We start from the raw sequence: 55,303 nt of genomic DNA, 5'->3' as shown, positions 1-55,303 counted from the left end.
ATGGCCGACGGCTACTTCCACGCCGTGCAGTTCGTCCGCCACCCTGCCGTACCGCTGTTCACCCCGGAGCCCGACGTCATCCACGACGTCTTCGGCCACGGCATCCACCTGGCCTCGCCCGCCTTCGCCGACATCTACCGCCTGATCGGGCGGGCGGCGATGCGGGTCGAGCGCGAGGACGTGCTGCAGATGATCAGTGACGTGTACTGGTTCACCCTGGAGTACGGCGTCCTCGAGGAGAACGGGATCCCGAAGGCGTACGGCGCGGCCCTGCTCTCCTCCTTCGGGGAGATCAGCCGGCTGGCGGCGGCCCGGATCCGACCGCTGGACATCGACGCCGTGCTCGCCACCCCGTACGACATCCGTGGCTACCAGCCGGTCCTCTTCGGCGCGCGCACCCTCGACGAGGTCACCGACACCCTGGCCGGTTTCCTGGACGGACTCGACGACGACAGCGAGCCGCGCCGGCGACGGGCCACGGAAAGCACCGGCACCGCTGTAGGAGCCCAGCCCGATCACGGGAGCTAACCCCGGTTTCGTCCCGGCTCGTCGGACGGTGGTCCGGGTTCAGTGCCGCGGGCCGTGGGCGCGGGCCTCGGCCGCGGTCTTCAGGTCGAGCAGCCATGCTTCGAGGCCCTGCCGAAGGAGCCCGGTCGCGACGGGAACGTCCGCGTCGACCTGGGCGCCGGTGTGCGTCTCCTCGGTCCGTACGAGGACGGGTGATGTCCAGCTCGGTGGCGGGCGTGGGGTTGGGGGGTACCGGGGTCGTCCACCGGAACGCCGATCCGTGCCGGAGGCGGCCGTGGTCGAGGCGTTCCGCGGTCGTGACGGAGGCCTGCCACGACGGCCGGCGCTCCACGTCGGTCGAGCTTCCACACCGTGCGCAACGGCGCGTGGACCAGGGTCTCGGTCCGGTAGCGGACCTGCGCGTCCGGATCGACGCCTGTGCCGTCGCAGGTGAGCGGCTCGACGGGCGGCGCGGACGCGGCACCGGCCGGGACGACGGCGGCGCCGACTGAGGCGATGACGACGGCGGCGCCGACTGAGGCGATGGCGAGCGGGAGGGTCAACAGGGCGGCGCGGATGCCGGCGGTGCGCGTGGCGGACATGGCGATTCCTCCGTCGGTTGCCGGGGCGGTGTCGGGGAGACCCGCGGTCAGGGGGTCAGGACGACCTTGCCGGTGACGGTGCCGGACTCCGCCAGGCGCAGGGCCTCTGCAGCCTCGGTGAGCGGGAGTTGAGCGGCGATGCGGGCGGTGACGTCGCCGCGGCCGACTGCCGTGAAGACCTCGGTGAGGTCGCTCCGCAGACGGGAGCGGAAGCGGTCCCTGTGCCATGCCCGGCCGGCCCAGATGTTGTAGAAGTGGGCGCGGCGGCCGTTGGGCAGGGCGTTCCACAGCCAGGTGCGGGCGAGGATCTTCAGTACGGGCCACTGCTTGGACCCGGTGTCGTCGCGGGTGGAGGCGCTGCCGTAGGAGACGAGGGTGCCGCCCGGGGCGAGCAGGTGCCAGGAGTCGATGACGCTGCGACCGCCGACGTGGTCGAAGACGGCGTCCACGCCACCGGGGACCAGTGCACGGACGCGGGCGCGCACATCTCCGCCGCGGTAGTCGACCGGGGTGACGCCCAGCTCCCGCAGCACCTCGTGGTGCCGGGGCGAGGCCGTGCCGATCACCCTCACACCGGCCGCGAGGGCGAGTTGCACCAGGACGGAGCCGACGCCGCCGCCGGCGCCGTGCACCAGCACGGTCTGCCCGGCACGCACGCGGGCCGTGCGGTGCAGCATCTGCCAGGCGGTGATGCCGTTGACCACGACCGTCTCGGCCTGTGCCGCGGTCAGCCCGTCCGGGACCTCGACCGCGTCCCGCGCGTCGATGAGCACGTGGCTGGCCCAGCCTCCGACCTTGACCAGCGCGGCCACCCGCCGCCCGGCCAGGGCGGGGTCGACTCCCGGGCCGGTCGAGAACACCCGGCCCACCAGGTCGTAACCGGGCACGAACGGGAACGGTGGCTGGTCGTAGTAACGCCCCCGGCGCATTTGCTGTTCGGCGAAGGAGACGCCGGTCGCCTCCATGGCGATGACGATCTGTCCCTGGCCGGGCTCCGGCACGGCCGCGCGCCGGATCTGCAGCTCTTCCGGCGCGACGATGCCCGGCAGAACCACCTGTACGAGGCGTTCGCTGCTCACGATCGCCCTCCTTGTCTGTAGAAGCTCTCGTGTTAGTTATAGGTTCTAACGCAGGTTGCCTGTGACCGTCAATAGCGTTAGTGATACCTTCTAACTGAAGTGGGCAGGAGAGCGGGAGGCGTCAATGAGCAAGCCGGATGCGAGTACTCCCCGGGAGCGGTACCGCACCCAGGTGCGCGAGGAGATCAAGAAGCACGCCTGGGAGCAGATCGCCACCGCCGGGGCGTCCGCCCTCTCCCTCAACGCCATCGCCAAGCGGATCGGCATGAGCGGTCCGGCCCTCTACCGGTACTTCGCCAACCGCGACGAGCTGATCACCGAGCTCATCAGGGACGCCTACCGCAGCCTGGCCGACACCTTCCGCGCCAGGGCCGAGGCCGGCGCCGATCTCGGCGAACTGGCGCAGGCCCTGCGCGGGTGGGCCCTCGAGGATCCCCAGCGGTACTTCCTCGTCTACGGCACGCCCGTGCCCGGCTATCACGCCCCCGCGGACACCACCCGGATCACCTCGGAGATCATGGCCGTCCTCCTCGACGCCTGCACCGCCGCACAGCCGCCCGCCACACCGCCGTCACCGCTGGAGACCCATCTGGAGGAGCACCGGGTGTGGGCCCGGCAGCACCCCGCACCGCCGTCGGCGCTGCGCCGCGCCCTGACCTTCTGGAGCCGGCTGCACGGCGTGCTCTCCCTCGAACTCGCCGGCCATTTCGACGGCATGGAATTCGACCCGTCCAGGCTCTACGCTGCCGAGGCGGAGGCTGTCTCGGGCCGTTGACCGCCGAGGGCGGCGCGGCAGCGTCACGCCGAGCACCACACAACCTAGGAAGCCGATATGCGCACCCTGATCAGCACCGCGTTCATCTCCCTCGACGGCGTCGTCGAGGGGCCGGGCGGCGAGCCCGGCTACCGCAACTCCGGATGGACCTTCAAGGACGTCGAGTTCGTCCCCGAGGCGTTCGAGATCAAAGAGCGCGAGCAGCGGGAGTCCACCGCGATCCTGATGGGCCGGGTCAGCTACGAGGCGTTCAGCCCGGTGTGGCCGGACATGGCGGAGTTCGCCCACTACAAGTCCATGCCGAAGTACGTCGTCTCCACCACCCTCACCGACGACGAGCTCGTCTCCAACTGGGGCGACACCACGATCCTGCGTTCCCTGGACGAGGTCGCCGCACTCAAGGAGACGGACGGCGGCCCGATCATCGTCCACGGCAGCGCCGAGCTGAACCGCGCCCTGTCGGACGCGGGCCTCATCGACCGCTACCACCTGCTGGTCTTCCCGCTGCTGCTCGGCGCTGGCAAGCGCCTGTTCAGCACGACGGACAAGGACACCCAGAAGCTGACCCTCGTCGAGCACGAGGTGTACAGCAACGGCCTGCAGAAGCAGGTCTTCGACGTCGCCCACTGAGGGTAGTGAGGGCCACTGAGGCCGGCCAGGCGCCGTCGTCCAGGCCTTCCTGGCGGCGGCGTTCACGGCAGGTCGCCGCGCCCCAGCCACGTCGGCCTGACCGGCACCCCGTCCGCGTACCGCTCGACGTCCTGTGCCACGGGCTCGGCCGGCGGCCCGACGGGCACGGCCGGTGTCTCCACCGCAGGTTCGGGCGCGGCGGGCGCGGCGGGCGCGGCGGAGTCCTCGAGCAGCTCCGCCACCGAGAACCGTGTGGCGAACGACTGCCAGGCTCCGTCGATGACGAGGAGGAACCCGTCGCCGTCCCGCAGGAGCCGACGGCGCCGGGGACTTCGGGGGTGCTCGGGTGAGTGGCTCCGCGCCCGCCGTTCCAGCTCCGCGAGCGCGTCCGCACGAGACCCGATGACGTGCGCCACCACGTACGCCTCCTGGTGCTTGTGGTCCCCGGCACCCACGGTCGTCTCGATGACTAGCCCCCATGTGGTCATCTTCCAGGCCCCCTCGCCCTCGTTCCGCTCCCTACAGTAGGTCCTGTCGCTCGCAGGGGCCGGGCGAAGGGGCACCGGCGACGTTCGGGCTCGTCTGCGCGTGGCCGACCGGCGTCGGCGGTGGCGGGACGACGCGGTGAGGGCCCGGGCACGGACGGCACGGGCCCTCTTTGGTGTCAGCGGTGTCAGCGGGTGTCACACGTGGGGACGACGGCCCGGTTCCTGGTGCGGGAAGGTCTGGTCCGCCCCGGGCAGCGTCGGCCTCGGCAGCGTCGCCACCTCCTCCTTCGCCTTCTCGAGTTGCTCCGCCGTGTCGTCGGGGAGCCTGGGCGCGGCAGGGCGGCCGTCGCTGAAGCGGAAGGCGGTCGTGAAGTCACCGAAGGCGGCACGCCGCCAGTCGCTGATGTTCGGCTCCTCCACCCCGGTGAACCGCTCCAGGAACCGCAGCGCGGACGTGTGGTCGAAGGCCTCCGAAGCGACCCAGCCCCCGACGGTCCAGGGCGAGATGATGATCGCCGGGACACGGAAGCCGCCACCGATCGGCAGGCCCCTGATGTACTCGTCGGCTGTGCCGGCAGGCGGTGTGGGGGGAACCACGTGGTCGAACAGCCCGTCGTTCTCGTCGTAGTTGAGGATGAAGGCGGTCTTGCGCCACACCTCCGGGTTCGCCGCGATCGCCTCGATCTTCGACGCCACGAAGTCGGCGCCGGCCGCCGGGAGATAGTCGGGGTGCTCCGACTGGAAGCCCGTCGGCATGATCCAGCTCACGGCCGGGAGGCGGTCGTTGCGGGCGTCGTCCTCGAAGGTGCCCTCCGGCTGCGGACGTACACCGCGCACGTACAGCTCGGAGCCCGGCTGCGCGTTCCTGAAGGCGGCGAACTGCTCCAGCATGTTGCAGCCGTAGTCGTCGTCCTGCTGGTACACCTTCCAGCTGACGCCGGCCGCCTGGAGCCGTTCGGCATAGGTCGTCCAGCGGTACGGCGTGGGCGCGGTGTTGCTGATGACGGGGCCGCCGTGGGTGCCGCCGGGGTCGATCGTGCCGGTCATCCACATCAGGCGGTTGGGCCATGTGGGCCCGAACACCGAGCAGAAGTAGTTGTCGCAGACGGTGAAGGTCTCGGCGAGCGCGAACTGGAACGGTATGTCCTCGCGCGTGTAGTACCCCATCACATAGGGGCCGTTGGCGCCGTCGGCCTTGCGGTGGGCGGGCAGCCACTGGTCCATCTTGCCGCCGTTCCACGCCTGGTGCTGCACGGACCAGGCGTGGCTGGTGGACGGGATGGCCTGGGCGCTCGACTTGTGGGTGTCGAGGCGGAAGGGCAGCAGGTAACCCTTCGGGTTCACGGCGTCGGGCTGGTAGAAGACGCTGCGCCCGTTGTCGAGCCTGAGGGCCTGCGGGTCGCTGAAGCCCCGGACACCCGACAGGGTGCCGAAGTAGTGGTCGAACGACCGGTTCTCCTGCATCAGCATCACGACGTGCTCGATGTCGCGCAGCGAGCCGTTCTTGGGCGGTCCGGCGACGACGGCCTTCTGGACGCTCGGCGGGAGGTGGGAGAGAGCCGCGGCGCTCCCCAGCGCGCCCGCGGCGGTCCCCAGAAGTCTACGGCGTGTCAACTCGGCCATGACGGGCCCTTCTTGAGCGAGAGAAGCTCTCCGGAGTGACGGCCGACCCGACCATCGGACGGGTCGCCGGTCATCCTTCGCTCATGAGGCCGGGCGCATCAGACATCGGCGGTGAACTTGTGAGCAACGCGCGGGAAGGGGTTGGCCAAGCCGTGACATCCCACGCCCCCGCGTCGCCTGGCCGTTGCCCTGCGTTGAGAAAACGACGGCTGCCGCACGGGTCCCGGGCACGCCCCGGCCGCCGCCCGCACCGTTCGGCCGGGTGGGGCCACCATGCGGGCGGGTCGCTCTTGCCGCGCCGCACTCGGGCGCGCGAGGCGCGGCAGCCCCCTGCCGGAATCGTCGGGGCAGTCAGGTCAGCTCTGGCCGCCGGGCCCGGTGGTCAGGTGCTGCCTGCTGGTCCTTCTCGCATGCGGGACACTCGCACGCGTCATGCTGCCTCCGGCAGAGGAGAGGTCTGCCCTGGGCGGGAACCGTCCCGGGAGGGATCTCCCCCCCGCCTGCGGGCACCGGGTGTCACATGCGAGCGCCCGGTAGGGGAAAATGGTTGCTCTGGGAAACTAGGAGCACGTGAAAGGTCCCGCATGCCGCACCTCACCCTCGACCACTCCTCGCATCTGGCCGGTGTCCTCGACGTAGGCGTCCTGCTGAAGGAGTTGCACCGGCTCGTCATCGAGGAATCCGGCTCGGCGGGTGTGTGCAAGACGCTGGTCCGTCCGGCGGAGACGTACGTCGGGGACTCGCCGAGCGGGGACGCCGGTTTTGTGCACCTGGAGGTGGGCCTGATGCCGGGCCGTCCGGAGGAGCAGAAGGCGCTGTTGTCCGAGAGCGCGATGGCCCTGATCGACAGGCACCTGCGGGCGGCCGGTGTGCGGGGGTCGACCGTCTCGGTCGAGGTGAGAGAGCTGGCCGGGTCCTACCGCCTGTCGTCCGGCGTACGGTGAGACCTTCCGGGCCCGGGCACGCCGTTCCGCCGCACGCTATCCGCTATGTCGCCCGGCCCGCCCGGCCCGCCCAGCCCGCCCAGCTCCCTCGGCCCGCGTGCCGTGGCGTCCGCCGGGATCCGGAACTTCGCCGCGCAGACGTCGGGCCCCGGCACACGCCTCGGTCTCGGTCCGGCCGAAGCCGGTTCCCTCGTTCGCGCACCGACGATGCTCTGACCGTGGGGCCGTTCGGCCGTCACACGCACGCCGCGCGCGTCCCCTTCGACGCGGTCAGTCCCGCACCCGTCGGCTGCGCACGCAGGCGCATCACACGGCATCGGGGTCCGCCTGAGGTTCCCCGGCGAGCACGGCGCGGGGCGGGGCGGGGCGGGGCGTCGGTCAGTCCGTCGCCTCGCCAGGGGGAGTGAACGTGACCGGTAGCCGCACCGGGCCGCGGAGACCGCCGGGCCGCCAGCTCAGCTCGGCCGGCGGCACGGCCAGGGCCAGGTCGGGGAGGCGGCGCAGCACCGTTCCGATCGCGATCTGGCCCTCCAGCCGGGCGAGTGGCGCGCCCAGGCAGTAGTGGATGCCGTGCCCGAAGGCCAGGTGGCTGTTGTCACGCCGGGTGATGTCCAGCCTGTCGGGGTCGCGGAAGCGCGTCGGATCACGGTCTGCGATCGCGGACGCGACGAGCACCATGGCGCCGCGCGGGATGGTCACACCCCCGATTTCGACGTCCTCGCGCGCGAACCGGGCGATGCCCGGACTGACCGGGCCGTCGTAGCGGAGGAACTCCTCGACCGCGTCGGGCAGCAACTGCGGCCGGTCCCGCAGCAGGGCCAGCTGGTCGGGGTGGGCGAGGAGCGCGGCGATGCCGCCGCCGATCAGGTTGACCGTGGTGACGTACCCGGCCACCAGCAGCAGGAAGGTCATGGCGATCAGCTCGTCGTGGTTCAGCCGCTGCTCCTCGTCGTGGGCGCTGATCAGTGCGCTCATAAGATCGTCCCCCGGCCGGGCGCGCTTGGCTTCCAGGTGCTTCGTCACGTACGCGTGCATCTGTCGCCACGCCTCGTCGACGACGACCGGGTCGGCCATCCTCTCCCCGCGTACGAGCATCGCGTCGGTCCACCGCTGGAAGTCGTACCGGTCGTCCATCGGCACGCCGAGCAGCTCGCTGATGACGGTGACCGGCAGCGGCAGCGCGAAGTCCGCCACGAGTTCGGCCCGGCCGGCCGGTACCACCGCGTCGAGCAGCCGGTCGGTGATCTCCTGGACTCGGGGCCGCAGCCCGGCTACCCGGCGTGCCGTGAACGCCTTCGAGACCAGGCGGCGCAGCCGGGTGTGGTCGGGCGGGTCGGAACGCAGCATGTTGCTCATCATCGATTCGCGCTCGAACGCGGGCAGCTGCTCGATGAGACGGGGGTCCGAGGCGTCGCGGACGTCGCTGCTCAGCCTCGGATCGGACAGGGCGGCGAGCCCGTCCTCGTAGCGTGTCACCAGCCAGGCGTCCAGGCCGCCGGCGATGACCGCGCGGCGGACCGGGCCGTCCTCGCGCAGCTGTCGGTAGAGCGGGAAGGGGTCGGCCACGAAGGCCGGGTCGGCGTAGGGGAGAAGGACCGGCTGCTGGCTCATCACGGCTCCCGGGGACAGGCATCGACCAGGTGCCCACTACTTGCACCTGTGGACGGTATACCCCATTTGTTCACTTTGCCGTGGTCGTCACCCTGCTCGCTCACCTGTTCGCTGACCACCCCCCGGGGCGGCGGGGGCCGGCTGCGGCCATGGTCAGCCGCATGGGCCCGCGGACCTCCCCTCGCTCCCGCGGATGCGTGAGCGCGCGTATCGAGGGTCGGCAGCGGAGGGGTCTTTCTTTTCGCCTGGCGAGAGCGTAAGTTCCGACTACCCCGCGACGGCGCCTTCCGAGGCGTCGGCCCGCCCGACCCGGGGCGGCGGGCCGCGCGGGGGCCAAATCTCCTCACGACACGCCGGTGGGCGGCGCCGTGAAGGACCGTTGTTCAGCTCGCGAGCAAGGGCTCGCCGGTCTCTCGGGGCGTACGGTGTCCCGTCGCCCGGCGTACGGCCGGCCCCATCGCGTACGCCGCGAGAGGCATGAGCGCGCCGAGCAGCAGCCAGCCCGGCGTCCCCCGGCCCAGCAGGAGCCAGGTCGCCACCAGCGGGCCCAAGGTGCGGGCGACGGTCACGCCGGTGCCGAAGAAGCCCTGGTACTCGCCCATCCGGTCGGCCGGTGCAAGGTCGAAGGACAGCTGCCACGAGCCCGCCGACTGCTGCATCTCGGCCACGACCTGAAGCACCGCCCCGGTGATCAGGATCGCCGCCGCGGACCACGCCGACCGCCCCTCCGACAGCGCGAACACCGCGCAGGAGGCGAACATCACCAGCCCGGACCGGCGCAGTACCCGCAGCGCGGTGCCGATCCCGGTCACGGCCCTGGCCGCCCGCACCTGGAACAGTGTCACCATCAGCGTGTTGAGCACGAACAGCCCCGAGGCCAGCCAGGCCGGTGCCTGGGTCCGCTCGGTGATCCACAGTGGGAGCGCCAGGCTGAGCAGCGGCAACCGCAGCAACAGGACGGCGTTGAGGAGCGTGACCACCGCGTACGGCCGGTCGCGCAGCACGGCGAAGCGCCGGCCGCCGGATCCCGCGCCGACTGCGGTCACGGCGGTGGCAGCGGTCACGGCGGGCAGCCGCGACAGGAGCAGCGCACAGGCCAGGAAGCAGACCGCGTCCAGCGCGAGCACCCCCCGGTACGCCGCCGCCGTCCCGGCGCTCAACGCCAGCCCGCCGAGCGCCGCGCCCACCGCGAGCCCGCCGTTCAGTGTCGCCTGCAGCCGCGCCAGCAGCCCGGTCCGCTCCCCGGCCGCTACCAGCCCCGCCAGCAGCGCCTGGCGGGCCGCCGAGAGCCCCGACTGTGCCGAGGCGTAGACACAGGCCGTGACAACGAACGGGATGAACTCCCGCACCAGGAGGAAACCGCCGATGGCCGCCGAGGTCCCCAGCGCCAGCAGCACCGACGCGGCGCGTGGCCCGCGTCGGTCCGCCAGCCGCCCGAGCGGGACCGCGACCAGGGAGCCCACCGCCCAGGCCAGGGTCAGCCCGAGCCCCACGCGGGCGGGGGCGAGCCCGACGGAACGGGTGAAGTACAGCGCCGAGGTCACGTAGAAGGCGCCGTCTCCCACGGAGTTGGCGAGCTGGGCCAGGGCCAGGAGGCGCTGCGGTCGGTTCGGCATGACGACGACGCTAGAAGGCCGGTGGACCGTTGAACAGATCCAATCCGTGCCCGTGACAGTGGTCCATTTTCGATGGCGGTGTGGGCAGTGCCCGGGCTACGAGCGCCTTGTCGCGGGTCTGGCGGGGTGCCTGCGCGGGCGTCCTAGCCGCCGCTCGGCCGGCTGAGCGCGAGCCGCCAGTCGTTGGACTGGATGGGATTCCCCGGCGGGTACTCGAACTCGCACACCCCGAGCAGTTCGAAACCCGCCTTCCGGCACACCGCGTTGGACGCGGCATGGTGCACGGAGGGGAACGCGTGCAGCCACGGGTGCGAGCCGTCCCGGGCGGCCCGGTCAGCGCACAGACGCACTGCCTCGACGGCGAAACCCCGGCCCTGGTACTCGGGAAGGATGCCGTAGCCCGTCTCGTGGACCGGTTCCCCGCCCCACTCCCGGGTCCAGTACCCGACCGAGCCGACCACCTGGTCGTCGAGAACGACCAGGAACATCTGCCCGTCGGTGAGTTTGAGGTAGCGCTCGTGACGCCGCCGAAGCTGCTCGGCGGTCTCCGGACCTCCGAGGTGTTCGGTCAGCTCGGGGCTGTTCTGCCGACGGAGGAGGTCAAACCCTTGACCGGACCACTGCGTGAGCCTGAGAGACGTCATCCGCCAAAGGTAGTGCGCGGCACTGACAGCGAGGCCGGGCGGTCAGGGGATCCACGGGCGGGCGCGCGCCGCGGCGGCGCGACCCGGGCCGGATGTGAGCGGAGCGGTGCCGTTCGGGCTCGCTCGCGCGGTGTTCACCCGCGGGTCGCTCCCGCGCGCATGCCGTCCATGACGAGGTCCAGGAGGCGGGCGGCGCGTGGCCGCCAGTCCAGGTGGGGTTCGAGCTGCCAGAGACCGGCGATGGCGAGGAGGAAGTCGTCACCGGTGATTCCCGGCCGAATGGTGCCGGCCTCCTCGTTGGCGCGCAGGAGGAGTTCGGCCGCGGCGGTCACCGGTGACGGGGACGGCCGCGTCGGGCCGCCCGGGGTGCTGGTGGCCTGCCGGATCGCTTCGGCCAGTCCGGCCTTGGTCATGGCGAACTCGGCGAGCCGGTCCATCCAGGCGCGCAGGGCCTCATCGGGTGCCCGGGTCTCGATCAGACGGGTCGCGCTGTCCGCCACCTGATGCATCTCGTGGCGGTAGATCTCGAGGACGAGCGATTCGCGGTTGGGGAAGTTGCGGTAGAAGGTGCCCTGTCCGACGCCGGCCTTCCTGGCGATCACGCTGAGCGGGGCGTTCGCGCACCGTGACAGTTCGGTGAGCGCCACTTGCAGAATGCGCTCGCGGTTGCGCTGCGCGTCCGAGCGCCGTGGTGAGTCCTGCTGCTGCGGCACTCGTCCTCCTCGTTCCAAGGCTCGTGACCGAACCCCGCCCTTGCTAACCGGACAACTGTCCGCTACGTTTGACGGTAGCGGACGGTTGTCCGTTTACGTCCACCATAGCTACGAACGCGGCCTTAGGGCAGTCGCCGGCTGCCACTGTTCGGCCCCGGCACCCCGCACCTTCGCTTCGCCCTCGCGGCACAGGTCCGTACGACCACTCTCCGCGCCGCGCGGTTCTCAGCTGCCCCCTCTGTCCCGGAAACGCGAAAGAAGCAGCTCATGGTCTCACCGACGTCCAGTGTCATCACTTTGCACATCAACGGGGAGAAGTACACGCTGCCGGTCGATCACCGCACCACCCTCCTTGACGCACTGCGCGAACGCCTCGATCTCACCGGCAGCAAAAAGGGCTGTGACCAGGGCCAATGCGGAGCCTGTACCGTCCTGCTCGACGGCCGCCGGGCGGTCGCCTGCCTGCAGCTCGCCGTGGCGGCCGAGGGCCGTGACATCACCACCATCGAGGGCGTGGCAGACGGCGACCGCCTGCACCCCGTGCAGCAGGCCTTCCTCGATCTGGACGGCTTCCAGTGCGGCTACTGCACCCCGGGACAGATCTGCTCGGCGATCGGGGTGATCGAGGAGCACGCGGCGGGCTGGCCGAGCGCCGTCACCCAGGACATCCGTCCCGAGGCCCAGCCGCCGTCATTGACCGCCGACGAGATCCGGGAGCGGATGAGCGGCAACCTCTGCCGCTGCGGCGCGTACGTCTCGATCGTCGAGGCGGTGGCCCGCGCGGCCGGGGCCCGGCCGGACGAGGGGCGTGTGCCGTCCGCGGCGGCGGCGAAGGAGGCTGTGGCATGAGGGAGTTCGGCTATCAACGCGCGTCCGACGTCGCCGGCGCCGTCGCACTGCTCGGCGCCGAACCGGACACCCGGTTCCTCGGCGGCGGCACCAACCTCGTCGACCTGATGAAAGCCGGTGTCGAACGGCCCGCCCGGCTCATCGACATCCGCGAACTCCCGCTCGACGGCATCGAGTCGACGCCCGAGGGCGGACTGCGCATCGGTGCCACCGTCACCAACGGCGACCTGGCCGCCCACCCCGAGGTCCGGCGCCGCTACCCGGCCCTCGCGCAGGCGGTGCTGGCCGGCGCGTCGGGGCAGCTGCGCAACATGGCCACGGTCGGCGGGAACCTGCTGCAGCGCACCCGCTGCGGCTACTTCACCGACGTCACCCAGCCCTGCAACAAGCGGGTACCGGGCAGCGGTTGCCCCGCCATCGCGGGCGAACACCACAACCACGCGATCCTGGGCGCGTCCGAGCACTGTGTGGCGGTGCACCCCTCGGACATGGCCGTGGCCCTCACCGCCTTCGACGCCGTCGTCCACTTCGAAACGGCGGACGGAGCGGGCGAGTTGCCGCTCGCCGACTTCTACCTCCCCGTCGGGGACACCCCGCACCGCGAGACCGCGCTGCCACCGGGCGCGCTGATCACCGGCGTCACGCTGCCGCCCGTCCCGGCCGCCGTCAACTCCCGCTACCGCAAGGTGCGCGAGCGTGCCTCGTACGCGTTCGCCATAGGTTCCGTCGCCGCCGCGCTCGACGTCCGTGACGGCGTGGTCCGTGACGTGCGCCTGGCCCTCGGCGCCGTCGCCTCCCGGCCCTGGCGGGCCGTCGCCGCCGAGCGCGTCCTGACCGGTGCGCCGGCCGGCCCCGAAACCTACGCCGCCGCGGCCGACGCCGAGCTGGCGACCGCACATCCGCTGCCGCACAACGGATACAAGGTGGACCTCGTCCGCAACCTCGTGGTGGCCGTCCTGACCGAACTCGCCGAGGAGGCCGCACGATGACCGCCGTCACCACCGAGACGGCCCGGCGGGCCCCCTCCGTCGGCACCGCCCACACCCGCGTCGAAGGCCGGGACAAGGTCACCGGAGCAGCGCGCTACGCGGGCGAGGTACCCTTCGCCGACCTCGCCTACGGCTGGCTGGTGCTGTCCACGATCGCCCGCGGCCGTATCCGCTCCCTCGACACCGAGCCCGTCCTCGCCATGCCGGGCGTCCTGGCCGTCCTGGACCACCGCAACGCCCCACGCGTCGACACCGACTACACCGGTCTGTTGGGCATGCGCCCGGACCCGACCTGCGCCGTCTTCCAGCACGACCGGGTGCCGCACCGGGGCTGGCCGGTGGCACTGGTCGTCGCCGAGACCTCCGAGCAGGCCAGAGAGGCCGCCGAGGCCCTCGTGGTGCACTACGAACAAGAGCCCCACGACATCGACTTCACCGGCGAGCGCCCGGACGCCTACCCGGCGGACGGCCATATGCCGGCGGTGACGGAAAAGGGCGACCTCGACGCCGAACTGGCCGCCTCGGCCGTCGTCGTGGACGCCGAATACACCACTCCCGAAGAGCACCACAACCCGATGGAACCCCATGCGGTCACCGCCCGCTGGGACGCCGGGCGGCTCGAAGTGATCGACTCCAACCAGGGCGCCACCTGGGTCGTCGGTGAACTCGCGAACCTCTTCTCGCTCGACCCGGCCTCGGTGCGCGTACGCTCCGAACACGTCGGTGGCGGCTTCGGCAGCAAGGGCGTCCGCGCCCACCAGGTGGCCGCCGTCATGGCCGCGACCACCCTCCAGCGCCCCGTACGCGTCGTCCTGACCCGACGTCAGATGTTCTCGCTGGCCGGGTACCGCAGCCCCACCGTCCAGCGCGTCAGGCTCGGCGCCGAGGCCGACGGACGCCTGCGCGCCCTGGAGCACCGCGCCGTCAGCCTCACCTCCACCGTGTACGAGTTCGTCGAACCGAGCGCCGGGGTGGCCCGGGTGATGTACGGCGCCGACGCCCACCACACCAGCAACCGCCTCGTACGGCTCGACGTACCGAGCCCCACGTTCATGCGCGCCCCCGGCGAGGCGCCGGGATCGTTCGCGCTGGAGTCCGCGCTCGACGAACTCGCCGAGAAGTGCGGGATCGACCCGGTCGAGCTGCGCCTGCGCAACGAACCGGACAAGGGGCCCGTGTCCGGCCTGCCGTTCGCCGGGCGCAACCTGGCCGCCTGCTTCCGGGAGGGTGCCCGCAGGTTCGGCTGGGCGGACCGGGACCCGCGTCCCGGAGTGCGCCGGGACGGCCGCTGGCTGCTCGGCACCGGTACGGCGGCGGCCTCCTTCCCCGCCGGCGCCGCGCCCTCCACCGCGACGGCGACCGCGCACCCGGACGGCACCTTCACCGTCCGCATCTCCGCGGCCGACATCGGCACCGGGGCCCGTACGGCACTCACCCTCGTCGCCGCGGACGCCCTCCAGGTGGCCCCGGAGCGCGTCCGGATGCGCATCGGCGACAGCGACTTCGGCCCGGCGATGATCGCCGGTGGTTCCATGGGCACGCGGTCCTGGTCCTGGGCGATCACGGCCGCGGCCGGCGAACTGCGCGACCAGCTGACCCCCGGTGCCGACATACCGCCGGAGGGCATCACGGTACGGTCCGACACGACCGCCGCCATCGGCGCCCTCACCCCCGCCGAACGGCACTCCTACGGCGCGCAGTTCGCCGAGGTCGCCGTGGACGTCACCACCGGCGAGGTGCGTGTGCGGCGCATGCTCGGCATCTTCGCCGCGGGCCGGATCGTCAATCCGCTCACCGCACGCAACCAGCTTCTGGGCGGAATGATCTGGGGCATCTCCATGGCCCTGCACGAGGAGGCGGTCCGGGACCGCGCCTCGGGCGGCCACGTCGGCGCCGACCTCGCCGGCTACCACGTGGCGACGAACGCCGACGTCCCCCGCATCGAGACCGACTGGATCGACGACACGGACCCGAACGACCCGGTGGGGATCAAGGGCATCGGAGAGATCGGCGTCGTGGGCGCCGCGGCGGCGCTCGCCAACGCGGTCTGGCACGCGACCGGTGTACGCCACCGCAGCCTGCCCATCCGGCCGGACCGCGTGCTGTCCGCCGCCGCGGAGGCACCGGATGCTTGACCTCGCCGAGGAACTGCACCGCTGGACCGAGGAGGGCCGGGAGTTCGCCGTCGCCACCGTGGTGGCCGTCGGCGGCAGCGCGCCCCGCGGCCCCGGGGCCGCCCTCGCCGTGGACAGCGCCGGCACCGTCATCGGCTCGGTGTCCGGCGGGTGCGTGGAGGGCGCGGTCTACGACCTGTGCCTGCAGGCGCTCCAGACGGGCGAGAGCGTCGTCGAACGGTTCGGCTACAGCGACGACGACGCGTTCGCCGTAGGACTGACCTGCGGCGGGACGATCGACATGCTGATCACGCCGGTAGGCGGGCAGGCCCCCGTCCGGACGGTCCTGGCGTCGGCTCTGTCGGCCGCCGCCCGGAGCGAACCGGCGGCCCTCGCCCGGGTCGCCCGCGGCCCGGCCGACCTCCTCGGCCGCGCACTGCTGGTACGACCCGACGGCACCTACGAAGCCGGCCTGGGCGGTCACCCGGACCTCGACCGGACGGCGGCGGCCGAAGCCCGGGCCCTGCTGGAGTCGGGCCGCACCGGCACAGTGGACCTCTCCGCGGACGGCACGCACTGCCCCGGTGGCCTCACCCTGCTGGTCGAGTCGAACGTGCCGCCCCCTCGTATGATCGTGTTCGGCGCGATCGACTTCGCGGCGGCCCTGGTACGGGCCGGGAAGTTCCTCGGCTATCACGTGACCGTCTGCGACGCCCGCCCCGTCTTCGCCACCCGGACCCGCTTCCCCGACGCCGACGAGGTCGTCGTGGACTGGCCGCACCGCTACCTGCGCAACACCGCGACCGACGCCCGCACGGTGCTCTGCGTGCTCACCCATGACGCGAAGTTCGACGTGCCCCTGCTGAAGGCGGCCCTGCGCCTGCCCGTGGCGTTCGTCGGCGCGATGGGCTCACGCCGTACCCACGAGGACCGCAACCGGCGGCTGCGCGCGGAAGGCGTCACCGAGGGGGAACTGGCACGGCTGCACTCCCCGATCGGCCTCGACCTCGGCGCCCGGACGCCGGAGGAGACCGCCCTGTCGATCGCCGCGGAGATCGTCGCCTCCGGGCGGGGCGGCACGGGCATGCCCCTGACGGGATCGAGGACGCCGATCCACCGTGACGCCCGAGCACGCGGCGGGGACGCGGGCCGCCCCCGCCGCGGCCGGCCGGGGGCGTCCCGGACCGACGGCCGCGTCGCCGCGGGCACGTCGACGACCCCGCCCGCGTAGCCGCAGCCGCGCTGGACCGGGCGTTCGGTCGCAGCCAGGGCGCGGTTACCGGCGGTGTGCCGCCTCGCTGTCGTCACCGCGCCTGCCGTCACCGCGAGTTGAGGAGGCCACCGCGAGGTGAGGAGGCCACCGCGAGGTGAGGAGGCCACCGCGAGGTGAGGAGGCGGCGGCGAGTCGGCCGCCGGTGCCGCGGTCGCCCGGCCCGGCCGACTCCGGGATCGGCGCGGGCCCGGGCGTCGGCCGATCCCGGGAACGGTTCGGGCCGGGCGTCGGGCGATTTCTGATCTGTGCGGGCGCGGCGACGGCCGATCCCGGGAACGGTTCGGGCCCGGGCGTCGGGCGATTTCTGATCTGTGCGGGCGCGGCGACGGCCGATCTCGGGATCGGTGCGGGCAACGCCCGGTCACCGGACGACCGGGGTGGCGCCGGTCGCCGCGGCGGACAGTTCCCACAGTCGCGCGGCAGAGTCCGGATCGATGGCGTATGCGCGTACACCGCCGTCGTCCATGGACTCCTCCGGCGCGGACACGCGCGCGATGTCGCAGTCCTCCAGGTAGAGCCCGCCGCGGTCGTCCAGGAGGGGCGACGTGGCTGCCCACAGACCGGTGGCGGCGCCTTGGGAGGGCGTCTTGAAGCCGGCGCCGATGAGATGGCCGCGCTCGTCCACCCACCCACGGTCGATCTGCTCCTCCAGCGTCATCTCCCGCTGGAGGCCGGTCAGGATCTTGCCCGGGTGGAGGGCGTACGCCCGGACGCCGTCGTCGCGCCCGAGGGCGTCGAGCCGCACGGCGAACAGGGCGTTGGCGGTCTTGGCCTGTCCGTAGGCCAGCCACTTGTCGTAACCGGTGCCGAAGTGGGGGTCGTGCCAGCGGATGCCGGTCAGCACGTGCCCGGCGGAGCTGTTGACGACGACGCGCGCACCGTCGGCGGCGGCGAGCAGCGGGTACAGCTCGCAGGCGAGGGCGAAGTGCCCGAAGTGGTTGGTGGCGAGCTGGCTCTCCCAGCCGGGCCCGAGGCGGCGCTCCGGGGTGGCCATGACGCCGGCGACGGCCATGAGAAGGTCGAGCCTGTCGAGACAGGCGCTGATATGAGCCGCGGCGGCGCGCACGCTGCCGAGGTCGGCGAGATCCATGGCGATGACGTCACAGCCGGGCACATCCCGCAGAGCCGCGCGGGCGACCGAGGGCCGGCGTGCCGGAACGACGACCCGCGCCCCGGAGGCCGCCAGTGCCCGGGTGGTTTCCAGCCCGAGTCCGGAGTAGCCCCCGGTCACGACGGCGGTCATGCCGACGAGTCCGAGGCCGGCCATGACGTCTTCGGCGGTGCTGGTCGCGGAGAAGGGCGAGCCGAGCGGCTGCTGTTGCTGTTCGGTGGTGGTCATGGCGGCGACGCTACGAACTGGAGTGAGGTCTAGATCAAGTCCTAGTCTGGGCGGCATGGCGACTACCGAGACCCGCACGGAGCCACTGAGTATCGGCGAGGTGGCCGAGCGGACCGGACTCAGCGTGCACGCACTGCGCTTCTACGAACGTGAGGGCCTGCTGGTCGGGCCGATCCAGCGCACCGCGGGCGGCCGACGGCGGTACACCGGCACCGATGTGGACTGGCTGCTGATCTGCATCAAGCTGCGGGAATCGGGTATGCCGCTCGCCGACCTCAAGCGGTTCGCGGAGCTGGTGCGGCACGGTCCGGGCAACGAAGCCGAACGTCTGCGGCTCCTCGACGCCCATCAACGCCGTGTGGAGGCGCAGATCCGGGCGCTGGAGGAGTGCCGTTCGGTCATCGCCTGGAAGGTCGGTGTCTACGCCGAGCACCTCTCCCGCGGCGAGGCCGGGGGGCTCTGGGACCCGACGGCCGGAGACCCGACGGCCGGAGATCCGACGACCTGATATCCGGCGGCCGGAGTCCCGGTGGCCGAAGACGGTGGTCGGGCATCGGCCGGCGCCCCCGGCTCCCGCGCCCTGGCACAGCCCTGGCGGCCCGCTGTACAGCCCCGGCGACCCGCCGCACAGCCCCGGCGACTCGCTGCCCCGGCACAGCGACCCGCTGAGCGGAGCGCGCCTGCTCGCACTGGAGGCACTGACCACGCACGATCTCTACGTCGCCCGGGTATGACGGGTGACGGCCCCACCGTCCTCACCCGCCATCGACGCCGGCGGCCGTTGTACAGGAGTGAGCGTGCGCCAACTCGACCTGTTGGTGATCGTCGTCTATCTGGTGGCGATCGCCGTGATCGGACTGCGCCTGGCGGGACGGCAGAAGTCGGCGAAGGACTACTTCGTCGGCGAGGGTCACATGCCCTGGTGGACCGTCTCGTTCTCCGTGGTGGCCACCGAGACCAGCGTGCTCACCGTCATCAGCCTGCCGGGCGGCGCGTACAGCGGGCAGGGCTTCGGGAACGTCGAACTGGCTCTCGGCTACGTCATCGGGCGCGTCGTCGTGGCGACCGCGCTGATCCCGCTGTACAAGCGCGGGGGCTTCGTGAGCGCGTACCAGTACCTCGGCGGCAGATTCGGGCCGAGGCTGCAGGGGCTCGCCTCGGTGGCCTTCGTCTTCACCCGGCTGCTCGCCGAGGGCGTACGACTGTTCGCCTCCGCCATTCCCATCAAACTGCTGCTGGACGAGTTCGGCGTGCACGCGAGCTACCGTGTCATCATCGTCGTGCTCACGGTGATCACCGTCGTCTACACCTACCTGGGCGGTATCAAGGCGGTCATCTGGACCGATGCCATCCAGATGGGCCTGTACCTGGGCGGCGCCCTCCTCGCGATCGGTGTCCTCTCCAGCCACGTCGGCGGCGAGGGCTTCCAACGCGCCCTGCACGCGGGCCGGTTCAGGCTCTTCGACACAGACTTCGGCCTGGTCCACATCCTCACGAGCCCGTTCGCGCTGCCCACCGCGATCGTCGGCGGCGCCATCTTCGCGATGGCCAGCCACGGCTCCGACCAGCTGATCGTCCAGCGCGTCCTGGCCACCCGCTCGCTGCGCGACGGCCAGAAGGCCATGATCGCCTCAGGTGTCTTCGTCACCGTGCAGTTCGCGGCGTTCTCCCTGGTCGGCGCGCTGCTGTGGTCGTACAACCAGGGCAGGAGCTTCACCGAGCTGGGCCTGAGCAGCTCCGACAACCTCTACCCGGACTTCATCCTGCACGGGCTGCCCGTGGTGATCTCCGGCCTGCTCGTGGCCGGCATCCTCGGGGCGGCGATGGGCTCGCTGTCCTCGGCGTTGAACTCCATGTCGAACTCGACGGTCGCCGACATCATCCACAGCCTGTTCCGTACCGCGCCCTCCGAGGAGTTCCTGCTCGGGCTGGCCCGGCTGATGACCCTGGTCTGGGCGGTGCTGATGGCGCTCTTCGCCTGCGCCTTCAGCGCCGGCACCGGCAACGTCTACCTCACCGGTCTGACCATCGCGGGGTACACCTACGGCGCGCTCCTCGGAGCGTTCCTCCTGGGACGCCTCGTCCGCCGCGCGAGCGAGGCCGACGCCGTCATCGCGTTCCTGGTGACGGTCGGGGTCATGACGTACGTCGTGCGCGGCGTCAAGATCGACGTCAGCGTGGCCGGCGCGACCGTGCCGACCGCGGTCGCCGCGCAGTGGCTCGTCCCCCTCGGCGTGGTGATCACTCTGACCGTGGGCGGTGCGGCCAGTCTGTTCCACCGGGCACCCGGTGGTGTGCAGGCCCCCGCCGACGACGGCGGGTCCGGCGCCGACCGCGCGGCGGCGGCCGTCGCCCCGGAATGACGCGGCAGGCAGCCGCACCGGCCACCCCGGCTCTCGGACAGTGACGGCCCCTCGGGAGGAACCATGCAACAGCCGCAGCCGCAGCCGCAGCCGCAGCCGCAGCCGCAGCCGGCCCCGGCCGCCGGGCGGGACCCGTCCCAGGAGGCGCCGTGCGTGTGATCGGCCTGATGTCGGGCACCTCGTTCGACGCCATCGAGGCCGCCGCCGCGGACCTCACCCTGGACGGCGACAGCCTGCTCCTCCGGCCTGTCGGACACCTCTCCGCTCCTTACCCGGACGATGTGCGGGGCCTGATCGCCACGACCCTGCCGCCGGCCGTCACGACCACACAGTCCGTCTGTGCCCTGGACACCGGCATCGGCCAGGCGTTCGCCGACACCGCGGCGCGCGCCCTGCGCGAACTGTGCGAGGGGACCGCCGACCTCGTGGTCTCGCACGGCCAGACCATGCACCACTGGGTCGAGGACGGCAGGGTCCGAGGCACCCTTCAACTGGGCCAGCCCGCCTGGATCGCCGAGGCGACGGGGCTCCCCGTCGTGTCCGACCTGCGCAGCCGGGACGTCGCCGCGGGCGGCCAGGGTGCGCCGCTGGTCGCCATGACCGACACCCTGCTGCTGTCCGCTCTGCCCGGCAACCCCGCCGCGCTCAACCTCGGCGGCATCGCCAACGTCACGGTCCTCGCCTCCGGCGCCGAGCCGCTGGCCTTCGACACCGGTCCGGCCAACGCGCTGCTGGACGCGGCCGTACAGCACTTCACCAGGGGTGCCGCCGCCTACGACGAGGGCGGACGCAGGGCCGCGGTGGGCCGGGTCAGCCCCGAACTGCTGCGGGTCCTCCTGGACGACCCCTACTACCGCAGGGACGCCCCGAAGACCACGGGCAAGGAACGCTTCCACCTGCCCTACCTGCAACGGGCGCTCGACGCCGTGCCCGTGCCGGCCACCGACGACGTCCTGGCCACCCTGACCCGGCTGACCGCCGTCACCGTGGCGGACGCCTGCCGTGCCCACGGCGTCACCCAGCTCGTCGTCTCCGGCGGCGGCACCCGCAACCCGGTGCTGATGCGCATGATCGCCGAGGAGCTGCCCGGCGTGCCGCTGCGCCTCAGCGACGCCCTGGGCCTGCCGTCGGACGCCAAGGAGGCCCTCGCCTTCGCCGTCCTGGGCTTCCTCACCGTCCATGGCTTGCCCGGGGCTTTCCCCTCGGGCACCGGCGCCCGCCGGGCCGCGCTGCTCGGCAGCATCACCCCCGGCGTGTCGCCGCTGCGCCTGCCCGAACCCGCCGCACGGCCGCCACGCCTGCTACGGATCACCCGCTGACACGCGCCGGGAAGGACTCACACCAGTTCGGGTTGCGGTTCGGACCGCGGCGCGGGTACGGCTTTCGGTTCCCACAGTTCGGTGGTGCGTACGTAGCCGTAGACGACGGAGACCATCGCCAGAATGAGAAGTGGTCCGAACACCCACGGATACGCGGCCATCTGGACCGGCAGAAAGCGATAGGACACCAGGAGTGTGACGAAGACCGTCGCCCCGTAAGCGACCAGCTTCATTCCGGTGCGGTCCCAGCCCCGGTCGATCGAGCGCAAGGCTGCCTCGATCGTCACCGTGAACACCACGCCGGCCACGAGATCCACGCCGTAGTGGTAACCGAATCCCAGCGTCGCGCCGAGTGTGGCGATCAGCCAGAAGGTGCCCGCGTACCGCAGAATCCGCGGGCCCTTGCGGGAATGAATGAAGATCGCGGTGGCCCACGCGGTGTGCAGGCTGGGCATGCAGTTGCGGGGGGTGATCTCGTCGTACGGCATCGCGTGCGGGGTGATGACCGGTGGCGGCGTGTGGGGCCACAGGTCGGCCACCGCCCAGTGCTCGCCGCCGGTGCCGAATGCGCCGGTCCCGTAGGCGAAGACCGGACCGACCACCGGGAAGATCATGTAAATGGCCGGCCCCAGGAGACCGATGACCAAAAAGGTGCGCACCAGATGGTGGTGCGGGAAGCGGCGTTCGACCGCCACGTTCCGCAACTGGTACAGGGCGACGACGACCGCGGCCACCGCGAGCTGGATGTAGACGTAGTCGAGAACATGGGTGCCGATCGGCCCCGTGGCCTTGACGATCCGGCCGACCAGCCATGACGGGCTGCCCAGCGCGTGATCGGCGGTCGCCACGTACTGGTCCAGCACGGTCGGGCGGGTCTTGGACGTGATGAGGAGCCAGGCGTCGCCGGTCTTGCGGCCGGTCACCAGCAGCAGACCGAGTCCGACACCCTTCAGCAGCAGGACGCGTTCCCGGCCGGTGCGGCGCGTGACGGCGACGACCCCGCAGCCCAGGATCACCCACAGAGCGCCGTTCCCGAACATCATCCTGGCGTCGAACGCCCACCGGACCAGGAAGAAGACGATATCGATACCGATGGCGACGGCGGCCGCGATGAACCGTTGCCGCCAGGTGAGCACCACCATCATCAAGGCCATGCTGGCGTACAACAGAGGGCCCGACTTAGGGGCGAATATCACCTCTCGTGCCTGGTTGGTGATGGGCCCCGGTACGCCGTAGTGGCGCGCGGCGACCTCCAGTGCGACGAGGAACGCGAGGGTCACCACGCTGACCGATGTCCACAGCACCGCCCGTGGTCGACGCCACGCGACGAACAAGGTTCTTGCGTTTCTCGGGTCTATTCGCGAAAACACCCGCGATGCTCTCGATGTCAATTTTCAGCCGATTTGTTAGTTTTCAGATGGTCGTCGTAAGTTCGAACATGTTAACGGAACGGGTGCGTTTCGCCGGTCACGGGTGGGCGAATCCCGCCCTTCCTCACCCCCTGCCGCGGACCGGCCGCACTGTCTCGACGCGGCGAGGATGACGAGACCCGTGCTGATCGTGCACGGCTCCGTCCGCCCGTCACGTCGCCGTCGGGCGTGGCGTCGGACCCGGGCCGCCGGTCGGCTACGGCGCCCGGCGTCAGCCGAGGGCCCGGTATTCAGGTGACGGATCGACGAGTTCCGGGTGCTCGGCCACGTACCGGTCGCCGTGGACCGCCGACATCGCCCAGTGCCACGCCTCCTCATGGAACACGAGACCGCGGTACGGATCGCCGTCCGGCTCGTAGGGGTAACGCCTCAGTGCGGCTTCCTCGGCCTCCGCCGGCGGCACACCGCCATGGTGCTCCATCACCCAGGCGTAGCCCCGCCGTTCGGACCGCAAACAGTCGAGGTACTCCTCCTCGCTCCACGTCATGACGCAAGCTTAGGTCGCCCTCCCCGCGCCCCTGGGCCCTCGTTGGACGAAACGCCCGGGCCGGTGACTACTAGGCTGCGACGATGGAACGCACAAGCGACGCGCCCGAGAGCTTCACCCGGTCTGCCGATCCGGCCCGGGCGAACGACTACGACAGCTTCGCCGAGGCGTACGCGGCGGACACCGAGAACAACCTCGTGAACGCGTACTACGCGCGCCCCGCGATGCTGGCCCTCGCCGGAGACGTGGCCGGTCGCCGGGTCCTGGACGCCGGCTGCGGCTCGGGACCCCTGACCGCCGCACTGCGCGACCGTGGTGCCGTCGTCACCGGCATGGACGCCAGCGCCGCGATGCTGGCACTCGCCAGGCGGCGGCTGGGTGACGACGCCCCCCTGCACCTGGCCGACCTGAGCGGCCGACTGCCGTTCGCCGACGGTGCGTTCGACGACGTGGTCGCGTCGCTGGTGCTGCACTACCTGGAGGACTGGGGGCCGACACTGGCCGAGATACGGCGCGTGCTCAGGCCCGGAGGCCGGCTGATCGCCTCGGTCGAGCACCCTTTCGTGGCCTACACGTTCGAGGACCCGCGGCCCGACTACTTCGCCACCACCAGCTACACCTTCGACTGGACGTTCAACGGACGGTCCTTCCCGATGCGGTTCTGGCGCAAGCCGTTGCACGCGATGACCGATGCCTTCACCACCGCGGGCTTCCGCCTTGCCGTCATCAGCGAGCCGCAGCCGGACCCGGCCGCCCGCGAGCTGTTCCCCGACGGCTTCCACGACCTCTCGACCAAAACCACCTTCCTCTTCTTCGTCGTCGAGGTACCGCCGTCGGCCACCGGCTCCGACCACTAGCCGGTGGCGGATCGGGCGGGGGCCCCGCTCAAAGCTGTGCGCGCACCCACGCCGGACGGGGATTGGTGTGTGCACGGCCGGCCACCAGCACGGTCGGCACGGTCTCGTCGCCTGCGTTGGCCGCCCTCACTGCCGCCGCCCCAGCCGGGTCGCGCCAGATGTCGACCCAGTGAAGCCGGTGGGCGTCGCGCCCGAGCCGGACCCGCAGGCGCAGGCAGTACTTGCACCCCGGCCGCCAGTAGACGATCGGCCGGCCGTCGACCGCGTTGCGGGCCTGTGCCTCCGCCGCGCCGACCGACCGTGGGAACACCAGCGGCGAGTGCAGAACCGCGAGCAGGGCGAACAGCGACAGCACCGCGACGGCCACGCGGGCGGACCCGCGGACGAACAGCGCGGTCGTCACGAGTGCACCGGAGAGCACGAGCAGCGACGGCAAGATCCAGGCACGCGTCATGAGGTGGCAGCTCTATCGGCGGCGTGGGTTCGGCGAACAGCGGGTCGAGGGGGGCGGGGACCGACGACGGGGTCGCCTTCGACCGCGTGCGTGAAGGCGTACGGCCGGTCGCCGCCGTCGTCCGTCTGGGTGAGGCCGGGATGCAGTGCGTGCACGTTTCCGTACGGTCGGTTGCAGGGCCGGGATGTGCCTTGGCCTGCACGTCAGGAGGATCGTCATGCGTCGCATCAGCTCGGCACTCGCCCCGCTCGCCGCCGCCGGGGTACTCGCGTTGGCCGTACCCGGCTCGGCCTGCGCGGCCAACGGGTTCATCGTGATCGACGGAGTCGTTCACACCAGCCCGAGTGGCTGCATCGAGATCCCGAAACTGTCCAGCGTCTTCAACGTCACGGACATACCCGTCAAGGTGCACAACGTTCCCGGCTGCGTGGGCGGGATCGTCCAGATCATCCCTCCCGGGCTGGCGGTGCAGGTGCCCGGGACGCACAGCCTCTTCCTCGGCTGACCGGTAGGGGGGCTTCTGCCCCGCGGTCATCCGCAGGGGCAGGAGGTCGGGGCCGCCCCGGTCGGCGAAGAGCGCGTTGCGCCGTCCCCGAATGTGGCCTCCGGCCCGGCCACCAGCCGGGCGTCCCCGATCCGTCCCATGTCCCGCCCCCCTCGCCGCCCGGCGCGCTGCGGACTCACAAGCTACGGCGCCCCACTGACAACAGCGGAGAGCGCAGCAGAAGCGGATACGTCATCCGGATCTGCTACGGTGACGAGAGAAGCGGATAAGTTATCCATATGGGTGGAGCGGGTGCCATGGTGAAGCAGTCAGCGGTGGTCACGGCAGGGACGGCGGGGATCGGACTGGAGACCGCCTCGGGGCTGGCGGAGGCGGGTTTCGCGGTCACCGTGGTCGGGCGCGACGCCGAGCGCGGCGCCCGTGCGGTCGAACGGATCAACGCCACGGCACCCGTGCATTCGGCCCGGTACCTGGCAGCCGACCTGGCGTCGCTCGACGCGGTCCGCGAGCTCGCCGCCCGGATCGGCGCGGACGGGCCGCTGACGGTTCTGGTCAACAACGTCGGGGCGATGTTCCCCGACCGGCAGGACACGGTGGACGGGATCGAGGCGGCGTTCGCCGTCAACCACCTCTCGCCCTATCTGCTGACCGAACTGCTGCTGCCCGCGCTTCGGGCCGGTACGCCGAGCCGGATCGTGAACGTCACCTCGGGGGCCGTCGGTGTCGCCAAGCGTGTCTTCGACACGGTCGAGCCGCCGGGGGGCTACTACGGCTTCCACTGGTACGGCCGGGCCAAGCTTGCCAACCTCGCCTACACCCTGCAGCTGGCCGGCCGGCTCGACGGGACGGGCGTCTCGGTCTTCGCGGCGGACCCCGGCGGTGCCGCGACCGACATGACCAACGGCACGATGCGCGATCCGAAGATCGTCTCCCCGGGTCTGCGGCTGCTGTGGCCACTGGTCCGGCGTAAGTTCGAGCGCTCGACCTCGGGCCCCGCGTCCCTCGCCGCCAAGTCCTCGGTCTTCGCCGCGACCGACGGCTCACTGGCCGGTCGGACCGGCCTTGTCATCGGACCCCGGGCGCTTCCGGTCGACCCCTTCCGCGCGGCGACGGATCCCCGTACCGCCGAAGCCGTGCGCCGCCTCAGCGAGCGCCTCGCACCGCTCACGACGGTGTGAGGGGAGCGGACGCCGATCCGCCGGGGCCGTACGGCGGATCGGATGCCCGCTGACCGGGAGTTGCTCCGCGCCCACGCTCGACCGGGATGCGGATGAGGCATCCGGTTAGACTTCTCGCATGACGACCGCCCCGCTGCGCAAGGACGCCGCCCGCAACTGGGAACGGATCGTCGCCGTGGCCCGCGAGCTCGTGGACGAGGGCACGCCCCTCCAGCTCAACGACATCGCCCGCCGCGCCGGAATGGGCGTCGGCACCGTCTACCGGCACTTTCCCACCGCCGAGGCACTCCTGGAGACCGTCGCCACACCCAGCCTGGAGGCACTCGCGGGCCACGGAGAGCGGGCGCTGGCCGACGACGACCCCGGGCGCGCCCTCGCCGGCTTCCTCGCCCGCACCATCGAAGCGCAGGTGACCGACGCCTCCCTGTCCACGGTCACCGCCGCGCCCACCGACGCCCTGCCCCGCACCACGGAACTGAAGCGGACCATACGGTCGGTCGGCCGGGAACTGCTCGCACGAGCCCGCGCCGCCGACGTCGTGCGCGCCGACCTGACCTCGGACGACCTCGTCCCGCTGATGTGCGGAATCGCCTACGCCGCGAACGTACACGGCGAACCGGCGGTCCGCGTCGAGACCGCCCGCCGCTATCTGGCCGCGCTGCTGGAAGGCCTGTACGTCGGATAGGCGCCGACCGGGTGCCGATCGGGCGTCGACCGGGGCGGATCGACGCCCGTCGTCGCAGAGCGACAAGCGACAGCCGCCGGCCGACCGGTCGGCGGCTGTCAGCCGGCGACGATGAGGGCGAGCGCGGCGAGGACGAGGGCGTACGAGGTCACGGACAGGACGCCGCGGGCGATGAGCGCGCCGCGCACCCGCCGGCGCGGGGGTGAGGTGAAGCAGCAACAGGGCTGCCGGGCTTGCCAGGAGGGGCCGTCCAGCCAGTAGGAGCCCAGCAGGCGGGCGGTGCTGGTCGGGCTCGGTTCGTCGTACATGCGCGGGTCAACGCCCCGGAGTCCGACGGGGTACGGTGGCCGGTTCGGTCGGCACCGAACCGTGATCTCGCACAGCCGCTGGGCAACTGCGGGCGTCATCAGCGCGACATGTACCTGCTGCGGATGGCGGTGGTGGCGAGGAATCCGGTCGCGGCTGCGGTGAGGAGGGCGCCGAAGGAGAGCAGGAGCGTGTGACGGTGCATCGTGCGGGCCTTTCTTGCGTGGTCGTGGATGTCCTGCACAACGAGGCCGATCCGGGTTTCGGCTCGTCCGCACCGCGGAAGCAACTCGCATGGCCCTGCCCGCCGCTGAGCAGCGGGCGGCGAAGACCCCGAGGGGCTCGGAGAAGATCACTTCATGGCGCGCAAGGATGCTCATCCGACAGGGACCGCGTTCGGCTGCTCGGCGCTGGCGGAATGCCGCGGACGGCGGCCCGCGATCCCGCGCTGCCTCCCGGGCTCATGCACCGACTGCTCGACACCGGCAGCACGTTCACGCGCCCCTCGTGCCGCCCTGGCCTGGCGGCCGCGTCCGCTGTCAGCCGAGCTCCACGGGCCCGTAGCGGGCGGCGGGCGCCCCGGTCTGCAGGGCCCAGTAGCGGTCTCCGTACGACCAGTGCCACCACTCCGTGGGGTAGTTGACCAGGCCGACAGCGGTGAGCGCGGTGCACAGGACGTCCCGGTGGGAGCGCGCCTCGGCGCTGATGTCGGCGGCGTGCGTGTAACAGGCTCCCGCGCTCTCCTCCGGAGTCGCGTTCATGCGCGTGCCCAGGTCGAGTTCACGCCCGTCCGCATCGGCGAGCGTCAGGTCGACGGCCGCTCCGGCGCTGTGCGGCGCGATCTCCGGTGGTGACACGTACCGGCTGGCCGCCGAGCGGACCTGGCCGGGGGACCACTGCGGATGTCCGGCACGCAGCCGGTCCGCGTAGGTGTCGAAGTAGCGACGCTGCAGGGAGGGCGGGCGGTACCCCTCGACGAACAGCAGCCGTATCCCGCGGGGCAGTCGTGCCTCGGCTTCGAGGAGTCGGCCGAGCACGCCTTCCCGCAGGTGGGCGAAGGTGCCGGCGGAGTCCTGCTGTTTCCGGTCGTCGACCAGCAGGTGGCTGCCTCGGCGGACGTTCACGAGCCGCTCACCGCACTCCTGGACGGGCACGGCTGCGACCTTCGGGTCGGACATCAGAACGATCTCGGTCATGAGGCGATCATCTCGGGCGGACTGTCTGCCCCGGTGGATCTGCGGGACGGGCGGCCTCGGGAATAGCCTGGAAAGGAGCTGCACCGGCGCGGGACGGACCCTCCCGATGCATTCCCTTCGCCGCGGGGGACGCGAACGTGGGAGGTGGCCATGCCCTGGAGTCTGAACGGCACGTACCTGGAGAGCTGCAACTGTGACGTGGTGTGCCCCTGCACCACCTCCGGCCTGACCGCGCCTGCCGACCACGAGCGCTGTCAGGTGACGCTCGCCTTCCACGTGGACGGCGGAGACGTGGACGGCGTGGACGTCTCCGACCGCAGCGTCGCCGTCTTCATCGACGCACCCCAGGTGATGGCCGAGGGCGGCTGGCAGGTGGCGCTGTACGTCGACGCTTCGGCCGACGACGGGCAGGCCGAGGCACTGGGCAAGGTCTTCTCCGGCCGGGCCGGCGGGCCGATGGCGGCGCTGACCCCGCTCATCGGCGAAGTCCTCGGCGTGCAGCGCGCCCCCATCGACTACCGGGACGACGGCCGCCGGCACGCCGTGCGGATCGGCGACGCCATCGACATCGAGATCGAGGACCAGATCGCCCCGCAGTTCGGCGAGGACGGTCCGGTCATGGGCCTGACCGGCATGTTCCATCCGGTGAACAGCACGCTGACGATCGCCCGGTCCACCCGGGCGACCGGCGCCGGCGTGCACGGCCGGACCTGGGACTTCACCGGCGGCAACGGTCACTCCGCGCCCTTCACATGGTCCGCGTGAGTGGTGGGCCCGTCACCGCCCGCCGTGGGACGGCGTCCGCCGGGCTGCTGCTGGTCGCGGCCGCAGCCGCCTGGGCCTGGGTGGTGACGCGCCGGGGCGGCATGCCGGCGATGCCCGGCACCATGGGCCTGGGCCTGCTCCCCTTCCTGGCCGTGTGGACACTCATGATGGCCGCGATGATGCTGCCCGCCACAGCACCCGTCGCCGCGCTGTACGCGCGCACCCTCCCCGCGCACCGGGCGTCGCACATGGTCGTTTTCACCGTCGCCTACCTGCTTGTCTGGGCCGCGGCCGGACTGCCGGCCTACGCGCTGGCCGCCGGCCTGGGCCGGGTGGCGCACCTCCCCGTCGCGGCGGGGACCGCCGTGGCGGCGGTCGTGTTCGCCGTCAGCGGCGTCTACCAGCTCACGCCCCTCAAGGACCGGTGCCTGGCGAGGTGCCGCTCGCCGATCGGTCTGATGCTGCGCTACGGCTCCTGTCCGGGGCCCTCGCGCGATCTGCGTGCCGGCGCCCACCACGGGGCCTTCTGCCTGGGCTGCTGCTGGTCGCTGATGGTGCTGCTGGCAGCGTTCGGTGTGATGAACCTGTGGGCCATGGTGGCCCTGGCCGCCGTGATCACCACCGAGAGGCTCGCTCCGGGCGGGCATGCGGTGGCCCGTGCCGTGGGGCTCGCCTCGATCGCCCTGGCCGTGGCCGTCTTCTGGATCCCGGGCCTCGCTCCGGGCCTCACCGGCGGCGGCATGACCGGGATGTGATGCCGCCACCTTCGTCCGCAACTCCCCGTGCTCCCGGCAGTGCGGACCTTCGGATCTTTCGTGGGGGCCCGCCGAGGCCGAGCTGCTGCTACGAGCCGGGAGGCGTCTCGGCCTCGTCAGCCAGGGGTCCCCGGGCGGCCAGGCGGGAAGGGCGGGGCGGGGCGCCCTGGCGGGCCACTGTGCCGACGGTGTCCTGCCCGGACCGTCGCCGCCCCGGTGCGGCTCGGCGCCGTGTCGTTCACACCGTCACGGAGCGCCGGTCCCGGCCGGCCGCGTCGAGCAGCAGTTTCGCGGCCACCGTCCGTCCGTCGGTGCGGATCGTGCCGGCCACGGTCCGTGCCCGTGCCCGGGTCTCGGGCGTCAACGCTGAGGCGAGCGCGGCGGACAGGGAACCGGAAGTCGGCGTCGGGCCGTCGTGAGCCGAGCCGATGCCCAGGTCGGCCACCCGGCCGGCCCAGTACGGCTGGTCCGCGATCTGGGGGACCACCACCTGCGGCGCGCCGGCCCGGGCGGCCGTGGTCGTGGTGCCCGCGCCGCCGTGATGCACGACGGCGGCCACCCGGCGGAACAGTGCCTGCTGGTTGACGTCGCCGACGACGAGGCAGTCGTCGGCGTCGTCGATCGGGGCGAGGCCCGCCCAGCCGCGGGCGAGGACCACACGGCGGCCCTGCGCACGGCTCGCCTCGATGGCCACCCGGGCGATGTCCTTCGGGGCGTACGCGGCCATGCTGCCGAAGCCCACGTACACCGGGGGTGCGCCGGCGTCCAGGAACGCCTCCAGGTCATCCGGGAGCGGACGGTCGTCGGGCAGGATCCACGCCCCCGTCTGCACGACGTCGAGCTCCGTCATGCCCCGTGACGGACACAGCGTCGCGTCCGCGGCCAGCCACGGCCGGCCGGTCAGGACGTGGTCGCGTACGTTGTCCACCGGCGGCAGGCCGATCGCCGCCCGATGGCGGTTGAGCGCCTCGCCGTACAGCGCGTTCACCCGCTGCGCGTCCTGCTCCCACAGCACCCGCAGGTCGGTCTCCTCCCGCGGGGACTGCTTGCCCGGCCGCGCCCCCGGGGGGAAGCGCCGCGACGGCAGTCCGAGGGTGTGGAAACAGGCGAGCACATACGGGATGCCCAGTTTCTCGGCGACGTCCCGTGCGCCGGCCGGCATCAGACCGGTCGCCAGCAGCGCGTCGCACCCCTCGGCCGCGGCGGTGAGCGTCTCGAACCGTGCGGCCACCAGCTCGGGGGCGAGCCGGAACGCGTCTTTCGCGGTCGGTGGCTTCGGGCCGGCCACCACCGAGTGCACCGTAGGACCGAGCGGCACCATCGGCACACCGGCACGCGCCAGCAGTGCCGCGAACTCCTCGTCCGCAGGCGCGCACACCAGCGCCTGCGCACCGAGTTCCCGCAGTCCCACCGCCAGTCCCGCCAGCGGTTCCACATCTCCGCGCGATCCCCACGTCGTCAACAGCACGCGCACTTCGCGACCCCCACTTTCTGCCGGTACCGGCTATCGGCCGCTGATTGTGCGGGACGACCCGGCTCTTGCCGCAAGCCCCCCTGTGCGCTATAAGTTGAGAGTGGCGAGGAGTGGAATTTCCTTGCCCTTCTTTTTTGCCGTCGCCCTCCTGACGAATGCGGGACGACGGCCGTGGCGGGAACCTGGAAGCACGAAGGACCGTCGCCGGGCGCGGCTTCCGCGCCGCCTTCACCAGGAGTACGCATGAACGCACCCTTGCGGGGACGCACCGCCCTGGTCACGGGCGCCAGCAGGGGCATCGGACTGGCCACGGTCGGCGTCCTCGTCCAGGCCGGGGCCACGGTCGTCGCGGGATCCCGGACGTCCAGCCCCGGCCTCGACGCCCTGGTCGGGCAGGGCTCGGTCACCTGGGTGCCCGTGGACCTCGGCGTGCCACGGGACGCCGAGCGGCTCGTCGAGGCGGCACAGGGCCGCGTCGACGTACTCGTCAACAACGTGGGTGCCGCTCCCGCCCGCACCGGCGGTTTCGTGTCGGTGACGGACGCCGACTGGCAGCACGTCCTCGACCTCAACCTGCTCAGCACGGTGCGGGTCACCCGCGCCGCCCTGCCCCTCATGGTGGAGGCGGGGCAGGGCTCCGTCATCACGGTCGCCTCCGTCAACGCGACGCTGCCCGACCCCATGGTGATCGACTACAGCGCCGCGAAGGCCGCCGTCGTGGCCTTCTCCAAGGCCCTGTCCAAGGAGGTCGGCCCGAAGGGCGTCCGGGTCAACACCGTCAGTCCCGGACCGGTGGAGACCGACCTGTGGCTGGCCGAGGGCGGGGTCGCGCGGACGGTCTCAGCAGCCGCCGGTGTGCAGCCCGACGACGTCGTCGCGCAGGTCGCCGGTGCCACCGCGACCGGCCGGTTCTCCACCTCGGAGGAAGTGGCCGAGGTGATCCTCTTCCTCGCGGGTGACCACGCGCGCAACATCACCGGAAGCGACTGGATCATCGACGGCGGCTTCGTCCCCACCTGGTGACCGGCGAACCGCCTCCGCCTCCCCTACGGGGTGCGGGTCAGGGCGCCGCCCCTCGGGACTCGGCCTCAGGCCCGCTGGAAGAACTCCACCTCCGCGAGGGCGATGCGGCGGCCATGGGTCAGTCCGACGGGGGCGCCGAGCGTCAGCCGGACACGCCGGACATCGCTGATGCCGACGGGAACCGTCTGCGCTCCGGGCTTGTCACTCAGGTCGATCTCCTGCCGGTGCACCTTCCCGTCCTGCCCGGTGACCTCCATGTCCAGACGGAGGGCGCGGGCCTGGCGGGCGTACTCCTCGGCGGACTTGGAGGCGCCGTTGGTGACGATCAGGTCGACCAGCCGGAACGGCTTGCCGAAGGTGTACGTCACGGACGCGCCGGGGCCGGACACCGCCCAGTAGCGGTTGCTGAGGCCGTCCGTGGTCAGGTCCGGCGGATGCCCCGGCACCTGGTCGGTCGCCGTGACGCGCGCGGGCGTCACCGCCTTGGCCTTGGCCAGCTTGTCCCGGGTGTCCTCGAAGAGGTTGCGGCCGGCCGGAAGCAGCAGGAACCCGGCGGCGCACAGCGCCAGTACCACGGCGAGGATGACCAGGAGCCGGGTCAGGCGGCCCGAGCCCGCCCGGGTGCGCCGGCGGAACGGCCAGACGGTGCGCCACCACGGCAGCGGAGCCGGCGCGGCGACGGCGACCAGGGGCGCGGCACAGCGCCGGCAGAACCGGCGGTGCGGTTGATTGGGCGTACCGCAGACCGGGCACGGCACACCGGCGGAGTCCTCGTCCGCCGTGACGGGCCGGACCACCGGGCGCGGGGCGGCCGCCTTGGCCGGCTTGACCGGTCGGGGAGCGTCCGGACGGGTCGGGGGGACCGGGCGCGCCGGGGGAACGGTACGGGTCGGAGAGGCCGGGCGAATCGGGGGCGGTGAGACCGGGCGGGTCGGGGGCGGTGAGGGTTCGGCTCCGGTCCGGGACGACGGGGGAGCAGCCGATGGCGGGGCGCCGGGTGACGGAGGCGGGGACGCCGGGGCGGGGGAGGCGCGCCTCGTCTCGTCGGGCGGCACCACCCTGGCGGTGGGCGGAACGCCTGAATCCGCGTGGGGCGTCCGCACCGCCCTGCCGCGACCGGAGCCGCCGGACCCGGCGGAAGCCGGTTCACCCGACGGGCGTGCGGCGCTCTGCCCGGGGGAGTGCGCCGGGCCCTCGGTGCCGCCGGTGGCGCGGCGTGTGCGCGCACCGGCACCGGGTGCGGTGCCAGGGCCCGTGTCACCCGCCGGAGATGTGGTCCCGGCGGTACCGGGAGGGCGTGTGTCGGGGCTTGTGCCGCCCGTCGGGCCTGTGTCCGTGGTGCCATGGGGCGCGGGGGTGTCCGGGCCCGTGTCGCCCGCCGTGCGCGTGCCCCCGGCGGCGCGGGGTGCGGGTGTGTCCGGGCCGGTGCCGTCCGCCGGACGTCCGGAGCCCCCGGCTGTGCGGTGGGTGCGTGCGTCGGGGTCCTGGTCCGGGCGGTGGGCGCGTGCGTCGAGCTCCCCGTCCGGGTCGTATGTGCGCGACTCGGGGTCCCGGGCCGGGGCGTGGGTGCGTGTGTCCGGGTCCCGGGCCGGGGCGTGGGTGGGGGCGTCGGGGTCCTGGTGTGTGCCAGGTCCTGGCGCGTCAGGGGGACCGAGAGGCTCGTCGGGTACAGCGGGTGTCGGCCCGCCGGCCCGTGCCGCCCGGGTCCCCGGATCGTCGGACCAGCCCAGGTACCCCCCGCAGTTTCCGCAGAAGTCGTCCGTCGCCTCATTGGCCGCCCCGCAGGCCGGGCACTCGCGCATGACGTCACTCCCCTTCGCCGGCGGGCGGTCCGGACAGGACCTCCACACGGCACACCGTGTGCACCGGGCACAGGGCCCGGACGAGTTCGTGGACCCGGTCAGCGTCGACCGTGGCCACCCGGTCCGGCCACACCCGGACGAGGATCTCGGCGGCCGGCGCGGGCGGCAGCCCGGCGCCGGCCGTGCGCGACCAGACCGCGCCACCGTCCCCGACGACCTCCGCCCGCACCCCGAGGACCAGGTGCAGCGCCTCCACCAGACCGCGCTTCGTGCCGCGCCTGCGGTGCAGTTCCATCGCCCGGACCGTGGCCTCGCGGCGCAGCTCCACCGGCCAGCGCGGGTCGTCGACCCCGCCCACCCAGGAGGCGAGCCAGGCCAGGAAGTCGGCCGGTGTCACCCGGGGGTCCAGGTAGGCGGGCAGGTTGTCGAGCGTGGCGAACACGGGGGCGAGGACCGTGTCGAGGCCGGCGGTGAACCGCTGGGCGAAGTCGTCCTCCGCGTACAGAGCGGGCAGTTGCTCCCCGATGGGGTACCGGCTCGGCAGCCCGGGGACCGCGGCGCGGCTCATCGGAGGGCCTCCGGCTCCGCGGCGGTGACCACCACTTGATGCTGGTACGAGAAGACGAGCGTGGCCGCGTCGATGTCGATGCGTTCGACGGGGGAGCCGCGCCGGCCCGTGATCGGGTCGGCGGCGAACAGCCGGATGTCCTCCACCAGCACGTCCCCGACGGCACGTTGCAGCACGCCGAACACCTCCCCGTACTGCACCGGACGCCCGAACGGCCACCCCGTGCCGTCGGGGCCGCCGTGCAGCGGGTTCAGGTGGCGGAACAGCGCGGCCAGCGCTGCGACGCGCACCCGGTCGGTGTCGGCGGCCGGTGCGGTGAGCCGGGCCACCACGGTGACGCCCTGGTAGTCCGGCGGCTCCACGACGAGCCGCGTGCCGATCAGCCGGCGCTCGTCGAGGGCCTCGGTGATCGTGGCGAGCACCTGGTCGGAGGGGATCAGCTGCTCGAAGCGGAGCCGGTCGCCCTCGTCGGCGACCGCGTCCGGCACCACCAGGACCCGTACCGCACCCGGCTCGTCGGCGGCGGGCAGGCAGCGGACCCGGCGCACCGAGGGCGCCGCCTGCCGCGCGATGATCTCGTGGTCCTCGGCCGTCACCGCTCGCTCCTGCATGCGCAGCGCCTGCGGGGCGCGCAGCTTGGCGTTGTCGACGGTCTCACCCGCGACGCCACCGCGAGCCGCCTCACGGTTGTCGACCCGGGCGACGTACGGCACGGAGCTGCGCAGCACGTTGATCGCGCTCCGGGCGACGTTGCCGGCCGGGCCGCCGCCGGTGCGGTAGCGGACCACGCGCACCTGCGCACCCTTGGGCGGCACGGCGCCGCACGCGCGCAGGGTGCCGTCGGCCTCGCGCAGCACGGGAGGGAACGTGAACTCCCCGGTCGTGGCGTTCACCCGGACGTGCCGGTCCTCGGGCCGCGAGCCCCCGAAGTGGTCCACGACCTGCCAGCGCTGCCAGCCTTCGGACGAGGACACCTCCACCACCGGCGGTTCCCCGTCGAGCAGCACCGGCGGGCGGTCGAGGCGGAAGGTCTGCCCCGCCACGCCCTCCGAGGTGCCCAGCGGGACGTCGGTCACCGTCTCGGCGTGCTCCACGGTCATCGTGCCGCCGATGGTGAACACGGACGCCTCGCGCACCGTGGGCGACTCGGAGTAGAACGGCTGGCCGGGCTCCGCCTCCACCACCCGGCAGCGCAGCCAGCCCGCGCGCGTACCGCCGATCACGGACGCCGTGTGCCCGGCCGGGACGTACACGATGACCTCGCCGGGACGGTTCAGACCGCCGGTGGTGTCCTCGCCGGTCTCGCACCGCTGCCAGCGCCCGCCGTCCCACGCCTCCCACACCAGCGGCGGCTGGCGCGGGTCGACGCCGACACCCTCGACGCGGCTGTCCAGGCGCACCGCGACCACGCAGCGCGGCACCGCCGAGGGCAGCCCGAACAGCAGCGCGTCCCCCGGTTCGGGCGCGGCCTGGAAGCACCGCACGTCGAGGCCCTCGGTGAGGGCGCCGGTCCGGTCGGCCTGCTCACCGCCGCGCGGCGCGGTCACCAGGCGGATCAACTCGCTCGGAACGATGCGCAGTTCGTCCGTGGTGGCGAACACCACGGCGTCCTCGTTCTCCCCCGCCGCCGTCGTCACCTCGGTGCCCGCGGTCAGTGTCACCGTCTCGGGCTGCGGCGCCGACAGCCAGAAGTCGACCTCGGTGCCGGCCGCCGCCGGCGGGAACAGGCTGATGCCCAACAGGTCGAGGAACGCCAGGTAGTTCTTGTCCGGGACCCGGTTCAGCCGGTACAGCAGCTGGTCCACCAGATAGGCGAACGTCTCGATCAGGGTGACGCCCGGGTCGGAGACGTTGTGGTCGGTCCACTCGGGCGCGCGCTGTTGCACGTACCGCTTCGCCTCGTCGACGAGCTGCTGGAAGCGCCGGTCGTCCAGGTTCGGGGAGGGCAGGACCATCAGATGCCGACCGTTTCCTCGGCCCCCTCCTCGGAGGGGATCGTGTAGAAGGGAAAGACCAGGTTGCGCCGGTCGTTGGTGGTGCGCACCGTGTAGTGCACGTCGATGTAGAGGGTCCCCGCGTCCACCGAGTCGAAGGCGACGACCACGTCGTCCACCGTGATCCGCGGCTCCCACCGCTCCAGTGCCTCGCGCACCTGCTGGGCGACCCGCCCGGCGGTGTCGCCGTCGCCGGGAGCGAACACGTAGTCGTGGATGCCGCAGCCGAACTCGGGCCGCATCGGCCGCTCGCCCGGCGCCGTGCCGAGGACGAGGCGGATGGCCTCCTCGATCTCCCGGCCCCGCTCGACCATGGCGATGCCCCCGGTGGGGCCCACCCGCATCGGGAACGCCCAGCCGCGCCCGATGAACCGCTCGCTCACAGCGCGCCTCCGATCTGTACGTTCATGGCGCCCATCACGATCTGGGCGCCGCAGGCCGTCTTGTCGCGCATCCGCGCGGCGGGCAGGCCGCCGATGAGGACCGCGCCCCGGACGAGGGCGGCCGGGTCGGGGACGATCACGTTGGCCGGCCCGAGCGCCGCGTGCGGCACGATCGGGCAGACGTGCAGGCTGCCCTCGACGGCGGCGGGAAGGCCGCCGATCAGCACGCTCTCCACCGCAAGGGCCGCCGGGGGCGGCGGCGTGGTGATACGTCCGCCGTGGCTGGTGGGATCGCCGGTTCTGGCTGCGGCTGGCATGGATGGCTCCTCGGGGTCAGGGGGCGGCGGCGCGAAGGTGACGCGCACCGCGCAGACGAAGGGGGCGACGGGCATGGGCGGAGGCTCAGTTGATCCGGATGAGCTTCGCCTTGAGGATGCCGAGCAGCCCGCCGTCGACGGAGACCTCCGAACGCCCGGTCACCCCGACCTTGCGGGCGGAGACGTCGACGCCGGTCTGTCCCTCGATGTTCACCCTGCGTCCCTTCAGGGTCACGGCCCCCCTCGGGGCGCTCAGAGTGATGTCGTTCCTGTCCATGACGAAGGAGGTGCCGACCTGCCCGGGCCGCTGGTACACGGTCACCTCGATCCGGTCCCGGCGGTCGTCCAGCCGTACCTCCAGGCGCTTGTCCCCGGTCGCCAGGCGCAGCCCCGACTTCCCGGGCGCCGGCGCGTCCAGCAGTTCCACCCGGTGTCCCGAACGGGACACGAAGGAACGGCGGTTCACCTTCCCGCTGGTCTTGTCGATGAGCGGCACGTCGTGCTGCGACGGCTTGTCCACTCCGTTGTACAGCCCGCCGATGACGTAGGGACTGTCGAGGAGTCCCTGCTCGAACCCGACCAGCACCTCGTCGTTGACCTCGGGGCTGACCACACCGCCGCCGCCCTTGCCGCCCCACTGCACCGTGCGCACCCAGTCGGTGACGTACGTGTCGTCCAGCCAGGGGAACTTCAGGCGCACCGCGCCGCGCTCCGAGCCGCTCGGCTCCCGTACGTCCGTCACCACGCCGATGGCCAGACCGGGGATGCGCGGCCCGCGGCCGGGCGCGTTGGCGCCGGTCACCAGCCCGGTCAGCGAGCGGTCCGGGCTCGCGCTCACCCACAGCGTCGTCCGGTAGCCGCCGTGCGGCTCCAGCACGTGCTGCACGGCCGTCGCCGTGTACCGCCCGGAGAACGCCGCGCCCACGTTGCCCAGCGCGATCGGCTTGCCGGCCCGCAGCACCGGGTTGCCGGTGGCGACCGCCTCCAACTCGCCGAACCCGGAACTGACCTGCTCGGCCATGGCCCGTGCCGCCGCCGTGGTCTCCGCCTGGGTGCGGTACGGGGTGTCGGTGACGGTGAGCTGCGTGGCCTTGCCGAACCGGTTGACGGAGGCGGGGCTGAGCCCCGGCACCACCGTGCCGCTCACCACGGACGGCTGCTCGGCGACCAACGGCCGCTTGGTGGTGACGTCCCAGCCGCGCACCTGCACCTTCTGCGCCGCGTCGGCCGTCGACAGCGAGGCGCGCAGCGCCAGCAGGTTCCGCCCGTACTCGAGGACCAGAGGGCTGCGTGTCGCGGATGTCGACGGCGCGGGTGCACCGGACGCCTTCAACGGCCGGGTGAACTGCAGAACGCCCTGGTCGTCGATGCGTACCTGCGCGCCGCTCTCGGCCGCCAGGTACTGCAGGAAGTCCCAGTCGGAGACGTTGGCCTGGGACAGCTGCTTGTGGGTCACGGCGGGTGCCTCCACCTTGCCGCAGGCCAGCCCCGCGGCCGTGGCCACCTTGCGGACGATCGCCGCGGTCGTCATGTTCCGGTACGCCACCACCTTGCGGCCCCGCTGGAGCCGATGGGCCTTGGAGTACGCCCGCAGGACGGTGAAGGTGCCGGTGGAGTCCCGGTCGAGTTCGAGTGCCGTGACCTCACCGTTGAACAGCCGCTCCCGGGCCTGCCCCTTCACGGTCACCACCGACACGCGCAGCGGCGTGCCGATGGTGATGCCGGTCGCGGCGAGAAACTCGTGCTGCGGGTCCCGGAAGGTGAGCACCGCGGTGTCCGGCAGCCCCACGTTCTCGTCCACCACGCAGCTGACCAGTTGGGTCGCCCAGACCGGTGGCAGTTCGCCCGGTGCCTCGATGACCGGGTCGGCCGCGAACGACCGGGCCTCGCCTCCCTCGAAACCGCTCACTGTTCCTCCTCGCCCCCGGCGTCCCGCACGCCCGGCACCACCAGTTCGGTGCCGGGCACGAGTGCCATCGGATCGTCGATGCCGTTCGCCTCCGCGATGGTCCGCCAGGCCGTCGCGTCCCCGTACTCGCGCCAGGCCAGCATCGCCAGGCTGTCGCCCGCCACCACCGTGTGGGTGCTGCGCGCGGTGCGCGCCCCCGACGTGGGGTTCTGTCCGGGGGCGTCGACGCTCGCCTCCTCGATGGTCAGCGAGCAGGTGGCGCGCAGCGGCTTCCCGTCCACGTCGAACAGCTTGTACGACACCGACAGGCTGGACAGCACCCCGTCGAACGACGTGGTGCGCGCGGTGCCCCACTCGAACCGCACCCAGGGACTGGCGGGTTTCTTGCGCCCCAGGCTCGCCGGAGTGGGCACGCACGCCTTCATCAGCTTCTCCACCGCCTGTTCCACCGAGTTGTCGTGTTTGGCGGTGGCGTCCAGGAACACCTCGAGGCTCAGGGTGCGCGGCCCGCTGCCGACGAACTCCGGCAGCGCGGACTCTCCCGCCATCCGGGCCGGGGAGCGGCGCCACTCGGTGGACTTGCGCAGCTCCAGCGTCGACGGATTGAACTGGAGGTCGAGCCGCGCGATCGTGCCGCCGGGCCGGGCACCGACCGAGGCCGGCGGCTCCTTCAGGGTGAGCTGGGCCCGGGCCCGGCTGGCGCGGACCGCTGGAGACATGGCGTGCGTTCCTTTCCGGAGCGGCTTGGGCGGTGCTGGTGCGGATGGACGAGCAGGTGCGGTGCGTCATGCGAGAGCGGCTCAGGAGGGCACCAGGCCCTCGTGGGCGATCTCCAGGGTCTCCACCGCCGGCTGCGAGGTGGCCGGGTCGAACGACGGCCCCTGCCAGCGCACCGGCACGATGCCGTACACCTGCCAGCTGATGATGCGGCTCAGGTCGGGCCGCAGCGCCACGATCTCGCCGTCCTTGGGCTCGACCCGCCGCAGCGTCTCGTCCAGCCAGCGGCCGATCTTCGCCGTGTCGGCCGTCACGGGCCGGGTGAGGGTGATGTTCGACCAGGTCACACGGCCGGGCAACTGCCAGGTGAAGCCGTTGTTGCCACCCTCGGCGTAGCTCTCCATCTCGACCTGGGCGCCCATGCCGGAGCAGGTGTGGAAGGCGCCCAGGTCGTTGCCGCCGATGGCGAGCCGGAAGAACACGCTCGTGGCGAAGATGTTGTCGGTCATGCGTCCGTCGTCCGTTCGTCGTGCTTCCCGTAATCCCGTGCGGCCGTGGCCTCGTGGGCCTGTGGCCTCGTGGGGCGCCGTGTCCGCTCACGCCTGTCCGTGGTCTCAGCGGCGCCCGTCGAAGGGCCTGCCCGTCCGTTCCCGGCCGCGCCGCAGTTCGGTGCGCAGCAGCCGGGAGACCGGGTCCAGCAGACGCCGGGCCAGTTCGTCGAGGTCCGCTCCCTTGTCCGCCCCGGGAGCCGCGGCCGCGTGCCCGTGCCCCTTGCCGACCCCGGTGGGAGCGGCGGTCCCGGTGGCGACGTCCTGTGCGGGGGGCTCGGTCGTCGCCGCCCCGGGTCCTCGGCCGCCGTTCGCCGGCCCGCCGGTGTCGCGCTGGACGACGGGCGCGGCGGCTCGCACCACGGGGGCCGCCCGGACCGGTACGGCCTGTGCCGGAAGGTTCACCGGAGCCGTCTGCACGATGGGCGGGTGCGGCTGCGGTCCGGTCACGGGCAGCGGCGCCCGCCTGCTGGCCCCCGGCACGCCGTGTGACGGCTCGGGCTGGACGGGACGTACGACGCGGACGGGCCGGGGTGCGGCGGCAGCGGCCCCGGGCACGGAGGCGGCGCCCCCGGGCATGGCGGTGCCCGGCGGGCCGAGCCCAGAGGTACGACGCGCGGAGCGCTGGACGGTCCGGCCGTCCGGCTCGGCGCCGGGGCGGAAGGCCGCCCCCTGCGCGCCCTGAGGGCCGTTCGCCGGTGTGGTCTCGCGGGCCCAGCGCGCCGCCACCACGGGACGGGTGCCGCCGGGGCGCTGGGCGGCGGAACCCCCGTCCGCCGCGCGGGTGCTGAGGCCGAGCGGGCGTGCGGACAGCAGCCGCCCGGTGGGTGTCGGCGGCGCCGTACGTGTGGCGGCGGGCGCGGTCCCGTGGGCGGTCACCGCTCGGGCGACAACGAGGGGAACCGGGCCTTGACGCGGGGTGCCGGGTGAGGTGCCGCCCGTACGGCCGGGCGCACGGGGTCCGGGCGCGGACGGCCCGGGCCGGCCGGCCTCGGGGGCGCCGGAGGCCGCCGGGGTCGTGGGACCGGCCGGGCGGCCGCTCGCCGCCACCGGGTCCGCGACCGCGCGCCGCTGTACGAGGGCACCGGGGGCACCGGATACCGACATCTGCGCGGGCGGCCGACCGCCGGGCACCGTGGACGAGCCCGAGACGGTCGTGCCCGGCGCCGCGTCCGGACCCAGCAGAGGTGCCTGGGAACGGTGGCGGGACGAATGATCCCGACGTGGCACGTCATCCGATGTGGGTGCGGCCGGGAAGCGCTGTACGCCGGGCCGGCTGTCCGGACGCGCGGCACGTGCGGCAGGCGCCGCCGACGGCGGGCCGGCGGTGGGCGGCAGCGCGGGAAGGGGCGCTCCGAGGCCGGTCCGTGCGCGTGAGCCAGACGGCTGCTCGGCGCCGCCGCGTGCCGTGCCGGGCCGCACGGCGGGCGTCTCCCGCCCGGCCGCCTCACCGGCCCGCGCGGCGGGCGCCGTACGACCGTGGCCCTCGGAGCGCATCGCCGGACGGTCACCAGCCTCCTCCGCCCGGCTCTGGACGACAGGCAGCGCGGGCCCTGGTGCACGGTCCGCGGCGGTGCCGAGCGGGCTCGTCGGCACCGCCGTCTCCGGGAGCCCGGGCAGCGGAGCGCCCAGCGGCGGACGGGTTGCCCGGCGCTGTACGACAGAGCCGTCCTCGACCCCACGCGTCCCCGGACCGTCCGCGTCCGGAGTGCCGGCCGGCCCGCCCGGGGCGGCCGGCGCGGGGGCGGGGGCAGGGGCAGGGGCAGGGGATGCGGGTCGTACGGCGGTCACCTGACGCGTCGGTACGCCGAGCCGCCGGGCGACGGTCAGCGGGCGGCCCAGGGGGCGCGGGCGGACGGCCTCGTGAACGGCGCGCGTGGCGGACGAGCCGGCACGGCCGGTCCCGGCGTCCCCCCGGTCGACGGAGGTCCCCGGCGTCTTCGCCGGGACGTTTCGCGCCGTGGGGCCGGCGGGAGCGGGGCCGGTGTCCCCGGGGGAGGCGGCCCGTGACCCGCTCTCACCGACGGGGGTGCTCACCACCGCGATCCGGCGCACCAACGGCAGCCGAGGGGGCGCGGGTACGGCCGGAGCGGGACCACCGTCCGCCGTGACGGCCCTCTGCACGGCGGGCGAGGAGCCGCCCAGGACGGCCGGCGACGACGCCGGGGCGAGGCCGCGCCGCCCCTCGGCCGGCTGCGCCCCGGAAGCGAGTCCCTGCTGTCCGCCGGCCGCGGGAGTCGTGGATCCGAGGCTGCGCTGTCCGTCGGCCCCGGACGCGCCACGCGGTGTCCTGCCGGTGCCGGAACGGCCGCTCGGGACAGCGGACTTGGCATCGTTCTTGGCAGTGGACTCGGCGCCGGGCCCGGTGGCTGCCGGTGCGGCGGTCCGGTCTCGTGCCGGGCCACCCGCGCGTGCACCGCGTGCCCGCGGAGCGTCACTCGGTGAGCCGTGCGTGCCCTCGGAGGCCCGTGACCCGGCAGCGTCGGTGCGGTCGTCGCCACCCCGGGACGTGTCCGGTCCGGCCGAGCGGCCCGTGCCCGGTGACTGCGGCCGGGCGCTGCCGCGTTCCTGCCGCGACGAGGGGGCCGACTGTGCTGCCGGAGCGTCGGCCGAGGTCTTCCCGCTGCCGCCGGGCCGGCCTTCCTCCCGTGCGTTCCGCCGGTCGCGCGGCGGGTCCTGCCGTGGTCGCGACGCCCCGCCGGGGTCCGCGACGGAACCGGATGCCGGGGCTCGTCCGTCACCCGCCGTGCGGCGCTGGACGTGCGGCAGCGGCCGGAGCGGCGGGGCCTCGTGACGCGCAGGTTCGACCGTGGGGGTGCTTGCGTCGCCAGGGGACGTGGTGGGGGGCGTACGGCGGTCGGCGGGACGGGAGGCCGGGGAGCGCGGCGGCGCCGGAGCGGCCGACCTCTCGCCGCGCGCGCCCGCAGGCGCCGAAGTGCCCGGACCACCCGCACGCGTCGGGCGTCCCGGGCGTGCCGGACTCCCCTCGCCGGCACCCGAGGTGTTCTCCTCCCCGTACGGGGACAGTGCCCGCAACAACAGCGGCCCGCCGCCGCCGTGCGCGGACCGGGGTGACGCCGGAGGCCGGGCCACGCCACGGACCACGCCGGCCGGCGCCGACGGCAGCACGCCATGGGCGAGACCCGTGTCGAACGAGGGATCACGCCAGGCCGCCAGGCCGGCTCGGAAGACGAGGCCGTCGCTGACGGCCATCGGGGCACGGGAGACGGTGAGGGCCGGAGCGGAGACGGAGCGCCAGCCGCCGTCCCAGCCGGCCGGCACGGCGGATCCCCGCTCGGTGGCGGACGACTTCCCCCCGGTGGCGGACGACGCCCGCTCGGCGGCGGGCGTCCCCCCACCGGCGCCGGAGGCGGAAGGCCGCCCGGCCGGGGTGGCCGCTTCGACGGCACGTCGCGTACGACGCAACCTGTCCCGCCATGCCATGTGCTCAACCGCCTTCGTTCACGCGGGTGTTGATACGGGCGATCTCGGTGACCCACTGCTGGCGTTCGCCGTGGGTCAGGTCGAGGATCTCCTCGCGGGGCCAGTGGAAGTGGTAGGCGATGTACGCGATCTCCTCCCGCAACCGGGGAAGCGCGTACGTCACGATTCCCCCAGGCGCCCACCCGAGAGGTCGACCTCGAAGCCGCCCTCGCAGTGCGGGCACGTGACGGCGGCCCGGGTGTGTCCCTCGCTGTTGACACGCCGGTAGAAGTCCTGGAGGAAGGCCACGTCGGTGGCGTACATCCGCTCCACGACCCCGGCGTGCACGTCGGTGATCGCACCGATCCGGGTGATCACCTGGCTGAGCAGCACCACACTCAGGTACGCCGGGTTCTCCTTGACCCGCAGGTCGATCTGGGGCCGCAGCTCGTCCCGGGCCGTGGCCAGGCGCATCGCGCCGTGCCGGTGCACCGTGCCCGCCTCGTCCACATACCCGCGGGGCAGCTCGAACTCGAACTCGGTGCGCAGCCCGTGCTCCTGAGGGGAAACGGGAGCGGGAGCGGCGGCGGGGGGCGGTGCGGCCGCCGCTGCCGCCTCCGTCGCGGGCGCCGTGACCTGGAGGATCTCCTCCAGGCTGCCCGCGGTCACCGTACGGCGCCTCATTCGACGACGATCTCCTCGAACACGATGGTCACGCTCTCGGTCGCGGCGGCGGACTCGCCCGCCTTGAGCGAGGGCCCCTCCCACTTGGACGCCCAGCCCTGCATCAGCTGGATACGGCGTACGGTCGCGCCGGTGGAGTCCTTGATCTCGATGGTGAGGTTCTGCCGCGCGGTGTCCACGGCACCGTTGTTGAGGGTCTCCTTGATCCACTTCGTGAACTCGCTGCTCTGGTCGAGTCCACGGGTGATGGTGATCTCGCCGGCCTGGCGGGCGCCCGGCTGCTTGCGGATGATCTGCTTGCCCTCGGAGCTGACCTGCCGGACCTCGACGACCTCCTCCTCGACGGTCAGCCCGCTGATCTCCTGGATCGACTCGACCAGGTAACCCCCGAGCTGCACGCCGAAGATATGGGTGGAAAGAGCATCGCCCTCTGCCATGACTGTCTGTCACCTTTCCTTTGGTGTTCCCTTTGGATCACTCGTCGACGAGGCTGGTGCTGTCGGAGAACTGGGCCAGCCGGAACACCACGAACTCGGCCGGCTTGACCGGCGATACGCCGATCTCGCAGACCACGCGGCCCTGGTCGATGGACTCCTGCGGGTTGTTGTCGCGGTCGCACTTCACGTAGAAGGCCTCCGCGGCCGTCCGCCCGAACAGCGCGCCCCGGCGCCATTCCTCGGTGAGGAACGCGCTGATGTTGCGGCGGATGCTCGACCACAGCCGGTCGTCGTTCGGCTCGAACACCACCCACTGGGTGCCCAGGAGGATCGACTCCTCCAGGTAGTTGAACAGCCGGCGCACATTGAGGTACCGCCACGCCGGGTCCGAGGACAGGGTGCGGGCGCCCCACACGCGGACACCGCGACCGGGGAACGCCCGGATGCAGTTCACGCCGATCGGGTTGAGCAGGTCCTGCTCGCCCTTGCTCAGCCGCAGCTCCAGGTCCACCGCGCCGCGGACGACCTCGTTGGCGGGCGCCTTGTGCACACCGCGCTCAGCGTCGCTGCGCGCCCACAGACCGGCGACGTGACCGCTCGGCGGGACCGTGGTGTTGTGCCCGACGGCCGGGTCGAAGACGCGCACCCACGGGTAGTAGAGGGTCGCGTAACGGGAGTCGTAGCCCGCCTCGTCGTTGCGCCAGGTGCGCACCGCTTGCGCGGACATGCCGGGCGGGGAGTCGAGGAGCGCGACCCGGTCGCCCATCTGCTCGCAGTGCGAGATGACGGCGAGCTGGACGGTGCGTACGCCCTCGGCGTCGATGTCCCCGCGCTGGTAGGCGCTCATCAGGTCCGGAACGGCGACCATCGTGATCTCGTCGATGGTCTCCAGGCCGGCGAACCCGGTGCGGGCGCCCGCGTCACCGACGTACTCGGCCGGGTCGATGCGGGCCACCTCGCCGGACGCGGCGGGGGCGGGCGCGGCCGGGGCGTCGGGCACCGCCACCGTCTGCGCCGCCGGCCTGGTCGGGCTCGCGCCGCGCTGCTCGGTGACGTCGATCAGCTTCGAGGAGCGGACCTGGTTGAGCAGATAGCCCTTGACGTTCTTGCGGGTCGAGGCGTCGTACGTCTCGACCACCTGGTCGCCCTGGCGGACCAGGATCCGGAAGCGGTCCTCGGACGGGTTCTCCCCGTCGGGCTCGGCGATCTCCACCGACACACCGCTGACACCGGGCCTGGCCGCGATGAGGAAGCCCCCCACCTCCACCGTCGGCGCCACCTGGCTCTGCCGCGCGGGGTCGCCCTGCGCGACGGCCGGGGCGGACGCGTCGTCGGCGGAGCCGCCGATCCGGACGACGTACGCGGCGCCGCCGCCGTTGGCGAAGTAGCCGTAGACGGCGTGCGGCAGATAGGCGCCCTGGGTGAAGCCGCCGAACTGCTGGGTGTACTGGTCCCAGCTGGTGACCAGTGTCGGCTCGTGGAACGGGCCGTTCTCGGCGAAGCCGACGAACGCGGCGACGGCGGTGCCCACACCTTCGATGGGGCGAGCACCGGACTGCACCTCCTCCACGTACACGCCTGGGGTGAGGTACGTCGGCATGCTCGCTCCTTCACGTTCCTGCTGTCCGGGTCCCCCTCACCCTTTCCTCCGCCCGCCGCTGCTCGCAGGGGACTTCGGGCCCTGGCCGGGGGCAAGCGCCCTGCCCACAGGGGCGCTCGCCGCGCCCTGCGCGTGCAGGCTCACGGGCCGGTGACCTGCGCGAGGTAGGGACCGAACTCCGCCTCCAGGACCAGCCGGCCGAGCTTGCGGTACTCCTGGGCCACCGCCGCCACCACGTCGCGCATCGCCAGCGGCACACCGGACTCGGCCGACAGATAGGCGGCGGTCACCGCGCAGGCCCGGATCGAACCGCCCGCCAGCTCGAACCGGTCCGCGCAGAACGCGAGGTCCAGGTCGCCGGCGCGGGGGAGACGGTCGCCCAGGCAGCGTTCCCACAGGGCCAGGCGCTGTGCCGCGTCGGGCACCGGGAAGTCCGCCACGACGTCCAGACGCCGGGTGAACGCCTCGTCCAGGTTGGCCCGCAGGTTGGTGGTCAGCACGGCGATGCCGTCGAAGGACTCCATCCGCTGGAGCAGGTACGCCGACTCGATGTTGGCGTGCCGGTCACGCGCGTCCTTCACCTCGGAGCGCTTGCCGAAGATCGCGTCCGCCTCGTCGAACAGCAGGACCGCGTTGACCGCGGACGCCTCGGTGAAGATGCGCTCCAGGTTCTTCTCGGTCTCGCCGATGTACTTGTCGACGACGGTGGACAGGTCCACCACGTACAGATCCATGCCGAGATCGGCGGCCACCACCTCGGCGGACATGGTCTTGCCGGTGCCCGACTCGCCCGCGAACAGGGCGATGACGCCACGGCCCCGCCCGCCGCCGGGGCGCATGCCCCACTGCCCGAGGACCTGGTCCCGGTGACGGGCACGCACTGAGAGTTCACGCAGGCCGCGCAGGGTCTGCGGGGGCAGCACGAGGTCGTCCCAGCCCACCGCGGGTTCGACCCGGCGGGCCAGCCGGGCCAGACCCGCTCCGTTCTGTGCCCGTACCGCGGCCCGCAGATCGTCCGTGCCCACGGGCCGGCCCGCCAGCCCCGCCGTGCGCACGGCCGCCTCGGCGGCGCGCCGCAACTGCCCGGAGTCCAGGCGGTGCGCGGCCACGGAACGGGCGAGCGTGTCGAAGTCCACCGGTGCCGAGTCCTGGCCGGCGGCCGTCTCCAGCGCGTACCGCCACCGCGCGACCTGCTGCTCGGGAGCGGCGGTGGTCACGGTCAAGGTCACCGGCGTACGGGCTGCCCAGGCCGGGTCCCAGCCCTGCGAGCCGTAGCTGAACAGGGGGATGCCCGACAGCGCCGCGCACACCGTGCGCAGGGCGTGGGCCCGCTCGGACGGCTTGTCCGGCAGCGCCTCCAGCGGGCCGAGGACCACCCCGGCGTCCGTCAGACGAGCCTCGCGGGCAGCGGTCCCGGCCAGCTCGGCCAGTTCGCGGCCGTGCCGGGCGAGGGCCGCCGCGTCGAGGACGAGCGGCCGGCGGCCGGACACGCGCAGGGCGGCGTCGGCGAGGCCCTCGGGGGCACCGCCGCGGGCCCGCAGGTGCACATGGCCGGTGCCGCCGGCGGCCGCCACGGCGGCCCGCCGGACCAGCGCTGTGTCGATGGCCGGGTCGACGGTGTCCTCGCCGAGCACCTCCCTCAGCCGCGCGTCGGGCGCGGAGTCACCCAGCAGATGGGCGGTGACCCGGTCGGGTACGGCCAGCACGCGTGACAGCGGCGGCCGTTCCGCCTCGGTGATCTCCAGCAGGCCGCCCGCGAGCAGCGGCGCGCCGGGGGAAAGCCGGAACCGGGCCGCGGACACCCCGCGGTGCCCGCACAGTTCGAGGGCCAGTCCGACCGTGGGCCGGCGACGCGTCAGATCGTCGTTCAGGTATCCGTAGAGCCGCTCGAAGCGGGCGTCCAGGTCCGGTGCCACGGCGACCAGGAGGAGGTCCACGTCCAGCGCTGACAGGCGGAAGTCCCGGGCGAGCCGGTCGAGGAGCGAGCCGGGCGGCGCGTCGGCGGACGGCAGCGCCGGCCCCGGGCCGCCCGGCTCGTCGAGGAGCCGCTCGGCCGCCTCGGGTGTCAGGTACTGCCCCCGGTAGGGGTCGTCCGGGTCCGGGTCGGCGGCACGCCGGGCGGCCACGGTCCGGCGCACCCGCTCCTCCACCGCCCCCAGCCGCCGCCACAGGTAGGGCGTGGCCTCCGTCCCGGCCGGTGCCGCGGGCTCCACGGTGTGCGTCACGGCTGTCGGTCCCCTCGTCGTCGGCGGCGCGCGGGTGCGGGCCGCCGCTCCCTCGTACCGCCGAAGCCCTCCGGGCCCGGATCGCCGACCTCGGTGTAGCGCAGGCGGCGGGCGGAATCCGGTTCGTCCGGCAGGGACCGCGGCACGGAGCGTACGACCAGTCCCTCGGTGACCGGCGGTGCGGCGGCCCGCTGGATACCGGCCAGCGGTGCCCGCACGCGTACCCCGAGGGACGGCTTCAACTCCCCGCCGAGGGCGGACCACACGTCGGAGGCGGCCGGGGCGTCCAGGCCGGTGCCACCCGCGTCCAGGCCCACGATCAGGCCGAGTTCGGCGAGCGAGCCGGTCAGCAGGTGCGGCCCGAGGGTGTCGGTGGACACCAGGCAGGCCAGCACCTGGGACAGCAGCCGGTGCTCGTCCTGCGGGCGGCTCGCCCACGCCGTGACCAGGTATGTCAGCTCGAACCAGCGCGCCGGGGAGCGCCGGGCGACGACGAAGCCGTCCTCGTCGTAGATCTCGCCCGAGCTGCTGTTGCGCCGCGAGTTGTCCTCGCGGATGTCGTACAGGAACACACAGACCGTGGGGGCGCTGCGGCGTGCGGCCCAGTCGCTGGTCGGCGCGTCGAAGACGATCTCGACGCCCGACGCGGCGAGCCCGGCCTCGCCGAGCAGCCGGCGCAGCCCCTCGTCGACCTCGTGGATCACCGGCGGGTCACCTCGTCGGGCGGCTGCACACTGCCGTTGACGACCAGGAAGTCCGTCTTCACCGGGGAGAAGCCGGGGCCGCTCGCGGTGATGGTACGCGGACCGGTCTGGTCCTTGGTGAGGATCAGCAGCTGGCCGATGAACGTGCCGTCCGTCTTCGGCACCGTCGGCGCCGCGGCGGCGGTGATGCCCGGCTTCCAGCGGAACCGCACCGGCACGCCCGGCGGGAAGTCCTTGCCGCGTACCGATGTCACGAAGCCGGGCTTGCCGATCGGCGGTACCGCGATGATCCGCGGCTGCAGGATCCGCAGGCGCTGCCGGGCGGAGTTGTCGCCGAGGTCGGCGTCCGTGCCGGTGGTGGTCAGCCGGCCGGTGACCTGCGTGGTGAGCACCTTCCCGGGTGAGAGCACGACCTGGAGGACGGTGCGCGCCCCGGGCGCCAGGTCGGGCAGCGCGCACACCCAGGTGGCGTCGCAGCCGGCGGGCGGCCCGTTGTTCGGTACGTTCGCGGGCAGCCCGATGCGCAGCCGCAGGCCGGTGGCCAGCGCGTTGCGGCCGTTGCGCACGGTGTAGGTGACGACGACACGGCCGCCGACGTAGCCGGGGTTCGGTTGCGCGGTGACGCGCACTCCCGGGCCCGCCTTCGGGGCGGGCGGCTCCGAGGGCGGCGGCGGTGGCGGCGCGGGGGTGGTGGGCGGCGGTGCGGTCGGCGGCCTCGGGGCGGTCATGGTCGGTGTCGGGGTCGGTGTCGGGTCGGGCGCCTTGCGCACCGGTACGACCGTGCGGTCGGCGTTGTCGCTGGGGTTCGGGTCGATGACGGACCCGGTGACCGACCAGTCGACGGGCTGGTCGCCCGGTGTGACCCCGGTGAGGGTGACGGTCACCGGTACGGTGCTGCCGGGCGGCACCACGCCCAGGTCGCAGGTCAGGGCCGCGGCGTCGCAGGTGCCGCCCGGCGCGGTCAGCCCGGTGACGGTGACACCCGTGGGCGGGGCGACGGTGAGCCGGGTGCCCGGGGAGGCGGCGGGGCCGTGGTTGACGACGTCGACCCGGACGGTGCCGGTGCGGCCGACGACGATGTCCCCGGAGGTGTCCGGCGCCTGCACCGCGAGGTCCACGGACTGCCGTACGCTCGGCTCCTTCTGCCGGCCCGGCAGCTCGTCGGTGAGCGGTGTCAGCTCGCCCGTGCCGACGTCCACCAGGCTGAGCTTCTCCGGGCTGTTGGCGGGCAGCGCGGCACGTGAGCTGATCACCAGGCTCTTGCCGTCGGCGGTCCAGGCGGCGTCGCGGGGCTGGAACGGGCCGGTGGCCGAGGTGTCCGGCAGCTCCCGGCCGCAGGCGCCGGGCAGGTCGCGCGCGGCGGCGGGCAGCAGGACGCGGCAGTCGTCGCCGGACAGCGACGTGAGCAGCATCCCGTTGTGCTGGTCGACCCGGCCGCCGCCGTTCTTGCGGTTGAACGCGACGGTCCGGCCGTCGGGCGAGAACGCCGGGCTGTCGTCGATGACGTCACAGGCACCGGGGCAGTTCGCGGCGCTCAGATCCCGCTGCTGGTCCAGGTGGTCCGCCGGCACGGTCCAGATGTGCTTGTTGCCGCCGTTGCCGTCGATCACCTGGGTGCGGGTGAAGGCCAGTGTGGTGCCGTCGGACGACCAGGTGGGCTGGGCGTCGCTGCCCTGGGCCTGCCCGGCGGGCGGAGTGATCTCACCGCGGATCTCGCCGCTGCCGACGTCGGCGATCAGCACGCGGCTGGGTCCTGCCGTACCCCCGGTGCCGCCGGGTGAGGTCCGGGTGAAGGCCAGCGACCTGCCGTCGGGGGAGAACGTCGGGTCGGTGTCCCAGTCCCGCGGCCCACGCCCGGCCAGCGGGACGGCCTGCGCGTTCGTGCCGTCGGCGTCGGCGAGCAGGATCCGTTCGATCCGTGCGCCGTCCAGGTCCTCGAAGCGGGTCAGGACGATCCGGCGGCCGTCGGGCGTGTAGTTCTGCCGCTCGGTCCACGGGTCGAAGGTGGCGGCCGGCTGGAACAGCGGGTCCTTGGCCGGGTCGGTGTTGGTGTCGGCCGCCGGATCCTCCTTGAGGATCGTCTGGTTCAGGTCGCGGGGATCGGTGCCGTCGAGGCGGATGTCCTGGAGCGTCACCACGTTCGGTCCGTGCGGGCCGGGGGCGGTCGTACGGTCCACGACGGCCGTGCCGCCGGTCTGCGGCCCGAGCCAGGTGACGGTCTCCACCTCGCGGTCCTCGCTCAGCACCAGGGCGGGTGTCCCCTCGGAGTGCGCCGGCACCTGGAACACGTGGTCCCAGTCGCCCTCGCAGTTGCAGGTGCGGTCCGGGCTGAGGAACAGCACACCGTCCCCGTCGGGCAGCCACGCTGCCCCGTGGGTCCGCCACCCGGCCTGCGTGCCGGCCAGCAGCGGCCCACCGCCTCCCGTGCTGCCACTGGTCCAGCGCAGCCGGGGCGCGCCGTCGGCGGTGGCCGTGTAGGCGATGACGTCCCGGTTCTCCTCGTCGTCCACCGGGTTCCAGGCCGGCTCGCTCGCGGTGCCGTTCGCCGGGTCGGTGACCCGGTTCGCCGTCCCGCCCAGCAGGGGCCGTACGTAGATCTGCCGCCCCACGAGCGGATCGGCGTCGCTGGAGTAGGCCAGGCGCTGCCCGTCCGGCGAGACGGTCGGGCACTCCTCGTTCGCGGGGGTGTCGGTCAGCCGGGTCAGACCGGTCCCGTCGGTGCGCACCAGCCACACGTCGCGCTGGGTGCCGCCGGAGCCGCGGGGCTCGGCCGAGTCGAACACGACCGCCAGCCCGTCCGGGGTGAGCCGCGGGTGCGCCGCGTCCCGGCCGCTGGTCAGCCGGAGCACGGAACCGTCGGCGGCCCGCAGGTAGATCTGCGGCTTCTTCTCGTCGCGCCGGCTGGCGAAGACCAACTGGTCGCCGAGGGCGTTGGGTTGTACGTCGTAGTGGGTCGGTCCGGCGCCGAACAGGGGGGCGCTGGAGGTGGGGTTCTCCACGCGTCCCAGACTGCGGTGCCGGGTGCCCGCGTAGGCGACCCGGGTGGCGGCCGTGTCCGCGACGCGGGCCCCCGCCTCGGCCGTACCGGGCCCGGAGGCGGCGGTCAGCGCGAGAAGGGGGACCAGCAACAGCAACGACATGCCGATCCGCCCCAGGCGGCACCGCCACCCGTCGGATCCGTCCGTGCCCGTCACGGTCCACCTCACAGTCCGCTCACCGCCTTCGCGCATACGCTCGCCATCCTGCGCGCCACCGCGGCCGGCGCAGCAGGGCCGACGGGACGCATCCGGGGGAAGCACCGGGTGGGCTTTCGGGCAGTGCCGCGGCGGCGGACGGGCCGCCGGGCGGCCAACGGCACGGTCAGATCAGGCCGTTGCGCAGCGCGTAACCGACGGCGTGGGCGCGGTTGCGCAACTGGAGGCGGGTGATGACCTCGTGCAGCACGTTCTTGACGGTGCGTTCGGAGTACGCGGTCTTGCGGGCGATCTCCGCCGTGTCCAGCCCCTCCGCCACCAGGCGCAGCATCTCCGCCTCGCGCGGGGTCAGCGTGGACAGCGACGCCGCCCGAGGGTCGAGGGCGGAGCGCTGCAGACTGCCCACATGGCTGAGCAGCTTGGCGAGCAGATCGCCGGGAAGGACGCCCTCGCCGTTGGCGATCGCCAGGACCAGGCCCAGCAGCCGGTCCTGGTCGGCCTCGGCGCGCCGCAGCACCGCCGCGACACCGGAGTCGATCGCGCGCTGCAGCGCGTCCCCCGACTCGAAGGTGCCCACCACCAGCCCGGTGCGGGTGGCGGGTTCGTGGCGCAGCCGGTTCAGCAGGGCGGACGTCTCGTCGTCCACCGCGTCGACGGTCACCAGCGACACCTGGGCGCTGTGCGCGGAGCCCTCGTCGACCAGCTCGATCTCCGGGCGCTGGCGCAACTGGTGGACGATGCCGACATGGAGGACGGGATCGGGGGCATAGACGGTGACGGAGACCCGCTTGGGACGCTCGGCCGTCGCCGTCCAGCGGTTCGTGCGAGTGACCGTCTGCGCGGAGCGGGAGGGGGAGTGCGGTGCGGAGGTGGCAGGGGCCGGGCTGTTCGCCTGAGGGCGGGTCATGGTCGTCAGTAGCCTTTTTCGTGAAGCGCGTCGGAACGACGGCGGATCGTGCGGTGGAACTCGGCGTGCGGCCGAGGGCGTGGTGCCCGTCGCCCCGTCGCTGTCTGTCGGGGCCGACGGTGCATCCGGCCGGGAGTCGGCGAGCGCTGTCTGGGGAACCGGCGCTGCCCGGGGCCTTGCCCTCGCGCTTCTGCGAGGGAGCGGGGCCGCGTCATAGCGTGGCCGTGTGACGTCTCCAGCAGCCTCTCCCAGCCCTGGCGCACCCGGTCTCGACATCCCCGCGGTGTCGGTCACGCCCGGCGCCATCGCCACCACCACCCTGACGGTGCGCAACGACAGCGACATCGTCGAGGCCTACGGTCTGGAGGTGGTCGGCGACTGCGCGCCCTGGGCCACGGTGGAGCCGGCGCGTGTCTCCCTCTATCCCGGTACCTCCGAGACGGTGACGATCCGTCTGGAGCCGCCGCGCTCGCCGGAGGTACGGGCAGGCGAGGTGCCCCTCGCCGTACGGGTGCTGCCCACGGAGCACCCCGAGGCGGTGCGGGTGCCCGAAACCACGGTGCGCATCGAGGAGTTCCGCCAGCTGCGCGCCGAACTGGCGCCCCGGCGCCGCCGCGGCTGGCTGCGCGGCCGGTACCGCCTGGCGCTGCGCAACGAGGGCAACTGCCCGGTCCGGCTGGGCTTCACGCCCGGGCAGCCGGGGGAGGAGCTGGCGTTCGCGTTCCGGCCGGCGGCCCAGCAGCTGGAACCGGGTGAGTCCGTGGAAGTGGGTCTGCGGGTGCGCACCGGGAAGCCGGTGTGGTTCGGCAGTCCGGTGGTCTGGCCGTTCACCGTGACCGCCGCCGAGACCGGTGAGGACGCCGAACAGCGGGAGCGGACCGAGGCCGAGACCCTCCGGACGACGCTGGACGCCGAGTTCGTCCAGATACCGATCTTCCCGAAGTGGCTGCTCGCCGTGCTCGCGGCGCTGCTCGCCCTGTTGCTGGCCTGGTTCACGCTGGTACGACCGGCCGTGCGGAGTGCGGCGAAGGAGGCGGCCGACGAGGTCGTCCAGCCGCGGCCGACGCCTGGCAGCCCGGACCAGCCGGGGCTGGGAACCGGCGGCGGTTCCGGCGGGCAGACCGGCGGCGGTGGTTCGGGCACACAGCCGGGCACGGGTACCGGAACCGGATCGGGCACCGGCGATGGCGCCGGTGGGGGCACCGGCGGCGGTGGCGGCGGTGGCGTGGCGGGCGGGCAGCAGAGTTCCGCCACCATCGACCTGCAGACCCCCAGCGGGTCGGACAAGACCGGTACGT

At 73.0% G+C, this 55,303-nt stretch carries 51 protein-coding genes and 1 pseudogene (2 of these 52 cut by a window edge); 20 read left to right on the top strand and 32 right to left on the bottom strand.

Annotated features, from left to right (window positions below):
• Window positions 1–528: the 3' portion of a phenylalanine 4-monooxygenase gene (locus AB0B40_RS12705; RefSeq protein WP_362263884.1), read on the top strand. Its footprint begins 387 nt before the window's first position; the window shows 528 of its 915 coding nt (coding positions 388–915); the start codon falls outside the window, past its left edge; its stop codon occupies window positions 526–528.
• Window positions 529–567: 39 nt separating this feature from the next.
• On the opposite strand, the pseudogene AB0B40_RS12700 reads toward AB0B40_RS12705, so the two are convergent.
• Both AB0B40_RS12700 and AB0B40_RS12695 read right to left on the bottom strand, forming a co-directional pair.
• Window positions 568–1,109: pseudogene (locus AB0B40_RS12700) on the bottom strand (polyketide cyclase /reductase).
• Between the two features lie 47 nt (window positions 1,110–1,156).
• Window positions 1,157–2,188: a medium chain dehydrogenase/reductase family protein gene (locus AB0B40_RS12695; RefSeq protein WP_345046564.1), complete on the bottom strand. Its 1,032-nt coding sequence runs from the start codon at window positions 2,186–2,188 to the stop codon at window positions 1,157–1,159.
• A 124-nt stretch (window positions 2,189–2,312) separates the two neighbouring features.
• Here AB0B40_RS12695 and AB0B40_RS12690 point away from each other — a divergent pair, with 124 nt between their 5' ends.
• Window positions 2,313–2,963: a TetR/AcrR family transcriptional regulator gene (locus AB0B40_RS12690; RefSeq protein ID WP_345046563.1), complete on the top strand. Its 651-nt coding sequence runs from the start codon at window positions 2,313–2,315 to the stop codon at window positions 2,961–2,963.
• A gap of 57 nt (window positions 2,964–3,020) precedes the next feature.
• Window positions 3,021–3,593, top strand: coding sequence for a dihydrofolate reductase family protein (locus AB0B40_RS12685; RefSeq protein WP_362263883.1), 573 nt, complete (start codon window positions 3,021–3,023; stop codon window positions 3,591–3,593).
• Between the two features lie 62 nt (window positions 3,594–3,655).
• Here AB0B40_RS12685 and AB0B40_RS12680 read toward each other — a convergent pair whose 3' ends face one another.
• Together AB0B40_RS12680 and AB0B40_RS12675 are read right to left on the bottom strand one after the other, a co-directional pair.
• Window positions 3,656–4,081 (bottom strand): hypothetical protein, encoded by a 426-nt coding sequence (locus AB0B40_RS12680; protein ID WP_345046560.1) that lies wholly within the window; start codon window positions 4,079–4,081, stop codon window positions 3,656–3,658.
• Window positions 4,082–4,276: 195 nt separating this feature from the next.
• Complete coding sequence (locus AB0B40_RS12675; RefSeq protein ID WP_345046558.1) at window positions 4,277–5,704, bottom strand: alkaline phosphatase family protein; 1,428 nt, start codon at window positions 5,702–5,704, stop codon at window positions 4,277–4,279.
• A 584-nt stretch (window positions 5,705–6,288) separates the two neighbouring features.
• Here AB0B40_RS12675 and AB0B40_RS12670 point away from each other — a divergent pair.
• A complete protein-coding gene (locus tag AB0B40_RS12670) occupies window positions 6,289–6,648 on the top strand; it encodes a 5-carboxymethyl-2-hydroxymuconate delta isomerase (RefSeq protein ID WP_345046557.1) in 360 nt (119 codons plus the stop codon).
• 378 nt (window positions 6,649–7,026) lie between these two features.
• Here the strand turns inward: AB0B40_RS12670 and AB0B40_RS12665 are convergent, their stop codons facing one another.
• The 4 genes from AB0B40_RS12665 to AB0B40_RS12650 form a co-directional block, all read right to left on the bottom strand.
• Entirely contained in the window at window positions 7,027–8,259 is a 1,233-nt protein-coding gene (locus AB0B40_RS12665) for a cytochrome P450 (protein ID WP_362263882.1), read from the bottom strand.
• Window positions 8,260–8,642: 383 nt separating this feature from the next.
• Window positions 8,643–9,875 (bottom strand): MFS transporter, encoded by a 1,233-nt coding sequence (locus AB0B40_RS12660; protein ID WP_362263881.1) that lies wholly within the window; start codon window positions 9,873–9,875, stop codon window positions 8,643–8,645.
• Between the two features lie 143 nt (window positions 9,876–10,018).
• Window positions 10,019–10,519 (bottom strand): GNAT family N-acetyltransferase, encoded by a 501-nt coding sequence (locus AB0B40_RS12655; RefSeq protein ID WP_345046552.1) that lies wholly within the window; start codon window positions 10,517–10,519, stop codon window positions 10,019–10,021.
• 134 nt (window positions 10,520–10,653) lie between these two features.
• Complete coding sequence (locus AB0B40_RS12650; protein WP_345046551.1) at window positions 10,654–11,232, bottom strand: TetR/AcrR family transcriptional regulator; 579 nt, start codon at window positions 11,230–11,232, stop codon at window positions 10,654–10,656.
• Between the two features lie 267 nt (window positions 11,233–11,499).
• Here AB0B40_RS12650 and AB0B40_RS12645 point away from each other — a divergent pair, with 267 nt between their 5' ends.
• The 4 genes from AB0B40_RS12645 to AB0B40_RS12630 are packed head-to-tail and all read left to right on the top strand — an operon-like array spanning window position 11,500 to window position 16,415.
• Complete coding sequence (locus AB0B40_RS12645) at window positions 11,500–12,081, top strand: 2Fe-2S iron-sulfur cluster-binding protein (RefSeq protein ID WP_362263880.1); 582 nt, start codon at window positions 11,500–11,502, stop codon at window positions 12,079–12,081.
• Window positions 12,078–13,070: a xanthine dehydrogenase family protein subunit M gene (locus tag AB0B40_RS12640; RefSeq protein ID WP_362263879.1), complete on the top strand. Its 993-nt coding sequence runs from the start codon at window positions 12,078–12,080 to the stop codon at window positions 13,068–13,070. The genes AB0B40_RS12645 and AB0B40_RS12640 overlap by 4 nt, the downstream gene beginning before the upstream one ends.
• Window positions 13,067–15,205 (top strand): xanthine dehydrogenase family protein molybdopterin-binding subunit, encoded by a 2,139-nt coding sequence (locus AB0B40_RS12635; RefSeq protein WP_362263878.1) that lies wholly within the window; start codon window positions 13,067–13,069, stop codon window positions 15,203–15,205. The genes AB0B40_RS12640 and AB0B40_RS12635 overlap by 4 nt, the downstream gene beginning before the upstream one ends.
• Complete coding sequence (locus AB0B40_RS12630; RefSeq protein ID WP_362263877.1) at window positions 15,198–16,415, top strand: XdhC/CoxI family protein; 1,218 nt, start codon at window positions 15,198–15,200, stop codon at window positions 16,413–16,415. Before AB0B40_RS12635 ends, AB0B40_RS12630 begins: the two co-directional genes overlap by 8 nt.
• Window positions 16,416–16,818: 403 nt before the next feature.
• Here the strand turns inward: AB0B40_RS12630 and AB0B40_RS12625 are convergent, their stop codons facing one another.
• A complete protein-coding gene (locus AB0B40_RS12625) occupies window positions 16,819–17,796 on the bottom strand; it encodes an SDR family NAD(P)-dependent oxidoreductase (protein WP_362263876.1) in 978 nt (325 codons plus the stop codon).
• Between the two features lie 55 nt (window positions 17,797–17,851).
• Here AB0B40_RS12625 and AB0B40_RS12620 point away from each other — a divergent pair, with 55 nt between their 5' ends.
• The 4 genes from AB0B40_RS12620 to AB0B40_RS12605 all read left to right on the top strand — a co-directional run bounded on the left by AB0B40_RS12620 (window position 17,852) and on the right by AB0B40_RS12605 (window position 21,478).
• Entirely contained in the window at window positions 17,852–18,304 is a 453-nt protein-coding gene (locus AB0B40_RS12620) for a MerR family transcriptional regulator (protein WP_345046543.1), read from the top strand.
• A 34-nt stretch (window positions 18,305–18,338) separates the two neighbouring features.
• Window positions 18,339–18,530, top strand: coding sequence for a hypothetical protein (locus AB0B40_RS12615; RefSeq protein ID WP_345046541.1), 192 nt, complete (start codon window positions 18,339–18,341; stop codon window positions 18,528–18,530).
• 63 nt (window positions 18,531–18,593) lie between these two features.
• Window positions 18,594–20,159 (top strand): sodium:solute symporter, encoded by a 1,566-nt coding sequence (locus tag AB0B40_RS12610; RefSeq protein WP_362263875.1) that lies wholly within the window; start codon window positions 18,594–18,596, stop codon window positions 20,157–20,159.
• Between the two features lie 149 nt (window positions 20,160–20,308).
• Window positions 20,309–21,478 carry an anhydro-N-acetylmuramic acid kinase gene (locus tag AB0B40_RS12605; protein WP_345046537.1) on the top strand — a complete coding sequence of 390 codons (1,170 nt, stop codon included), beginning with the start codon at window positions 20,309–20,311 and terminating at the stop codon, window positions 21,476–21,478.
• 17 nt (window positions 21,479–21,495) lie between these two features.
• Here the strand turns inward: AB0B40_RS12605 and AB0B40_RS12600 are convergent, their stop codons facing one another.
• On the bottom strand, window positions 21,496–22,812 hold the full coding sequence (locus AB0B40_RS12600) for a phosphatase PAP2 family protein (protein WP_345046536.1): 1,317 nt from the start codon (window positions 22,810–22,812) through the stop codon (window positions 21,496–21,498).
• 307 nt (window positions 22,813–23,119) lie between these two features.
• Window positions 23,120–23,395 carry a hypothetical protein gene (locus AB0B40_RS12595; RefSeq protein WP_362263874.1) on the bottom strand — a complete coding sequence of 92 codons (276 nt, stop codon included), beginning with the start codon at window positions 23,393–23,395 and terminating at the stop codon, window positions 23,120–23,122.
• A gap of 83 nt (window positions 23,396–23,478) precedes the next feature.
• Here AB0B40_RS12595 and AB0B40_RS12590 point away from each other — a divergent pair, with 83 nt between their 5' ends.
• Window positions 23,479–24,252, top strand: coding sequence for a class I SAM-dependent methyltransferase (locus tag AB0B40_RS12590; RefSeq protein WP_345046532.1), 774 nt, complete (start codon window positions 23,479–23,481; stop codon window positions 24,250–24,252).
• A 28-nt stretch (window positions 24,253–24,280) separates the two neighbouring features.
• Here AB0B40_RS12590 and AB0B40_RS12585 read toward each other — a convergent pair whose 3' ends face one another.
• Window positions 24,281–24,706: a glutaredoxin domain-containing protein gene (locus AB0B40_RS12585; RefSeq protein ID WP_362263873.1), complete on the bottom strand. Its 426-nt coding sequence runs from the start codon at window positions 24,704–24,706 to the stop codon at window positions 24,281–24,283.
• Between the two features lie 217 nt (window positions 24,707–24,923).
• Between AB0B40_RS12585 and AB0B40_RS12580 the strand changes: the two genes are divergently transcribed.
• The 3 genes from AB0B40_RS12580 (at window position 24,924) to AB0B40_RS12570 (ending at window position 27,074) form a co-directional block, all read left to right on the top strand.
• A complete protein-coding gene (locus AB0B40_RS12580; RefSeq protein ID WP_345046530.1) occupies window positions 24,924–25,211 on the top strand; it encodes a hypothetical protein in 288 nt (95 codons plus the stop codon).
• A gap of 296 nt (window positions 25,212–25,507) precedes the next feature.
• The gene (locus AB0B40_RS12575; RefSeq protein WP_345046529.1) at window positions 25,508–26,389 is read left to right on the top strand and encodes an SDR family NAD(P)-dependent oxidoreductase; all 882 of its coding nucleotides are present in this window, start codon (window positions 25,508–25,510) and stop codon (window positions 26,387–26,389) included.
• Window positions 26,390–26,507: 118 nt separating this feature from the next.
• The gene (locus AB0B40_RS12570; protein ID WP_362263872.1) at window positions 26,508–27,074 is read left to right on the top strand and encodes a helix-turn-helix domain-containing protein; all 567 of its coding nucleotides are present in this window, start codon (window positions 26,508–26,510) and stop codon (window positions 27,072–27,074) included.
• A gap of 98 nt (window positions 27,075–27,172) precedes the next feature.
• Here AB0B40_RS12570 and AB0B40_RS12565 read toward each other — a convergent pair whose 3' ends face one another.
• The gene (locus AB0B40_RS12565) at window positions 27,173–27,382 is read right to left on the bottom strand and encodes a hypothetical protein (RefSeq protein WP_345046527.1); all 210 of its coding nucleotides are present in this window, start codon (window positions 27,380–27,382) and stop codon (window positions 27,173–27,175) included.
• A 537-nt stretch (window positions 27,383–27,919) separates the two neighbouring features.
• The gene (locus AB0B40_RS12560) at window positions 27,920–28,576 is read right to left on the bottom strand and encodes a M15 family metallopeptidase (protein WP_362263871.1); all 657 of its coding nucleotides are present in this window, start codon (window positions 28,574–28,576) and stop codon (window positions 27,920–27,922) included.
• 150 nt (window positions 28,577–28,726) lie between these two features.
• Here AB0B40_RS12560 and AB0B40_RS12555 point away from each other — a divergent pair, with 150 nt between their 5' ends.
• The gene (locus AB0B40_RS12555; RefSeq protein ID WP_362263870.1) at window positions 28,727–29,341 is read left to right on the top strand and encodes a DUF1326 domain-containing protein; all 615 of its coding nucleotides are present in this window, start codon (window positions 28,727–28,729) and stop codon (window positions 29,339–29,341) included.
• Window positions 29,338–30,096 carry a DUF2182 domain-containing protein gene (locus AB0B40_RS12550; RefSeq protein ID WP_345046522.1) on the top strand — a complete coding sequence of 253 codons (759 nt, stop codon included), beginning with the start codon at window positions 29,338–29,340 and terminating at the stop codon, window positions 30,094–30,096. The genes AB0B40_RS12555 and AB0B40_RS12550 overlap by 4 nt, the downstream gene beginning before the upstream one ends.
• A 238-nt stretch (window positions 30,097–30,334) precedes the next feature.
• Here the strand turns inward: AB0B40_RS12550 and AB0B40_RS12545 are convergent, their stop codons facing one another.
• Window positions 30,335–31,570, bottom strand: coding sequence for a glycosyltransferase (locus AB0B40_RS12545; protein ID WP_345046521.1), 1,236 nt, complete (start codon window positions 31,568–31,570; stop codon window positions 30,335–30,337).
• Window positions 31,571–31,813: 243 nt separating this feature from the next.
• Between AB0B40_RS12545 and AB0B40_RS12540 the strand changes: the two genes are divergently transcribed.
• A complete protein-coding gene (locus AB0B40_RS12540; protein WP_345046520.1) occupies window positions 31,814–32,593 on the top strand; it encodes an oxidoreductase in 780 nt (259 codons plus the stop codon).
• A gap of 65 nt (window positions 32,594–32,658) precedes the next feature.
• On the opposite strand, the gene AB0B40_RS12535 is transcribed toward AB0B40_RS12540, so the two are convergent.
• The 17 genes from AB0B40_RS12535 to AB0B40_RS12455 all read right to left on the bottom strand — a co-directional run bounded on the left by AB0B40_RS12535 (window position 32,659) and on the right by AB0B40_RS12455 (window position 54,005).
• Complete coding sequence (locus AB0B40_RS12535; RefSeq protein ID WP_345046519.1) at window positions 32,659–33,390, bottom strand: zinc ribbon domain-containing protein; 732 nt, start codon at window positions 33,388–33,390, stop codon at window positions 32,659–32,661.
• 1,009 nt (window positions 33,391–34,399) lie between these two features.
• Window positions 34,400–34,963 carry a phage tail protein gene (locus AB0B40_RS12530; RefSeq protein WP_345046518.1) on the bottom strand — a complete coding sequence of 188 codons (564 nt, stop codon included), beginning with the start codon at window positions 34,961–34,963 and terminating at the stop codon, window positions 34,400–34,402.
• Entirely contained in the window at window positions 34,960–36,918 is a 1,959-nt protein-coding gene (locus AB0B40_RS12525; protein ID WP_362263869.1) for a putative baseplate assembly protein, read from the bottom strand. Before AB0B40_RS12525 ends, AB0B40_RS12530 begins: the two co-directional genes overlap by 4 nt.
• Window positions 36,918–37,301 (bottom strand): GPW/gp25 family protein, encoded by a 384-nt coding sequence (locus tag AB0B40_RS12520; protein WP_345046613.1) that lies wholly within the window; start codon window positions 37,299–37,301, stop codon window positions 36,918–36,920. Before AB0B40_RS12520 ends, AB0B40_RS12525 begins: the two co-directional genes overlap by 1 nt.
• Before the next feature lie 35 nt (window positions 37,302–37,336).
• The gene (locus tag AB0B40_RS12515) at window positions 37,337–37,657 is read right to left on the bottom strand and encodes a PAAR domain-containing protein (protein ID WP_345046515.1); all 321 of its coding nucleotides are present in this window, start codon (window positions 37,655–37,657) and stop codon (window positions 37,337–37,339) included.
• Window positions 37,658–37,742: 85 nt separating this feature from the next.
• The gene (locus AB0B40_RS12510) at window positions 37,743–39,566 is read right to left on the bottom strand and encodes a VgrG-related protein (protein WP_362263868.1); all 1,824 of its coding nucleotides are present in this window, start codon (window positions 39,564–39,566) and stop codon (window positions 37,743–37,745) included.
• Window positions 39,563–40,285, bottom strand: coding sequence for a LysM peptidoglycan-binding domain-containing protein (locus AB0B40_RS12505; protein WP_345046512.1), 723 nt, complete (start codon window positions 40,283–40,285; stop codon window positions 39,563–39,565). Before AB0B40_RS12505 ends, AB0B40_RS12510 begins: the two co-directional genes overlap by 4 nt.
• 81 nt (window positions 40,286–40,366) lie before the next feature.
• The gene (locus tag AB0B40_RS12500; protein WP_345046511.1) at window positions 40,367–40,792 is read right to left on the bottom strand and encodes a phage tail protein; all 426 of its coding nucleotides are present in this window, start codon (window positions 40,790–40,792) and stop codon (window positions 40,367–40,369) included.
• 105 nt (window positions 40,793–40,897) lie between these two features.
• A complete protein-coding gene (locus AB0B40_RS12495) occupies window positions 40,898–41,710 on the bottom strand; it encodes a hypothetical protein (protein ID WP_362263867.1) in 813 nt (270 codons plus the stop codon).
• Between the two features lie 2,569 nt (window positions 41,711–44,279).
• On the bottom strand, window positions 44,280–44,438 hold the full coding sequence (locus AB0B40_RS12490; RefSeq protein ID WP_237538843.1) for a DUF6760 family protein: 159 nt from the start codon (window positions 44,436–44,438) through the stop codon (window positions 44,280–44,282).
• Complete coding sequence (locus tag AB0B40_RS12485) at window positions 44,435–44,938, bottom strand: hypothetical protein (RefSeq protein WP_345046504.1); 504 nt, start codon at window positions 44,936–44,938, stop codon at window positions 44,435–44,437. Before AB0B40_RS12485 ends, AB0B40_RS12490 begins: the two co-directional genes overlap by 4 nt.
• Window positions 44,935–45,375 (bottom strand): phage tail protein, encoded by a 441-nt coding sequence (locus tag AB0B40_RS12480; RefSeq protein WP_258776374.1) that lies wholly within the window; start codon window positions 45,373–45,375, stop codon window positions 44,935–44,937. Before AB0B40_RS12480 ends, AB0B40_RS12485 begins: the two co-directional genes overlap by 4 nt.
• 37 nt (window positions 45,376–45,412) lie before the next feature.
• Window positions 45,413–46,975 carry a phage tail sheath family protein gene (locus AB0B40_RS12475; protein WP_362263866.1) on the bottom strand — a complete coding sequence of 521 codons (1,563 nt, stop codon included), beginning with the start codon at window positions 46,973–46,975 and terminating at the stop codon, window positions 45,413–45,415.
• A gap of 140 nt (window positions 46,976–47,115) precedes the next feature.
• A complete protein-coding gene (locus tag AB0B40_RS12470) occupies window positions 47,116–49,200 on the bottom strand; it encodes an AAA family ATPase (RefSeq protein WP_362263865.1) in 2,085 nt (694 codons plus the stop codon).
• On the bottom strand, window positions 49,197–49,904 hold the full coding sequence (locus AB0B40_RS12465; protein WP_345046499.1) for a DUF4255 domain-containing protein: 708 nt from the start codon (window positions 49,902–49,904) through the stop codon (window positions 49,197–49,199). Before AB0B40_RS12465 ends, AB0B40_RS12470 begins: the two co-directional genes overlap by 4 nt.
• On the bottom strand, window positions 49,901–53,044 hold the full coding sequence (locus AB0B40_RS12460) for a hypothetical protein (RefSeq protein ID WP_362263887.1): 3,144 nt from the start codon (window positions 53,042–53,044) through the stop codon (window positions 49,901–49,903). Before AB0B40_RS12460 ends, AB0B40_RS12465 begins: the two co-directional genes overlap by 4 nt.
• Before the next feature lie 220 nt (window positions 53,045–53,264).
• The gene (locus tag AB0B40_RS12455) at window positions 53,265–54,005 is read right to left on the bottom strand and encodes a response regulator transcription factor (protein WP_362263864.1); all 741 of its coding nucleotides are present in this window, start codon (window positions 54,003–54,005) and stop codon (window positions 53,265–53,267) included.
• A gap of 226 nt (window positions 54,006–54,231) precedes the next feature.
• Here AB0B40_RS12455 and AB0B40_RS12450 point away from each other — a divergent pair, with 226 nt between their 5' ends.
• Window positions 54,232–55,303, top strand: the 5' portion of a protein-coding gene (locus tag AB0B40_RS12450) for a hydrolytic protein (protein WP_345046496.1). Its footprint extends 293 nt past the window's final position; the window shows 1,072 of its 1,365 coding nt (coding positions 1–1,072); it begins with the start codon at window positions 54,232–54,234; its stop codon lies off the right edge, out of view.

The organism is Streptomyces sp. NPDC042638, from assembly GCF_040647235.1.
Lineage (GTDB): Bacteria > Actinomycetota > Actinomycetes > Streptomycetales > Streptomycetaceae > Streptomyces > Streptomyces rameus.
The sequence above is the reverse complement of the archived record's forward strand: the minus strand, read 5'-3'. Positions and strand labels throughout refer to the sequence as shown.

What these genes read in the sequence shown, in the direction of transcription:
- AB0B40_RS12690 (WP_345046563.1), top strand. Translation starts at nt 2,313, where the DNA reads ATGAGCAAGCCGGATGCGAGTACTCCCCGGGAGCGGTACCGCACCCAG.
- AB0B40_RS12685 (WP_362263883.1), top strand. Translation starts at nt 3,021, where the DNA reads ATGCGCACCCTGATCAGCACCGCGTTCATCTCCCTCGACGGCGTCGTC.
- AB0B40_RS12680 (WP_345046560.1), bottom strand. Translation starts at nt 4,081, where the DNA reads ATGACCACATGGGGGCTAGTCATCGAGACGACCGTGGGTGCCGGGGAC.
- AB0B40_RS12675 (WP_345046558.1), bottom strand. Translation starts at nt 5,704, where the DNA reads ATGGCCGAGTTGACACGCCGTAGACTTCTGGGGACCGCCGCGGGCGCG.
- AB0B40_RS12670 (WP_345046557.1), top strand. Translation starts at nt 6,289, where the DNA reads ATGCCGCACCTCACCCTCGACCACTCCTCGCATCTGGCCGGTGTCCTC.
- AB0B40_RS12665 (WP_362263882.1), bottom strand. Translation starts at nt 8,259, where the DNA reads ATGAGCCAGCAGCCGGTCCTTCTCCCCTACGCCGACCCGGCCTTCGTG.
- AB0B40_RS12660 (WP_362263881.1), bottom strand. Translation starts at nt 9,875, where the DNA reads ATGCCGAACCGACCGCAGCGCCTCCTGGCCCTGGCCCAGCTCGCCAAC.
- AB0B40_RS12655 (WP_345046552.1), bottom strand. Translation starts at nt 10,519, where the DNA reads ATGACGTCTCTCAGGCTCACGCAGTGGTCCGGTCAAGGGTTTGACCTC.
- AB0B40_RS12645 (WP_362263880.1), top strand. Translation starts at nt 11,500, where the DNA reads ATGGTCTCACCGACGTCCAGTGTCATCACTTTGCACATCAACGGGGAG.
- AB0B40_RS12640 (WP_362263879.1), top strand. Translation starts at nt 12,078, where the DNA reads ATGAGGGAGTTCGGCTATCAACGCGCGTCCGACGTCGCCGGCGCCGTC.
- AB0B40_RS12635 (WP_362263878.1), top strand. Translation starts at nt 13,067, where the DNA reads ATGACCGCCGTCACCACCGAGACGGCCCGGCGGGCCCCCTCCGTCGGC.
- AB0B40_RS12630 (WP_362263877.1), top strand. Translation starts at nt 15,198, where the DNA reads ATGCTTGACCTCGCCGAGGAACTGCACCGCTGGACCGAGGAGGGCCGG.
- AB0B40_RS12625 (WP_362263876.1), bottom strand. Translation starts at nt 17,796, where the DNA reads ATGACCACCACCGAACAGCAACAGCAGCCGCTCGGCTCGCCCTTCTCC.
- AB0B40_RS12620 (WP_345046543.1), top strand. Translation starts at nt 17,852, where the DNA reads ATGGCGACTACCGAGACCCGCACGGAGCCACTGAGTATCGGCGAGGTG.
- AB0B40_RS12595 (WP_362263874.1), bottom strand. Translation starts at nt 23,395, where the DNA reads ATGACGTGGAGCGAGGAGGAGTACCTCGACTGTTTGCGGTCCGAACGG.
- AB0B40_RS12590 (WP_345046532.1), top strand. Translation starts at nt 23,479, where the DNA reads ATGGAACGCACAAGCGACGCGCCCGAGAGCTTCACCCGGTCTGCCGAT.
- AB0B40_RS12585 (WP_362263873.1), bottom strand. Translation starts at nt 24,706, where the DNA reads ATGACGCGTGCCTGGATCTTGCCGTCGCTGCTCGTGCTCTCCGGTGCA.
- AB0B40_RS12580 (WP_345046530.1), top strand. Translation starts at nt 24,924, where the DNA reads ATGCGTCGCATCAGCTCGGCACTCGCCCCGCTCGCCGCCGCCGGGGTA.
- AB0B40_RS12575 (WP_345046529.1), top strand. Translation starts at nt 25,508, where the DNA reads ATGGTGAAGCAGTCAGCGGTGGTCACGGCAGGGACGGCGGGGATCGGA.
- AB0B40_RS12570 (WP_362263872.1), top strand. Translation starts at nt 26,508, where the DNA reads ATGACGACCGCCCCGCTGCGCAAGGACGCCGCCCGCAACTGGGAACGG.
- AB0B40_RS12565 (WP_345046527.1), bottom strand. Translation starts at nt 27,382, where the DNA reads ATGTACGACGAACCGAGCCCGACCAGCACCGCCCGCCTGCTGGGCTCC.
- AB0B40_RS12560 (WP_362263871.1), bottom strand. Translation starts at nt 28,576, where the DNA reads ATGACCGAGATCGTTCTGATGTCCGACCCGAAGGTCGCAGCCGTGCCC.
- AB0B40_RS12555 (WP_362263870.1), top strand. Translation starts at nt 28,727, where the DNA reads ATGCCCTGGAGTCTGAACGGCACGTACCTGGAGAGCTGCAACTGTGAC.
- AB0B40_RS12540 (WP_345046520.1), top strand. Translation starts at nt 31,814, where the DNA reads ATGAACGCACCCTTGCGGGGACGCACCGCCCTGGTCACGGGCGCCAGC.
- AB0B40_RS12530 (WP_345046518.1), bottom strand. Translation starts at nt 34,963, where the DNA reads ATGAGCCGCGCCGCGGTCCCCGGGCTGCCGAGCCGGTACCCCATCGGG.
- AB0B40_RS12525 (WP_362263869.1), bottom strand. Translation starts at nt 36,918, where the DNA reads ATGGTCCTGCCCTCCCCGAACCTGGACGACCGGCGCTTCCAGCAGCTC.
- AB0B40_RS12520 (WP_345046613.1), bottom strand. Translation starts at nt 37,301, where the DNA reads ATGCGGGTGGGCCCCACCGGGGGCATCGCCATGGTCGAGCGGGGCCGG.
- AB0B40_RS12515 (WP_345046515.1), bottom strand. Translation starts at nt 37,657, where the DNA reads ATGCCAGCCGCAGCCAGAACCGGCGATCCCACCAGCCACGGCGGACGT.
- AB0B40_RS12505 (WP_345046512.1), bottom strand. Translation starts at nt 40,285, where the DNA reads ATGTCTCCAGCGGTCCGCGCCAGCCGGGCCCGGGCCCAGCTCACCCTG.
- AB0B40_RS12500 (WP_345046511.1), bottom strand. Translation starts at nt 40,792, where the DNA reads ATGACCGACAACATCTTCGCCACGAGCGTGTTCTTCCGGCTCGCCATC.
- AB0B40_RS12485 (WP_345046504.1), bottom strand. Translation starts at nt 44,938, where the DNA reads ATGAGGCGCCGTACGGTGACCGCGGGCAGCCTGGAGGAGATCCTCCAG.
- AB0B40_RS12480 (WP_258776374.1), bottom strand. Translation starts at nt 45,375, where the DNA reads ATGGCAGAGGGCGATGCTCTTTCCACCCATATCTTCGGCGTGCAGCTC.
- AB0B40_RS12475 (WP_362263866.1), bottom strand. Translation starts at nt 46,975, where the DNA reads ATGCCGACGTACCTCACCCCAGGCGTGTACGTGGAGGAGGTGCAGTCC.
- AB0B40_RS12460 (WP_362263887.1), bottom strand. Translation starts at nt 53,044, where the DNA reads ATGTCGTTGCTGTTGCTGGTCCCCCTTCTCGCGCTGACCGCCGCCTCC.
- AB0B40_RS12455 (WP_362263864.1), bottom strand. Translation starts at nt 54,005, where the DNA reads ATGACCCGCCCTCAGGCGAACAGCCCGGCCCCTGCCACCTCCGCACCG.